Below are 55,123 nucleotides of genomic sequence, written 5' to 3'. Positions count from 1 at the left end.
CTCGACACTGTGGTCATTCCCACCAACAGGCCGATGATCCGCAAGGACATGGGCGATCTGGTGTATCTGACCGCGGCGGAAAAATACCAGGCCATCGTCGCCGACATCAAGGACTGCGTGGAGCGGGGCCAGCCGGTGCTGGTGGGCACCGTGTCCATTGAAAACTCCGAACTGCTGTCACGGATTCTCGACAAGGAAGGCATTCGGCACCAGGTGCTCAACGCCAAGTTCCACCAGAAAGAGGCGGAGATCATCGCCCAGGCCGGCCGCGCCGGCACCGTGACCATTGCCACCAACATGGCCGGCCGGGGCACCGACATTGTGCTCGGCGGCAGCTGGCAGGCGGAAATAGAAGCCCTGGGCGAGGGTGCCACGGCGGAACAGATTGCCGCCATCAAGGCCGACTGGCAGCGGCGCCACGAGGCGGTGCTGGCCGCCGGCGGCCTGCACATCATCGGCACCGAGCGCCATGAGTCCCGCCGTATCGACAACCAGCTGCGCGGCCGGGCCGGCCGTCAGGGTGATCCGGGCTCCAGCCGTTTCTATCTGTCGATGGAAGACGCCCTGATGCGCATTTTCGCCTCGGACCGGGTCACCGGCATGATGAAGAAGCTGGGCATGCAGGAAGGCGAAGCCATCGAACACCCCTGGGTGACCCGGGCCATCGAAAACGCCCAGCGCAAGGTGGAAACCCGCAACTTCGACATTCGCAAGAACCTGCTTGAGTTTGACGATGTTGCCAACGATCAGCGCAAGGTGGTGTATGAGCAGCGCAACGAGCTGCTCGACTCCGGCGACATTCGCGACACCATTGCGGTGATTCGGGAAGACGTGCTCACCGACGTGGTCAACGAATACATTCCGCCCCAGTCGCTGGAGGAAATGTGGGACGTGCCCGGTCTGGAGCAGCGGTTGCAGAGCGACTTCGCCCTGGAGCTGCCCATCGGTGAATGGCTCAAGCAGGACGACAAGCTGCACGACGAGCAGATCCTGGAGCGGGTGCTGGAAGCGGCCGCCAAAACCTACCAAGAGAAGGAGGCCGTGGTGGGTGCCGAGGTGCTGCGCCAGTTTGAAACCTCGGTGATGCTGCAGACCCTCGACAACCTGTGGAAGGAGCACCTGGCGGCCATGGATCACCTGCGCCAGGGCATTCATCTGCGCGGTTACGCCCAGAAGAACCCCAAGCAGGAATACAAGCGCGAATCCTACGAGCTGTTTACCCAGATGCTGGACAACCTCAAGCGCGAGGTGGTGAGCATTCTTTCCCGGGTGCGGGTGCAAACCCAGGAAGAAGTGGACGCCGCCGAGGCCAAACGGCGCGAGGCCGCCGAGCGCCTGCCCCAGAGCTACAGCCACGCCGAGGCGGAAAATCCGCTGGCCGCCGAGCCGCAGACCGCTGCAGGGGAGGCCACGCCCTTTGTGCGGGAAGGCCAGAAGGTGGGGCGCAACGATCCTTGCCCCTGTGGCTCGGGCAAAAAATACAAGCAGTGCCACGGCAAGCTCGGCTGAGCCTGGCGTGATATTGTGATAAAGGCCGCCCGAGGGCGGCCTTTTTAATTTGATAAAAGGCAAAAGGAATAAATTACAAAATATTGCCCTGCTCCCAAAGGTAAATATGGTGGGATAGTTTTTCTTGTGCTCGCAGGAGCAGGGCCGGTTTCACTTTGCTCCTGATTGGCCCATAATTTTCGCCCCCGCCAAAAGGGGAAAATAAAAATAAAGACGGGATAAAAACAAGAGGCATTCATGCATCACAAGGTGGTTTTGCGGCTGGCATTTACCCTGGTGCCGGCGCTGCTGCTGGCAGGCGTAGTGGCGCTGGTGCTATTGCTGCGAGCGCAGCAGGCGTTGTATCAGGCTCAGCAGACGCGGTTTGAATATTTCGACTCGGCCAATCAGATTCGGTTGTTATCGGGGCAACTGAGCGCCGGTATTCGCAATTATGCCTATACCGGCTCGGAGCGCAGCCTGTCCCTGTATCGCCATGTGCTGGCCATGACCGAAGGACGTCATCCTCGAGATAACGGTCGTGCCGTGTCCAATGAACAGCTGCTGCGGGAAATGACCCTGACCCGGGAAGAGCTCAATCTGCTGGAGCGGGCGCGTCAGGCCACCCTGACCCTGGCCCGGCTGGAAGACGAGGCGCTGCGGCTGGTGGAAGCGGGGAACTATGCTCAGGCCCGGCAGAAGGTGTTTAACGCCGATTACGACAGCTACAGCGAGGTGGTGGCCGAGTCGGTCAACCAGTTTATCAGCCAGCTGGTGACCAGGCTGGACCGTAATATAGAGCGGGCGCGGCAACAGCACCATCATGCGATGATCGCCATGGTAATGATTTTCCTGGCGTTGATGCTGGCGGCAGGCGTGCTGTGGCTGGGGCTGCGACGGCACGCTCCTCAGCCCGCCGCCGGCCCCTGGCCGCTGTTTCCCGGTCAACCTCCCGGTATCCAGGTCCGGCATAAATAAGGCTTCGTTTTGAATTAACTTTTTATTTTGTTTTGGTTTCACCTGGAACATAATCCCGCCGTCTGTATTCAGTGGTAACGACCATATTTGCTTTGCAAGGAGAGGGGGAGCATGAAGGGCACAATGACCCTGAAGGGGGTAATTCGGCTGATTATTGTGGTGGCGCTGGGTTTTGCCCTGATCCTGGCCGGGACGCTGTATTTGTTGTTGCAGGCCCAGAATGAGGTGGAGCAGGCGCAGGATAAACAATTCGAGTATTTCAACTCCGCCAACCTGATGCGGGTGATGTCGAGTGAGCTCACTTCCAGCATTCGCAACTACGTGGCTACCTCCATGCCTCATGAATTGCAGAGCTATCAGCAGGTGCTCGCCATGACCGAAGGCAAGGCCGCACGGGTGGACGGCAAGACCCTGTCCAACGCTCAGATGCTCAAGGAGATGGAGCTGAGCGATGAAGAGCTGAGTACCCTGGAGCGGGGCCGCCAGGCCACCCTGACCATGGCCCGGCTGGAAGAAGAAGCGATAGAGCTGATGCTTGCCGGGCAGACCCGGGAAGCCTGGAACCGGGTATTCAGTGAAAGCTACGACAGCAGCAAACAGGTTATGCAGGATTCGGTGAACGACTTCATTTCCCTGTTGCTGACCCGGCTGGGGCGGGAGGTGGCCTCCGCCGAGCAGCAAAAGCGTACCGTGGTGATGGTGATGGTAGTCATGGCGGTGTTGCTGGTGCTGCTGAGCCTGTTGCTGGGCTGGGTATTGCGGCGCACCGTGCTGCAGCCGCTGGGGGCCGAGCCCGCCGAAATGGAGCGCATTGCCGGGGCCGTGGCCGCGGGCGATCTCGGCCTGCGCTTTCTGCCTAATGCTGCCGGGGTCTACGGCCGTCTGCAGCACATGACCGAGAAGCTGAGGGAGCTGGTGGGGCAGATCAACATGTCCAGCTCGGGGCTGGCTTCGGCGGCGGAAGAGACCTCGGCGGTGTCGTTGCAGACCAGTGCCAATCTGGAGCGTCAGCAACAGGATACCGAGCAGGTGGCCACCGCCATCAACCAGATGTCGGCCACGGTGCAGGAGGTGTCGCAGAATACCGCCCAGGCGGCGGAGTCGGCGAAGTCGGCCTTTGATGCCGCCGAGCAGGGGCGGCGGGTAGTGCTGCAAACGGTGGAGCACATTCAAAGCCTGGCGGAAGAGGTTGGCAGCACCAGTCTGGTGGTGCAGTCGCTGGCCGACAGCAGCACCCAAATCAGTACCGTGGTCGAGGTGATTCAGGAAATTGCCGACCGCACCAATCTGCTGGCGCTGAATGCCGCCATTGAGGCGGCCCGGGCCGGTGAGCAGGGCCGCGGCTTTGCGGTGGTGGCCGCCGAGGTACGCAATCTGGCCGAGCAGACCCAGCAGTCTTCCCAGGAAATCGTGACCACCATTGCCCGTCTTCAGGGCGATGCGGAAAAGGCGCGGGCGGCCATGGACAGTGGCCGTCAGCGGGCCGAGATCACGGTCGGACGGGCGCGTGAAGCGGAGCAGGCGCTGGAGATGATCAGTTCGGCGGTGCAGCTGATCCACGACATGAACACCCAGATCGCCAGCGCGGTGGAAGAGCAGGCCTCGGTCACCGAGAACATCAGCCGCAACATCACCAGCATTCATGGCATGGGCGAGGAAAACGCCGCCGGGGCGGAGCAGACCGCCAGCGCCAGCCGGGAGCTGGCGACCCTGGCGGAGCAGCTGCAGCTGGCGGTAAGCGGTTTTCGGCTGGAAGGCCTGAACAGCTACCGGTCCTGATTCGAACAGGGCCGGTTTCCCCCTGGCTGCCGGCCTTGTTCCCTTGGGAGGCGGTCAGTATACTGCCGTGTCTCAAATTGCGAGGATTGTTCATGTTAAAGCTGTTGCGGATACTCTTGCTGGGCCTGGCCATGGTCGTTGTTTTTGTGCTGGGCACCCTGCTGTGTCTGGTCCGTCCCCGCCATCCGAACAACGTTTATCTGCTCGGTCGCCTGTTTCACCTGGCCTGCCCGCTGGTGGGGCTCAAGGTCAGCGTTCGCGGGCGTGAACACGTCAAGGGTCTGGAATCGGCCATTTACATCGCCAACCACCAGAGCAACTGGGATATCATCACTCATCCGGGGGTGCTGTCGCCGCGTACCGTGGCCATCGGCAAGAACAGTCTGTTCTGGATCCCCCTGTTCGGCCCGCTGTTCTGGCTCAGTGGCAACCTGCTGATCAACCGGGAAAACAAGGCCAAGGCCGCCAGCACCATCGGCAAGGTGGTGGAGAGGATCCGCAGCCGCAGGCTGTCCATCTGGATGTTTCCCGAAGGCACCCGCAGCAAGGGCAAGGGGCTGCTGCCGTTCAAGACCGGCGCCTTTCACATCGCCCTGCAGGCGGGGGTGCCCATTGTTCCCATCGCCTGTTCCAGCTATTTTGGCCAGGTGGACCTGAATCGCTGGGACAACGGCGAGGTGCTGATCGATATCATGCCGCCCATCGACGTCAGCGACTGCCAGCCGGCGCAGCTGCGTGACCTGCTCAAACAGAGCCGCAAGCAGATTGCCGACGGCATTGCCCGCCTCGACCGGGAAGTCCGCCGCCCCGACTCTCTTACTCAATCCGGAGCCGAATCATGAGTCAAGCCACCGACTGGCGGGCCGAAACCCGCGATATCATCGAGTCCCTGCTGAACGACGGCAGCAATCCCGATGCCGAATACACCATCGAGCACCATTTCTCCGGGCAGAATTTTGCCAGGCTGGAAAAGGCGGCGGTGGACTGTTTCAAGGCCGGTTACGAAGTGACCGACGCCGAGGAGCTGACCCTGGAGCGGGGCCAGACCCTGCTGTGCTTTGACGCCGTGGCCGGCAGTGCCCTGGACGAAGAGCAGATCATGCAGCAAATTGAAGAGTTGCTGCCCATTGCCGAGAAATACGGCATCGATTACGACGGCTGGGGCACCTATTTCGAGGAAGGCGAGGAAGAGGAATAAGCTCAGGCCGGCGTGGCGCGACCGGCTCGGCTAAGCTTGATCCATATACGCATGGATCAAGGAGAGTACCATGTTACCCGGTCGCGCTGTGTTGCTGTTGTTTGTTCCCTTCCTGTTTGTGCTTTCCGGTTGCAGTGAAATTCAGGCCCGCCTGGGCCGGCATCTGCTGCCCGACCCGCCCGAGGTGGTGGTGGAAAGCCTGCCACCGGGCTATGATCCGGCCCAGCCCCTCCCGCCCTATGCCGGCCCTCATGCTTCTCTGGTCAGGCTCGATCTGGGCGCCTTTGACTTTCCGGTACCGCCCGGCGGAGTCGGACCGATCGACACTTCGCTGGGCCCGCTGCAATACCCCTTTTCCTGCAACACCGAAGAGTCGGGCCTGGGCCAGCCGCTGGTGGATAATCAGGATGGCATCGGCACCCCCGTGTATGCCGAGGAAAACGGCGTCAAGAACAGGCAGCAGTTGCTGGGTCACAGCAAGGATTGCCTGCTGCCTACCCGTCTCGACTATTACTACCGGGTCAAGGGCAAGGACGACTTTCGGCTGCTGCCTGCAGGCGACGTTCCCGAGGACATGGACTGGGTAGAGCGGGACGGTGAGCGTATTCCCTTTGTGCTGCGGGTGGAGCAGGGCACCATCAACCGTTTCGTGTACGTGCTCGCCATGCTGGCGGACCCAGGTACGCCGGTCACCGACACCCACAGCCCTTACTGGAACCGCAAGCTGATATTTCACTTCAAGGGCGGTGTCGGCATCGGCAAGCGTCAGGGCAAGATGAGTCTGGGCCGGGTGGGCAGCCGGCTGATCACCCAGCTGGCGCAGGGCTATGCCCTGGCGGGCTCCAGCGGCAACGTCACCAGCAACCACTACAACATGTGGCTGGCGGCCAATACCGCCGAGATGGTCAAGGCACAATTTGAATCCCGTTACGGCAAACCCGACTACACCATCGGCATTGGCGGCTCCGGCGGTGCCGTGCAGCAATATCTGTTCGCCCAGAACAAGCCCGGCCTGCTCGACGCCCTTATTCCCCAGTACAGCTACCCGGACATGATCACCCAGAGCATCTGGGCGCTGGACTGCGAGCTGTTCGAGTATTATTTCGACGTGACCGCCCGGGAAAACAAGCGCTGGGAGGTGCAGGAGAACCGCAGCCTGGTGATGGGGGTGTCGGCCAGCAGTGAGGTGGAGCACGAATTCAAGAAATACTACCGCTGGGCGCGCATGGCCGGGCTGGGACTGCGCCTGCCCGGGCTGCCGCCGGGCGCCACCGAGTGCTCCAAGAGCTGGCGTGGCCTGGCACCGCTGACCAACAACCCGCATTACTCCCACCGGGCTCATTACTATGCGCCGGCGGTGGTGGCCAAAGAGCGCTTCAGCCACTGGCACGATCTGGCTCATGTGTACGGGGTGGATGACAACGGCTATGCCCACCGCACCCACGACAATACCGGGGTGCAATACGGGCTCGATGCTCTGAAACGGGGCGATATTTCCGTCGCCGAGTTTTTTCACCTCAACGCCAACATCGGCAGCTGGAAACCGCCAGCCGAGATGGTGCAGGAAAAACTGTGGGTGCTGACCGGCGACGACAGCCTGGCCGGTGTTTCCATCTGGAGTGATCACAACATGCAGAAAACGCCGGGCAGCCCGGTGCCGCTGTGGGTGTTTGAGCGCAACCGGGCCGACCTTGTGAAAACGGCGCCCCGCAGCCGGGGCCACCGCGATGCCATTGCCGCCGCCTACCGTTCCGGTCATGTGTTTCTGGGTAATATCGATATTCCGGTGATCGATGTACGTCACTATCTTGACCCCGAGCTCGACATGCATCATTCCTACGCCACCCAGTCGGTATGGCTGCGTATGCAGGCCGCCAAAGGCAATGTCGACAACATGGTGATCTGGCAAAGCGGCAAGCCCTTTAATCCCAGTGACAGGGCCTTTGAGGTGCTGGATGAATGGCTGAGCAGCGGCCAGCGCCCGGCCAGCGCTCAGGATGCCTGCTGGACCGACAGCGGTGAACTGATCGCCGAGGGCGGTGAGGTGTGGAACGGCTCCTGGCGCGGGGATGCCGACACCGGTGCCTGCCTGCAGCGCTATCCGGCGTTTCGTTCACCCCGTAATGTGGCCGGTGCGCCGCTCACCGGTGAGCTGTTCCAGTGTGCCCTGATCCCGGTGGAGCTGGCGGTGGAACGGGGCATGTACGGCGCGCTCGACATGCGCCCTCATATGGCCATGCTGAGCAGGGTATTTCCGGATGGTGTCTGTGACTTTACCCAGGGCGATCAGGGGCGGCCAGGCCATGAGGAGATGGGGCTGAAGGCCATGCTATAGTGGCGCAAATCGTTATCGGGAGCGCCCATATGTATCCACCGCCGGATCCTCACATGCAGCTGTGGGACGAGTACAAATACCGCCATGATCATATCTGGCAAAAGCTGTTTCAGATCACCATTGCCGTGGTGCTGCTGGGCTCGGTGCCCTACCTCAAGCCCGAAATCACTCAGGTGCTGAAAGGCTGGATCCTGATCGCCCCCCTGCTGGGCACGGTACTGAGTCTGATAAGCCTGGTGCTGATGCATTTCGAGCTGACCCTGTTTGGCAAAATTGCTCAGGCGCACCGGGCTCACCAGCAGCAGCTGGGCCTGATTCAACACAGCCGGCACAACTATTTTCGTTATCTGGTGCTGATTTACGTGAGTTTTCTGCTGCTGGTCAGCATGGCCAACGTGGCGGTGGTGCGGCTGTTGTGGCTAGCGCCCTGAATCGCTGCGTCAACGGTGTGCACAGCGCCGCCGGCTGCCGCTGTCGCGCTGTGCGTCCACCGCATACACTTAATGCTGAGGCCGGGCGTTCTGTGCCCGCAGCGTGAACAGAGGTAATAAGAGATGGTTATGCATGGCAAAGTGAAAGCGGGTGTGGCGGCCGTGCTGCTGCTCGGGCTGTCGGCCTGTGCCAACATGTCCGACCGCGAGCGCAACACCGCCATCGGTGCCGGTGTGGGCGGCGTGGCCGGCTCGGTGCTGACCCACGGCAGTGCCGTGGGCACCATAGGCGGTGCCGTGGTGGGCGGTGTGATCGGCAACCAGGTCGACAAGTAACGCCGTTGCCGGGCGGTTACCAGGCGCTTTCGCCCAGGTAGTTGCCCGGCGGATAGTAATTGCACACCAGGATCATGAGGTTATTGCAGCTTGAGGTGGCGCAGCCCAGCTCTCGCGTGTCGGGCCAGATCATCTGGGTGTAGTGGCCCACCCTGGGCACCAGTTCCCGCGTCAGGGGCTGACCCGAGTAATGCCGTTTTTCGTCTTCCCAGCTTTTGACCCCGTCCAGCTCATCGTAATACCCGATGGTGCCCATAAACAGGTTTTCGCCAAAGCCAGAGCCCCGGCTGTGCTCGATATCGCAGCGCCGGCTTAATACCTGTGCCCAGCTGGCCGCCTGGGCCTCGGCCCGGGCCGACCAGACCAGCGGAGCGGCCCCCACCTCGGCCCGGGCCCGGTTGTGCGCTTGCAGCAATGGTTGTGGCAGGCCGGCTGTGGCAAACGCGGGCAGCAGTGCCATGATAATGGCCAGCAATACTGGCATGGAAACCTCCCGGAAATGCTGGTTCCTTCTCGTTTTCAGGTGAACATTCTTGCCGGACGCCCGGCACCGGCGTAGAAAGCGCGATCCGTGACGTCGTTTTGTACTAAATGTGTGGCTTTTTTGTATCCGCTGAAAGCAGATGCATGACGTTCGGGTCTACAGGTTCGCTTATCTTTTCGACAGCACAATTCAGAGAATAACCCAGAATGCTGACCAGCAGAAAACTCAAACAGGAAGTTGCCCATTACCGAGCTCGTTGCCAGCAACTCGGGGCCGAGCTGAATGCCATTCGCACTCATATGGCCACGATCGAATTTACTCCCGGCGGTGAGATCATTGACGCCAACCCGGCTTTTCTGGCGGTGGTCGGCTATGCCCTGGCCGAGCTGCAGGGCGAACATCATCGTCTGCTGTGTACGCCGGAGCAGGCTGCATCGGCTGAATACCGCCGGCTCTGGCAGCGGCTGCAGCAGGGCAAGGGGCAAACGGGTATTTTTGAACGACGGCATCGTGATGGCGGCGTCATCTGGCTGGAGGCCAGTTATGTTCCGGTGTGTGATGACGGCGGTGTGGTCACCAGGGTGGTCAAAATCGCCACCGAGGTCACTCGGCGCCAGCATGAGCAGGCGGCGCAGCAGGCGGTGCTGCATGCCCTGCATCGTTCCATGGCGGTGATTGAGTTTATGCCCGACGGGACCATTATTTCCGCCAACGACAATTTCCTCGCCGTCACCGGTTATCGTCTGGACCAGATCCAGGGCCAGCATCACCGGATGTTTTGTGATGAACAGTTCACCCGGGAGCAGCCGGCGTTCTGGCAGCAGCTGGCGGCCGGTGAACCCAAGTCGGGGCGCTTTCGCCGGCTCGATGCCCACGGCCGGGAGCTGTGGCTGGAAGCCACCTACAACCCTATTTGGAATGAGGCCGGCAAGGTGGAGAAGGTGGTCAAGTTTGCCAGCGACATCACCGAGCGGGTGCAGAAGGCAAAGCTGGCCCGGGAAGCCGCCGAACTGGCCAGCGTTACCGCCGGGCAGACTTCCCACATTGCCGAGCGTGGCAGTGCCGCGCTGAAGCTCTCGGTGGCCACCTCGGTCAGCATTGGCACCCGGCTGGAGCAGGCGGTTGAAGTGATAGTCCGACTCAACGAGCAGGCCCGCAGCATTGAGGAAATTGTGGCTACCATCAGCAGTGTGGCGGATCAGACCAACCTGCTGGCGCTCAATGCCGCCATTGAGGCGGCCCGGGCCGGAGCACAGGGGCGGGGTTTTGCAGTGGTGGCCGACGAGGTGCGTCAGCTCGCCGCGCGTACCAGCCGGGCCACCGGAGAGATCAACCAGGTCGTGCAGCAGAACCGGGAGCTGACCGGGCGTGTGTCTGATGCCATTATGCAGGTGACCGAGGTGGCCGAGCAGGGGCGCCGGCAGGTGGCCGAGGTGGAGAAGATCATGGAGGAGATTTATCAGGGAGCACTGGCGGTGCAACAGGCCGCCGCCAACGTGGGCCGCTGAGCCATCATAAAAAAGCCCCGGCATTGGCCGGGGCTTTGTGCGTAACGGGGGTACCGTCGTGATTACAGGCTGGCGATCTGCTCGCGCTGCTGCTCCAGCTTGCTCAGGGTGGCCTGGTAGTCGGCCAGTTTTTCCTGCTCCTTGGCCACCACCTCGGCGGGGGCCTTGGCCACGAAACCGGCGTTGTTGAGCTTGCCTTCCAGGCGCTTGATCTCCCCTTGAATCTTGCCCAGCTCTTTCTCAAGGCGTGAAAGTTCGGCATCCTTGTCGATCAGGCCGGCCATGGGCAGCAGCAGCTCGGTGTCGCCGATCAGCTGCTTGGTGGACACCGGCGCTTCCTCGTCGGCGGCCAGCAGGGTGATGGACTCCAGCTTGGCCATGGCCTTGAGGAAGGCGTCGTTGTCGGTGGCGCGGCGGGCGTCGTCCCCGGCGGGGCGCAGCAGCACGCTCAGGGCCTGGCCCGGGGGAATGTTCATCTCGGCGCGCAGGTTGCGAATGGACACGATAAAGCGCTTCACCCACTCCAGATCGGCCATGGCCTGCTCGTCCTGCTCGGCGGCATTCACCTCCGGGTAGGCGGCCAGCATGATGCTGTCGCCGCCGCGGCCGGCCAGCGGGGCTACCCGTTGCCAGATTTCCTCGGTGATGTAGGGCATGATCGGATGGGCCAGACGCAGCAGGGTTTCCAGCACCTCGATCAGGGTCTTGCGGGTGGCGCGCTGCTCGGCCTCGGAGCCGTGCCACAGCACCGGCTTGGTCAGCTCCAGATACCAGTCGCAGAACTGGTTCCAGATAAACTCGTACAGGGCACTGGCGGCGCGGTCAAAGCGGTAGCCGTCCAGCGCCTGACGCACATCGGCGATGGTGGCTTGCAGCTGGGCGCGAATCCAGCGATCCGCCAGCGAATACTGCAGCTCGCCGCCGCTCTGGCCACAATCCTGCTCCTCGGTGTTCATCAGCACATAGCGGGACGCGTTCCACAGCTTGTTGCAGAAGTTGCGGTAACCGTCCAGGCGCTTCATGTCCCAGTTGATATCGCGGCCGGTGGAGGCCATGGCGCACAGGGTAAAACGCAGGGCGTCGGTGCCGTGGGCCTCGATGCCGTCGGCGAACTCCTTGCGGGTGCGCTTTTCGATCTTGGCGGCCAGCTGGGGCTGCATCATGTTGCCGGTGCGCTTGGCTACCAGGGACTCCAGATCGATGCCGTCGATCATGTCGAGGGGATCCAGCACGTTGCCCTTGGACTTGGACATCTTGTCGCCGTTTTCGTCGCGGATCAGGCCGGTGACGTAAACAGTTTTGAACGGAACCTGTGGTTTGCCGTTTTCGTCCTTGATGAAGTGCATGGTCATCATGATCATGCGCGCCACCCAGAAGAAGATGATGTCAAAGCCGGTGACCAGCACGCTGGAAGGGTGGAAGGTTTTGAGCTCCGGGGTCTGCTCCGGCCAGCCCAGGGTGGAGAAGGTCCACAGCGCCGAGCTGAACCAGGTGTCGAGCACGTCTTCGTCCTGGCTCAGCACCACGTCGTCGCTCAGGTTGTGGGCGGCGCGCACTTCGGCCTCGTCCCGGCCCACATAGACCTTGCCGGACTCGTCGTACCAGGCGGGAATGCGGTGGCCCCACCACAGCTGGCGGGAGATGCACCAGTCCTGAATGTCGCGCATCCAGGAGAAGTACATGTTCTCGTACTGCTTGGGTACGAACTGGATTTCGCCGTCTTCTACCGCCTGAGTCGCTACCTTGGCCAGGGGCGCGGCGCGTACGTACCACTGATCGGTGAGCATGGGCTCGATCACCACGCCACCGCGGTCGCCGTAGGGCACGGTGAGGTCGTGATCCTTGATGCTGTCGAGCAGTCCCAGGCTTTCCAGCTCGGCCACCACGGCGCTGCGGGCTTCAAAGCGGTCCAGGCCACGGTAGGCGGCGGGCAGCTCGGGGCTGTACACATCGGACGGCTCGCCGGTGGTGGTGAACACTTCGGCTTCATCGCGAATGGCGGCGTCAAAGGTCAGCACATTGATCATCGGCAGGCCGTGACGCTTGCCCACTTCGTAGTCGTTGAAGTCGTGGGCCGGGGTGATCTTCACGCAGCCGGTGCCCTTTTCCATGTCGGCGTGGTCGTCGCCCACGATGGGGATGCGGCGGTTGACGATGGGCAGAATGATGTCCTTGCCGATCAAGTCCTTGTAGCGCGGATCAGCCGGGTTCACCGCCACCGCGGTGTCGCCCAGCATGGTTTCCGGACGGGTGGTGGCTACCACCAGGTAGTCCTTGCCATCGGCGGTTTTCACGCCGTCGGCCAGCGGGTAGCGGAAGTGCCACATGTGGCCCTTCTTGTCCTTGTTTTCCACTTCCAGATCGGAGATGGCGGTGTGCAGCTTGGGATCCCAGTTCACCAGGCGTTTGCCGCGGTAGATGAGATCGTCTTCATACAGGCGCACGAACACTTCCTTCACCGCGTTGGACAGGCCCTCGTCCATGGTGAAGCGCTCGCGATCCCAGTCTACCGAGGCACCGAGGCGACGCAGCTGCTGGGTGATGGTGCCGCCGGATTCCTTTTTCCACTCCCAGATCTTGTCGATAAAGGCGTCACGGCCGTAGTCGTGGCGGGTCTTGCCTTCCTCGGCAGCGATCTTGCGCTCCACCACCATCTGGGTGGCGATGCCGGCGTGATCGGTGCCCACCTGCCACAGGGTGTTTTTGCCCTGCATGCGCTGGTAGCGGATCAGGGTGTCCATGATGGAGTCCTGAAAGGCGTGGCCCATGTGCAGGCTGCCGGTGACGTTGGGCGGTGGGATCATGATGCTGTAGGCATCTTTGCTGGTGTCGCCGTGGGGCTTGAAGTAACCCTTGCTTTCCCATTGCTGGTACAGGGCCTGCTCGATGGCGTTGGGATTAAAAGTCTTTTCCATGGTGTTATACATCTTGAGTGGGAAGTGGTACCGGCGCCGTGGTCAGCTCAAAGCCGGCCTGGCGGTAGGCCTTGAAGCGCTCCCGGGCCTGTTGTTTGCCGGGGTCGGAGGACGGCACAAAGTCGTGCAGCTGGCCAAAGCGGCGGGCAAAGGCGGGGGCCTCGGGTGCCAGGTTGATCAGCACGGCGCGCCCGCCTTGGGGCGGTTGCCAGCCAATCACCACGGGTGCGCCCTGGCGCGGGCCTTCGCCCTGCAGGTTGTGAGCCACAAAGCTGTCGGCCTCCTGTTGCCACAGGCGTTCGTCAATGGCCTCGGCCAGGGCCTGGTCGAGGGTGTAAATAAACACCCCCAGTCCCTGGCGGTAGCAGTCGGTGGCCAGCCGGCACACCCACTGCTCCAGCAGGCCGGCGTCGTCGTTGGGCAACAGGTGGAAACAGCCGGTGCTCATGTCATTCTTCGACGTTCAGGGCGCCGGCGCGGTTCAGCAGAAACTGGGTCAGCAGTGGCACCGGACGGCCGGTAGCGCCCTTTTGCTTACCGCTTTGCCAGGCGGTGCCGGCCACATCCAGGTGGGCCCAGTTGTACTTTTTGGTGAACCGGCTCAGGAAGCAGGCGGCGGTAATGGTGCCCGCCGGCCGGCCGCCGATGTTGGCCATGTCGGCAAAGGGGCTTTCCAGCTGCTCCTGGTATTCATCGCTCATGGGCAGGCGCCAGGCCCGGTCTCCGGCCTGCTCCGAGGCGTTGAGCAGCTCGTGGGCCAGGGGGTTGTGGTTGGCCAGCAGCCCGGAGGTATGGTGCCCAAGGGCGATGATGCAGGCCCCGGTAAGGGTGGCCACGTCGATCACCGCTTCCGGCTCGTAACGCTCCACAAAGGTGAGGGCATCGCACAGCACCAGCCGGCCTTCGGCGTCGGTGTTGAGCACTTCCACGGTCTGGCCGGACATGGTAGTGAGAATGTCACCGGGGCGATAGGCGTTGCCGTCGGGCATGTTCTCGCAGCCGGCCAGAATGGCCACCACGTTCACCGGCAACTGCAGCTCGGCCAGGGCATGCATGGTGCCCAGCACGGAGGCGGCACCGCCCATGTCGTATTTCATTTCGTCCATGGCTTCGGCGGGCTTGAGCGAGATGCCGCCGGCGTCAAAGGTCAGGCCCTTGCCCACCAGGGCGATGGGACGGGCGTTGGGGTCCGGATGGCCCTTGTACTCGATCACCGACATCATGGCTTCATTGTGGGAGCCCCGGGCCACCGCCAGGTAGGCATTCATGCCCAGTTCGGCCATTTCCTCTTCGCCGATCACCCGGGTGCTGATGTTGTCCCAGGCGTCGGCCAGCTGGCGCGCCTGAGAGGCCAGATAGGCGGGGTTGCACACATTGGGGGGCATGTTGGCCACGTCGCGGCATACCCGTACGCCCCGGGCCACGGCCAGGCCGTGGGCGATGGCGCGCTCGCCAATGGTCAGCTCGCGACGGGTGGGCACATTGAACACCAGCTTGCGCAGCGGCCGGCGCGGCTCGGCCTTGTTGGTCTTGAACTGGTCAAAGCTGTACAGGCTGGCGAGGGTGGTTTCCACCGCCTGGCGCACCTTCCAGTAGGTGTCGCGGCCCTTGACGTGCAGCTCGGTGAGGAAACACACCGCCTCCATGGAGCCGGTGTCGTTCAGGGTGCTGATGGTGTTGCGAATGATCTGCCTGTATTGCCGCTCATCCAGCTCGCGCTCCTTGCCACAGCCCACCAGCAGCACCCGCTCGCCCAGCACGCCGGGTACCTGATGCAGCAGCAGGGTCTGGCCGGGCTTGCCTTCCAGATCACCGCGGCGAAGCAGTGAGCTGAGGTAGCCGTCACTGACCTTGTCGAGCTGTTCGGCCACCGGCGACAGCCGGCGCGGTTCGTATACGCCCACGACGATGCAGGCGCTGCGCTGTTTCTCGGGACTACCGCTTTTTACACTGAACTCCATGGATTCTCCTGAGCCTGAAGACAATGGGCGCCGAATGAACGATAATGACGAGCATCGCCAAGGCGCCGGATTTCGCACAGTTAATATGCGAAAATCGTGATTTTACGCTTATTGTTAAGCGTTTCCATTAAAAAAGACAAGTTTACACTGGGATTAACCGTGATTGCATTCCGCTATTTGTTTCGGGAAACCCTGAAGACTCAGCTGGCCGTGCTGTTTGTGCTTTTGCTCATCTTTATCAGCCAGAATTTTATCGACGTGCTGGGCAAGGCCGCCAGCGGGGAGATCCCCGGTGCGCTGGTGGGCAGGCTGCTGCTGCTCAACCTGCCGGAGATGGCCACCCTGATGCTGCCGGTCAGCCTGTTTATCGGCATTCTGTTTGCCCATGGCCGGCTCTACGCCGAAAGCGAAATGACGGTGATGAAGGCGGTGGGCATGGGCCCGGGGCGCATTATGCGTACCACTCTGGTGCTGGCTTTGGTGTGGACGGCGCTGGCGCTGTTCAACTCGCTGTGGCTCAACCCCTGGGCCAAGAGCCAGGTGTTTCAGTTGCGGGAAGAGGTCAAGGCCGACCCGGGGTTTGCGGTGCTGCGCGAGGCCCGTTTCATGAGCCTGGATGGCGGCCGCATTGTGGGCTATGTGGAAGAGCTGGAAGAAGGCGACGACGGCGGTAACCGGCTTAACCGGCTGTTTGTGGTGCAGCAGGGCCAGGCCCAGCGCGCGCCGGCCATTGTGGTGGCCGACGGCGGCCGGCTGCATGAGCAGGATGACGGCCAGTGGCTGACCCTGGAACACGGCCGCCGCTACAGCGGCACCCCGGGCAACCGGGAGTTCGATGTGGCCGAATTTGATGAATACAGCGCCTATATCCGCCCCTCGGAAATCGAGGCCGCGCAAAGCCGTATTGAATCCATGCCCAGCCGGGAGCTGCTGAACGCCGACGATCTGCAGCAGCGCACCGAGCTGCAATGGCGGCTGGTGCTGCCGCTGTCGATGCTGGTGCTCACCCTGGTGGTGGTCCCTTTGTCGGTAGTCAATCCGCGGCAGGGACGCTATGCCAAGCTGCTGCCGGCCATTTTGCTGTATCTGGCTTATTTTCTGCTGCAAACCGCGTCCCGCTCGGCGGTGGAAGGAGGCAGCCTGCCGCCGGCACCCGGCCTGTATACGGTGCCGCTGGCGTTTTTGCTGCTGGTGGCGCTGCCCCTTAACCTGGCGGAAACCGCCTGGTGGAACCGTACCCGGCAAAAACTCACACGGAGCAAGGCCGCCTGATGTTTAATATTCTCGATCGTTACATTGGCCGCACCGTGCTGATGGCCATGTTGTTGTGCGAATTCGTGCTGGTGGGGCTGTCGGCCATCATCCGTTACGTGGAGCAGCTGCGCAGCGTGGGCGAGGGCAGTTATACCCTGCTCTCCGCCTTTTATTATGTGCTGCTGTCCATGCCCAAGGAAATCGTGCTGTTCTTTCCCATCGCGGCGCTGCTGGGCGGCCTGATCGGCCTGGGGCAGCTGGCCAGCTCCAGCGAGCTGGTGGTGATGCAGGCGGCGGGCAACTCCCGTTTCAACATTGTGGCCAGCGCCCTGAAAACCGCGGTACCGCTGATGCTGGTGATCATGCTGATCGGCGAGTACCTGGCCCCGGCCACCAAGCTGGCGGCGGATGACCTGCGCACTCAGGCCCGCTCCGGTGGCCAGGTGGTGCTGTCGGTGAACGGTGTCTGGGCCCGGGATGGCGAGGCCTATATCAACATCGGTCAGGCCCGGCGCGACGGTACCCTGAGCAACATCACCCTCTATTACTTCGACGACGAGCTGCGCCTTGAGCGCATTACCCAGGCCGCCAGCGCCGAGTATCACAACGGCGAGTGGACGCTGCTGAACCTGACCGACACCCTGTTTAACCACGGCGAGTCCATTATTACCGAGCAGCAGGCCAGCCGCCGCTGGCAAACCAGCCTGACGCCCGACAAGCTGGGGGTGGTGGCCATTGAGCCGGCGGAGCTGTCGATGCGCGGATTGTGGGAATACCAGGGTTACCTGGAAGACAACGGGCAGGACGCCAGCCTTTACGCCCTGGAGTTCTGGCGCAAGGCACTGCAGCCGGTGATGGTGATTGCCATGATGCTGCTGGCCTCGTCCTTTGTCTTTGGTGCCCTGCGCAGCGTGACCATGGGAGCCCGGTTGCTGATGGGCATTCTGTTCGGTTTCGGCTTTTACGTGGCTAACGAGGTGTTTGGCCCCATCAGCCTGGTGTATGAGGTACCGCCCGTTATCGGTGCCCTGGGCCCCAGCCTGCTGTTTATTGGCGTGGCGCTGTTTCTGCTTAACCGCCGGGCTTAAAAGTGAGGGGGAGGAGGCAGGGGTGAGGCGTGTTTTTGCTCCTCACTCCTTACCCTTCACCCCTCACAACATCAGCGGCTCAGCAGTTCTTTGTTCTGCTCCTTGGTGAGCACCACCATTTCACAGTGGGCCAGCTTGTCCTGCAGCGCCAGCTTGCTGCGCGGATTGAGCCATATCCAGAAATTGCCCAGCCCCAGCAGCGCCGTGACGGCGCGCACCAGGCACTGGCCCAGGGTCAGCCGCGAGCCGTCGGTGTTCTGCACTCTGAGCCGCCAGGCACGCATGCCCAGGGTCTGGCCGCTGGTGCGCCAGAACCAGCAGTAAAAGCCCAGCACCACGCCCAGCAAAATCAGCTGATAGCCGCGGCTGGCGCTCAGCAGGGCGGCGGTATCTTCATGCCGGCCCAGACCAATCCAGCCCAGATGCAGCGCCAGGGCGGTGAGTCCGAAGCAGATAAAGCCCGCCACCATCAGCAGCGCCACCACCACCAGAAAATCGTACAGCCAGGCGCCCAGGCGACGCAGCACCCCGGCCCGGGGCAAACCCGCATAAGAAGAAGCCACCAGTCATATTCCTTTGGTTAACGAAGGGTGCATTCTAGCAAAAGCGACGGCGCGAAAAAGCCAAAGCTGTCCGCGCAAATAATGCTCACTCGGCGCCTGCCGGCTCATAATCCGGTTGCGGGGGCAGGGAGGAGGGGTATAATGCAACCGCTCACTCATGGTGAGTCTACCGGTGGCAGTGTGATGGAATTGGTAGACATGAGTGATTCAAAATCACTTGCCTTCGGGCGTGCCGGTTCGAGTCCGGCCACTGCTACCAACAAATAACCCGATTTCATCGGGTTTTTTTGTGCCCGAATACCGGCTTTTGCTGACCACCTCGCGCTCTGCCCTCTTGCCCTGCCCCGTGTTCGCTTTCACAATCATACCGTGTTCAAACGGGACGATATTTGTGAATATTTTCATTCTGGACAACAACATAGAACGCTGTGCCGAGTATCACTGCGATCAACATGTGGTCAAAATGATCCTCGAAAGCGTGCAGATCCTGTGCACCGCGCTGAACAAAAAGGGCTTTGAGACGCCCTACAAGTCCACCCATATCAAGCACCCCAGCGTGCTCTGGGTAGAAGAATCGTATGATAACTTTCGGTGGCTGATCCGGCTCACTAGCGCACTGAACGCCGAATACCGCTATCGCTATCGCAAAGAGCAGGATCACAAGTCGATGCCGGTGCTGGCGCAGATACAGCAGTTCGAGTACCCGTCCACCGGCCTGACCGCATTTGCCCAGGCCATGCCGGAACAGTACAAGGTGCCTGGCGATGCGGTGCAGGCCTACCGCAATTTCTATCTGGGTGAAAAACTCAAATTTGCCCGCTGGACCCGGCGGGGCATTCCCTACTGGGTGCAGGAAGCGGGATTGGCCGGCTCAAGCTGACACCATGGCAGGCTTACCCGCCCGGATAGCGCTGCCAGATCCAGTCGGACACATCGGTGTCGTCTTCGTCGTAATCCCAAAAACGCAGGGGCACAAAGCTGATATCTGCCGCCACCTGGGTGATAACGTCTTTCAGCTCCAGCTCTTTCAGCCAGTGGGCTGGAATGGCCTGTGGGCCATGGATCAGACCCAGCAGGTTGCCGGCAATCAGGCCGGTGCTGTCGCTGTCGCCGCTATGGTTGACCGCCAGAATAATGCCTTCTTCCAGACTGCCGGCACAGAGGGAGCACCACAGGCCAATGGCCAGGGCTTCTTCCGCCACCCAGCCTCTGCCCAGTTGCTCTATGCTGCGAGGCGTGGGTTTTTCGTCCCGCCGGTAACACTTCAGTACATGCTCTATCAGCTGGCGGGTTTCTTCCATGCCGGGCTGTTTGTCGTGGGCAGCAAGGGCGCCGGTACAGGCCGCCTCCAGAGAGCAACCGTGCTGCCACAGGCGATGCAATATGTCGGCAAACAGCCCGGCGGCCAGATACCCGCTGGGGTGACCGTGAGTCAGACGGGCGCTGTCGCTGGCCAGCTCAAAGGCATTATCAAAAAAGGCGCAGGGCGCTACCCGCATCACGCCGCCACAGCCCTTGCTGTTGTTTTGTGCCCATTCGCCAAAGTGGGTGCTGGCGGCAAGGGCGCTCAGGCAGGTGTTGCCCGGTGCGCGTCTGGCCCAGAGCCGGCGTTTCTTTATCAACCAGCCGTTTCTGCTCACATTAGCGGCCGGCGACTGACCCTGGGTCAGCAGCCAGCGCAGCAGCGCATTGTGGATCACGCTGTAGGGGGAGCAAAGGCCGCGGGCTCTCGCTCTTACCTGGCCACGCAACAGGCCTTCGGCGGTAAACAGCATCATCTGGGTGTCATCGGTAATGGCGCCGCGCCGGCCATAGGCCTCGGCCATGGTGCGAATACCCCCGGGGCCAAAAGTGCGCTCAATCTCGGGCCAGCTCATAAACTCCACCGGTGCCCCCAGAGCATCGCCGGCGGCACCGGCCAGAAGGCAGCCAAGCATGCGGGCGGGATCCTGATTATCCAGCACGGGGGGATTATGCCGGTGCCAGGTTTCGGCGAGCTCGGGACCCATGGGCAGCTCATGTAATTGGCCCTGTCCATCCAGGGCCCACACCATGGGCGCCAGGCCATCAAGACGGCGCTGGATCACCCTCAGTTGCTGGCCGCTGTGGCGGTGTTGCAGGCAATCGAACAGGGCTGGTGGCGTGATCTGGTTCATGGTGACTCTCCTTGTGCAGGCGCTTGATGTTGCTGGGCCATACCTGTTTGAGGCTTTAGCGTTTAAGGTATCGGTACGGTGGCGAATTGGCCATAGAAGCATTTTTTATTCTTTATCGCCCGGGCGACATCTAACGTCGCTCGATGCGGTCAGGATTGGCCGCACAGAGCATTCATCATGGAAGGGGACGCATGTACGATCTGATTGGTGATATTCATGGTCACGCCAATGAACTGAAGGCCCTGCTGACGCAAATGGGCTACGGGCAGGAACGGGGATGCTGGCGGCATCTGCAGCGCCGGGTGATTTTTCTCGGGGATTTTGTGGATCGCGGTCCGCAGCAGGTGGAAGTGGTGGCCATTGCCCGGGCCATGGTGGAGCAGGGGCAGGCGCTGGCGATAATGGGCAATCACGAGTTCAACGCCGTGGCCTGGGCCACGCCTCGCCCCCGGGGGGCCGGGCGAATATTTGCGCCCACACAGTGCCAAGAATCGTAGTCAGCACAAAGCCTATCTGGAGCAGGTGGGTGAAAACAGCGCCCTGCACCTGGAGCATATTGCCTGGTTTAAAACCCTGCCGCTCTACCTGGACTTGCCGAAACTGCGAGTGGTGCATGCCTGCTGGCATCCGGGGCAGATGGCGGCGTTGGCGCCCAGACTGGACGGGGAGGGGCGCATACTGCCTGATGCCTGGCCGGCACTGGCGCTTCCTGGCTCGGCGGCCTTTGATGCGGCGGAAACCCTGCTCAAGGGGCTGGAAATCGAACTGCCGACAGGGCACTGCTTTTATGACAAGGACAAGCACCCGCGTCGCCATATTCGAACCCGATGGTGGAGTCAGCAGCTACAAACTTATCGGGAGCTGGCCCTGGTGCCGTCCGAGGCGATGGCCTCCATTCCCGATAAACGAGTTCCGGTGGGCATGCTGCCCGGCTACGATGGCCACAAGCCGGTATTTGTAGGCCATTACTGGCTGAATGGTACGCCGGCGCCGCTGACCGAACATATTGCCTGCCTCGACTACAGCGTGGCCGCCCGACACGGCGGCAAGCTGTGCGCCTACCGCTGGCAGGGGGAATCGACCCTGAAAGCCGATCACTTTTGCTGGGCGGCGTCTTAGAGCACCTCTCTATGATTATTCAGAAAGTGCCGAAGGTCTCTTTCAGATGTTCGAGGGAGATGCAATGGGGAGCATCTGGTAATACTTCTGAATCTACTTTAAAAGCGGGTACTCTACCCGCCAAAATTTGTAATATTTAAACTGTCTTTCCCAGCGCCAGTTTTACCTGCTCCAGAGGTTTTTTCATGGCTTCCTCAAGTCGGACTATATGTTCTATTAGCCATTGAACCATTTCTGGCCAGTTGGCCTTATCGTAGCCATCTACAGGCATTGCGTACTGAATGCGGCAGGCTTTCCGATTGGGGAGTGGTTGCCAATCAAGATGTGCTCCAAAATACTTTTCAATGGAATCTTGTTGCTCTTTGAGTTGTTGGAATATCATCATGTTTTTTTCGGTTTCAGGGTGGTAAATATAAAGCTCAACCCGAACTTCGTTTTTTCCAAAAATCAAAACATAAGAAACTCCCGGAATGCCAGGCCTAGCCGGCAGCCAGTTCTCCTTGCTTGGGCTGATGTTGTTGTAGAGATTACATGACGATGCGTGCAGACCGTCCAACACTTTCTGCCAGAATTCAAGGCGTAGTCGATGGCGATGCTTGAGCTCATTGGTAGTGCTTTTTTCTTCGTCCTCCTTGTCCATTATTCCAATCATGAAGTCGCTTACTTCAGGAGGAGGGATGATTTGCTCTATGCTAAGAAATAACTGATCTGCCGCTTGGTAAGGTGTTGCCTTGAAACACTGACAAGAGATGCCAAACTGACTTAGCCATAATGCTGTGTTGGTGACTTCCTTTCGATAGTTGGCTGCCACAAAGATCAAACGCTGGCTTTTCTGCGTGTTAATCTGCATAGACTCTAAGTCATCAACCTGTAAAAATTCCACCAGAATTTTATCGGCATGCGCTGCCTCGCCTCCTTCTAACTGAGCCTTTTTATTGAGATATCGTTGAAATATTTCGACTACTTGTAGCTTTTTAAGGTTAGCACAGTAGCCGGCATATTTGAGTGCCTGCCATATAACATCGCGACCGCTGTCATCCAGCTTGTTCTCGATGATCACTAAATTTCCACTTTTGTCGATGGCCAGCAGGTCTAGCCGCTCGCGGGTGTCATCGAAGCCATCGAACTCTTTTTGAATAATCAACAGCTCATCGTCCTTCCCTGTTGATAGAGCTTCTGGGTGGTGTTCTAGCCATTCTTGCAGGTGTTGGCGCTCGGTAAAACCTAACTCATTAAATTTTTTTGAAGGGACAGGGGTTATGCGATTTGAGCAAGGGTCAATTATAAACATACTCAGCCTCTCGGAAAGAGTTATTTAATATTTGTGTGTCTTGTAGGATTGTTACTTTATATATTTGGTTGTGGTAAATGGCAAGCTCTTGTTTTTTAAGTTTGTGGGGTTGATGGTTGTTTGAAAAGTTTTATTGGGAATGTAGACCACGGTTTTTTAATGTGTATAGGTGATGCTTTCATGTCACTGAGTACAGCTACACTACATCTTAAATCCAGAGGACACCTCATGATCCTGTTCTTTCACGGTCTGGACTCCGATAACGAGACCACCAAGTACACTGCCATCAGCCACCCGCACAAGCACTGCGAAACCGTGGATTATCGCCGGCAAAGCCATGAACAAATCAGCCGGCTTTACGATGCGCTCATCACCCGATACCAGCCGGCCTTGTCAGGGTACGCTGCACGGCACTACGCGTTGCCAGCTCTTTGCCAAAGGCATGGGTTAGAGCCTGTTTTATCGCCTGTTTCAGTGGCTTGCCCTGGGCAAGTCCATGAATGATATCGGCGGCAATGGCATCGTATTCATCAATACAATCGTTTTGCCGGCAGCAGGTATGCATGGGATCGGCGTCAAACAGCAGCCGGGAAATCCGTTCGGCCTCGGGATTATTCATTGTAGTGATCCTGTGATTGGGGGAATGGCCGGCAGCCGTATCTGGTTTGAATGAGGCGGTTCTCGCTTTCAAATCCACGGTTATCCAGTTGCAGGGCAGGGTGGGACCGCGGATATCCACGATGCACAACTCCCGCCAACGGCTGGGCTTGCCGCAGCCAAAGTGCGCCTTGAACCCCAGCTCTTTCCAGTGTTCGAGCATCAGCATCATGTCCATACCGTTCATGGCGCCCAGGCGAAACAGCTGTTCGTCATGCCAGGCGCTGGGGCAATCTTGATGATCCCGACGGCATTGCTCCCAGCCGCCCGGGTAGTGTTGTTCAATCAGGTGAATAGGCACGATCAAGTTCAGCATTTCCACTGGAATAGCCATCGGTTGGCTCCTTGGTGGGGAAAGGGGCGAATGCCTTAACCCTATGCCAGAGGAGCGTCATTCGGCGTCGCTTGTTCCGAATGAGGCAGTGTCATGCTCTGGAGTTTCACTGCCGCCAAGCGTTTTGCCCACTGAGCCCTGGCAACGAAAAACACTGCCAGTGTGCTGGAGGTATACTCTGCGCAATCAGTTAGTACAGCCCCAGCAGGCTCAGTACGCGCGCCTGGGCATCAAAATGGCTACCTGGGTTGAGGGCAAAACGGTGTTCCAGTTCGTAGGCCATTTGCTCCAGTGGTGCCTGGCGGTAACCATGCTGACGAATTTCCTGTAAGTAGCGTTCCACAAAGCGGGCGGTGCCCAAGGCTTGCCACTGCACCACATGCACCAGCTCGTGAAAATGTACTCGCAGTTGTCCGGCCGCCGGAGGCTTGAGGTAATAGGTATCGGCCAGGGTCAGGCCCATGGCCGAGGGCGAGAGCAATTCATCCAGGCCCAGTGCTGCTACCTGTGCGCGGGGCGGCGAGGGCAGTTCATCAAGGATCACAAAGCCGGCGGAAGCGAGCAGTTCGTCGCTGAAAAAGCCGTCCAGCTGTGCCTTCAGCTCCAGACAAGGGCGACGCTGTGGCTGGTAGTGAGCATTGGTGGATACTATCCATTCCAGCGGATTAAAGGGCATGATGGCCTCCTGCATAAGGTGGTGGGATGGTGCGGCTATGCTGTTCGATCCAGGCGACCCTGTGTATCGTCTGCCGGCCCGGCGTATTGTTCCAGCATTTGTCGGGCCTGCTCGGCCAGGATACGGCGCCACTCGGTCGGTTGCACTACTTCCACTCTGGGGCCAAATCCGGTCAGCCACCACAGGGTTTGCTGATCGTTGGGCACGGTGGCGGCCAGGGTGATACGGCCATTATCGCCGGGGGCAGAGAGCTGTTGTTGTTCGCTGAGCGGTGTCTCTCTCAGCCGCCAGGCCAGATCCGGTGAAATACGAGCCACCAGCTCTACCTGCCTGGTCCCCAGAGGATAATCAAAGCCACCATGGGTGATATAGCTTTCCACGCTGAATTCCGGTTGTTGCCGGAACGGCATCCGGCCCGGCCTCAGCTGCCTGATCCGGTGCAGGGCAAACTGACGCACGTCGTTATAGTCGTTCACCGTGGCCAGCAAATAGCTGACGCTGTGGCGTGCCACCAGCCCCTGCGGATGCAGGGTGTATTGCTTTATTTCGCCCTTTTGCCGGCTGAGATAATGCACATCTACAGTATGGCGGTTGAGCAGGGCATCGCTGATGCCCTGCCACACGCCGGCATCCACCTGTGCCGGCAACAGCGCTTTGCTATCGGGAATGGCGCGCACTCGCCGGGCCCAGTCGGCATAGCCATTTTGTTGCAGGCCATCGAGAAACTTGCGGGCGCTGTCGAACTGTTGACCGAGCCGGTCTACGGCAATGGGCGGCAACAGGCTCTTCAGATATTCCTCCGCCAGCACCAGGGTAAGGGCGGTGGCGGTGTCCATGGCCGGCAGGCCGCTTTTAAAACCGGCATCAAATGACCAGCGAAAGGGACGCTCGTTCTGATTACAGTGCAGCGGAAAATGGCTCGACATCTTTCCAGATCCCGCTGAATGGTTCTCAGCTCCACCTTGAAGCCCCGCTCTTCCAGCATGTCTTTAAGGGTAGTGGTAGCCCGGTAGTGAGGGGCTCGGGGAATGAGTTGCAGCATGGTGAGATAGCGAAAAAGGGTGTCGCGCTGGGTGCCCATGAGAAGTCCTTGTCGTTGTCTATTATGTGTGCTCGGTCGCCAGCATAGCCCAGCACTGGCGCCACTTGTAGCCGCACTTTCATCGCAGAGGCCGGCGGGCTGTTGCCAAGGCGGCGGCTCGGGTAAAATTGCCCCTTGTCCGGTTTCGGCCGGTGTTTGTAGTTACCAGAGTGCATATCATGTTCAAGACCGGCCAGTTGCTTACCCTTTCCGTTCACAGCCTCACCGACAAGGGCGATGGCATCGCCAGCCATGACGGCAAGCCCGTTTACGTGGCCGGTGCCCTGCCCGGCGATGAGGTGGAGGCGATAGTGACCCTGGCCAAACCCCGCTATGCCCAGGCCGAACTGCGGCGGGTGCTGGCGCCGGCGTCGGGCCGCTGTGCCGACTTTTGCCCGCACACCGCCTGTGGCGGCTGCCAGCTCAGGGTGATGGACTACACCGCACAGTGCGCACTCAAACGCGGCCTGCTGCTGGCGGCATTGGAAGAGCGGGGTCTGAACTGCCCGGTGGGCGACATTCTGGGCATGAGCGAGCCCTTTCATTACCGTAACAAGGCCCAGTTTGCGGTGCAGCCCGGCCCCAGCATCGGCTTTTATGCCAAGCACAGCCACCGGCTGGTGGAAATTGAGCAGTGCCGGGTGCAGGCCCCGGTGACCGCCGAGATCACCGCTCTGGTGCGACAATGGATGCGGGATCAGGCGGTGCCGGCCTTTAACGAGGCCCACCACAGTGGCTGTGTGCGCTATGTGATGGTGCGTGACGGCGTGCACAGCGGTGAGCTGATGGTGGTGCTGGTGGTGGCGGAAGAGCCTGCCGAAGAAGCTCTGGCTGCACTGGTGGAGCGGCTTATCCACGTGCCCGGCATGGCCAGCGTGCAGCTTTGTCTGAACGGTGCCGCCGGCAACCGCATACTGAGCGAGCAGGTGCGCACCCTGTGGGGCGAGAACACCATTTCCGACACCCTGGGCGAGCTGCAGTTTGATATTTCGGCGCTGTCGTTTTACCAGATAAACCCGCGCCAGACCGAAACATTGTACCGGGAAGCGGTGCGCCTGGCGGCACTCTCGGGTACCGAGACGGTGTTTGATCTCTACAGTGGCATCGGCACCATCAGCCTGTTTCTGGCGCCCCATGCCGCCCATGTGCACGGCATTGAACTGGTGCCCGAGGCGGTGGCCGACGCCGAGCGCAATGCCGTGCGCAATGGCATCGCCAACGTCAGCTTTCATTGTGGGGCTGCCGAGCTGCGGGTGGCTGAGCTGTACCGGCAAGGAGTGACCGCCGACGTGGTGGTGGTGGATCCGCCGCGCAAGGGCTGCGATGAGCAACTGCTCAATACCCTGGCCGAGATGCGCCCGGCGCGGCTGGTGTATGTGTCGTGCAATCCCAAAAGTCTGGCGCGGGATGCGGCCTGGCTGAACGAGCACGGCTTTACCCTGGCCGGGGCCACGCCGGTGGACATGTTCCCCCATACCATGCATGTGGAAACCGTGGCCCTGTTCACCCGGGCATCATAAATGCCTTGCCAGTAACGCAACTGATAACTATTATCACTCGCGTGATAAGGAGGTGATTATGGTGGTGTTACTGGTGGTGTTACTGGTGGTGGGGTGGCTAACCCTGGTGTGGTGGGTGCCGGCGTCGTCGCTCACCCTGTGGCTGAGCGCGGGCTTTGCGCTGTTTGCACTGCTGCTGGCCATGCCCGCGGTGAGTCGGCATTGGTACTGGCTGCCGGTGGGCGGGCTGGCGGGGCTGGGAATGACTCTGGGGATGATGCTGAGCGATTATGCCTGAGTGGCGAACAGGAAGAATTCAAATATGAATCATCACCCGTAAAAAGCTGGAACGATAGAACATGAAAAAAGAAGGGAGTATTGAAACAACAATCGTGGTGCGAAGGGGGGGACTTGAACCCCCACGTCCGAAGGACACTAACACCTGAAGCTAGCGCGTCTACCAATTCCGCCACCCTCGCATACCTGATTGTCCGGCTGTTTTACATGGGCCACCATGCTGATGTTTGAGCCGCTCGCAGGCCATTAAGCCTGGTGCGAAGGGGGGGACTTGAACCCCCACGTCCGAAGGACACTAACACCTGAAGCTAGCGCGTCTACCAATTCCGCCACCCTCGCAGGCTCAAATTTTTTGTTTCTCAGTGTGGTGCGAAGGGGGGGACTTGAACCCCCACGTCCGAAGGACACTAACACCTGAAGCTAGCGCGTCTACCAATTCCGCCACCCTCGCCCGTGCTGAGGACTGCGAATTCTATAGATTTTTTACCGGCCGTCAATACGCATTTTTTAGAAAAAACATAAAAAAACGGCCCTGGTGGCCGTTTGCTTAAAAATGCTTCAGTTTTGCAGGTTTCAGGCCTGCGCCCGGTAGATTTTGAAGCGGCCATTGGCGGCCAGGGTGTCACACCGGCCAAAGTGTTGCTCAATCAGCTCCGGGTAGGGCAGAAAGGCATTGGCCACCAGCAGCAGGCTGCCGCCGGGCCTGAGGTAATTTCTGGCCTCGCGCAGCAGGGTTTCGGTGGTGCGGTAAAAGGTCTTGAGACCGGCGTGGAAGGGCGGGTTGCTGATGATGCAGTCAAAACGGCCCTGCACCTGGTCCAGGCCGTCGGATGCGTACACTTTTGCCTGCAGGCCGTTTTCGGCCAGGGTCAGGCGACTGGCCTCCAGCGCCAGGGCGTTGATGTCGATCTGCTCCAGCTCAATGTCGGGGTTGCGTTGCAGCAGGCTGGCGCCAATCACTCCGGCGCCGCAGCCGAAGTCCAGCACCCGGCCATGCAGGACTCCGGCGTTGTCCAGCAGCAGTTGGGTGCCCGCATCCAGGTGATCGGCGCTGAACACGCCGGGCAGGGTGCACACGGTCAGCCGCTCTTTCGCCAGCGCGTAACGGTGAACCCAGTTGCCGGCCTGCAACTGCGGGGCCGGTCGGCTCAACTCGGCCTGGTAGAGGCTGGCGCGACGGGCGCTGTCGAGCTTGTTGACCTGTTCACACCAGGGGGCCAGCAGCCTGGGCGCGGCCTTGACGCCGCCCTTGTTGTCGCCGGCCATGAACACCGGCGCACCGGGAGAAAGCAGCGGCAGGCAGGCGGCCAGCAGGTATTCGGCCTCGGCCTTGGCCTTGGGCATCAGCAGCAGCAGGCCGGCGGCGGGCTCACTGGCGGGCAGGGCGCCAAACTCGGGTTTAACGCCGTTTCGTGTGCTCAACCACTGAAAGTAGCGAAAGTCGGTGGTAAACACCCGCGGCGCCGGGCCGTGTTCGGCGAGCAGTCCGGGCAGGTCGTCTTCCAGCAGGCCGCACACCAGCAGCGGCTGGTGGCACAGGGTGTCCAGATTGCGGCTCAGCATCTCGCTGACCGGGGTCAGAACCTCATACATGTGGTGTTCCTGCTTTATTTGGCAAAATCCGCATTATACATGGCGTAGCCCCCCTTGACATTTGCCGGTGGTTGGCAAAAGATGCTCTTCAAGGTTTTTTCAGGTGTCATCCATGCAAGTTTCAGTCAAACGCAAACCGGCCAAACCGCTTAAATGTAAAGCGGCCAGTTTTTTTGCGTGACCGACGCCTGATACGTTCAGATCAGCTCTTGTCAAAACCCCGGTTACGCTTTCGCGCCCGGGGTTTTTTATTCAAAATTCAATCCTCTGACCAGGAGAAGGAGTTTCCATGTTTCGCGGTTCTTTAGTTGCCCTGCTTACCCCCTTTGATGGTGACCGGCTCGACGAGGCGGCGCTGCGCCGTCTGGTTGACTGGCACATCGGTGAAGGGACGCACGGCCTTGTGCCGGTGGGCACCACCGGGGAAAGTCCGACCCTGACCCACGACGAGCATTGCCGGGTAATCGAAATCGTGGCCGAGCAGGCCGCCGGCCGGGTGCCGGTGATCGCCGGGGCCGGTTCCAACAATCCGGTGGAGGCCATTGAATACAGCATTTGTGCCCAGCAGGCGGGGGCCGATGCCACCCTGCACGTGGCCGGTTACTACAACCGCCCGAATCAGGACGGCCTGTATGCCCATTTCAAAATGCTGCACGACGCCACCGAGCTGCCGATCATCGTGTACAACATTCCGCCCCGTGCCGTGGTTGATATTAAACCGGAGACCATGGCCCGTATTGCCGAACTGCCGCGCATTGCCGGTGTCAAGGACGCCACCGGGGATCTGAACCGCCCCTGGGCCGAGCGCCAGCTGATCAAGAAACCCTTTGCCTGGCTGTCGGGGGAAGACGGCACCGCCGTGTCCTACAACGTGGCCGGTGGCCAGGGCTGCATTTCGGTGACCGCCAATGTGGCACCGCGGCTGTGTGCCCAATTGCAGGATCTGACTCTGGCCGGCAAGTGGGAAGAGGCCCGCGCTCTGCAGGACAAGCTGTTGCCGTTGCACCAGGTGCTGTTTGCCGAGCCCAACCCGGCCTGCCCCAAGTACGCCCTGTCATTGCTGGGCATGGCCAGTGAGCACTGCCGAATTCCGGTGGTGCCGCTGCAACAGGACACCAAGGCCCGCATTCGCCGGGTAATGGAAGAGTTGGAACTGATATAAAAAATGGCCGCGCAAGCGGCCATTTTTTTGGCTGAAACAACCGCGGCGCGGTATTACTGATCGTCGCTGCCGGAGTCGTGACCGGCGTGATCGTCCCGGTGGCCGTGGTGATCATGATGGTTGTCGTAGCGGGGACGACGGGGCTTGTTGATGATCACGCCGGTGCGCGGCGGGCGGCGGCTGGCCGGCGAAATGGTGGAAATCTTGGCCTTGTAGATCAGCTGTTGCTGGCCACGAGGATCGGACAGCAGAATGCTGTACTGGTCAAAGGCACTGATCATCCCTTCAAGTTTGATACCATTAGTCAGGAAAATGGCGCAGTGGGTCTGGTTCTTGCGCAACCAGTTCAGTGCCGCATCCTGCCCGTTACCCAATGAAAAGGCTTGTTGCAGCGATTGGGGGTTCGATGATGGGGCGGTCATGTCGGTCAGTCCTTTTTGTTATTTTTCAATCTTGATTGTGCTTAATGAACGGCCGGCTTGTCAAAGCAAAGCGTAAATAAAATGCCTCTTTAAGGAAGCGCCTTGCCCAAAGCACGGGCCCGATCCCGCTGTGTTTTTTCACCTTTAATTACCGATATCAGCGAAAGGAGCCAAAGTGACCTCTTCTGTTTCCGGCACCACCATCATGGTGCTGGCCTGCCTGATTGTCAGTATGGGGCAGCTCAGCCTGGGGCTGGTGTTTCCGGTACTGCCGGGTATCAGTCAGGCCCTGAGCGAGGATCCGGAACGGGTGCAGTGGCTGATCTCTGCCTATCTGCTGGCCTTTGGTCCGGTGCAGCTGCTTTATGGCCCGCTCAGCGATGCGCGTGGCCGGCGCCCGGTGCTGCTGGCCGGTCTGGCACTGGCGCTGGCGGGCGTGGGCCTGTGCCTGCTGCCCGATGCCAGCTTTGAATGGTTGCTGGCGGGACGTCTGCTGCAGGGACTGGGGGCGGGGTGTGGCGCCGTGGTGTCCCGGGCCATGCTGCGCGACAGTTTTGAGGGGCCGGCGCTGCGTAACGCGTTGTCGTACATGGCCATGGCGGCGGCGATCACGCCGGTGCTGGCCCCGGCGCTGGGGGGCATGCTGGGTGACTACGCCGGCTGGCAAAGCGTGTTTGTTGCCATGCTGCTGTATCTGGCACTGCTGTGGCTGGTGTTGCTGACCCGGTTTCGGGAAACCCACCGCGGACCGCGCCTGAGCCTGCATCCGGTGCGTATTATCAACAGTTACCGGACATTGCTGGGCCAGCGCCACTTTCTCGGTCACGGCGGCATGCTCTGGGGGCAGTTTGCGCTGATGATGACCTCGGTGTCGGTGCTGCCTTATGTGATGCAGCATCAGATTGGCATGAGCGCGGCAGAGTATGGCCGCTGGGCGCTGTTGCCGGCGCTGGGGCTACTGTTGGGGGGCATTATCAACAACCGCATTCAGTTCTGGGTACGGGCCGAGCAGGTGCTGCGCATCAGCCCCTTTATACAGCTGGCGGCGGGACTGTGGATCATGCTGATGCCCCTTGAACCCTGGCTGATGGTGGTTGGGGTGTTTATTCAGGCTCTGGGCAACGGCATGGCCTTTCCCAACGCCATGAGCCGGCTGCTGGAGCCCTATAGGGACGCAGCAGGCTCGGCGGCGGCGTTGTCGGGGGCGATGCAGATGCTCAGTGCCAGTTTACTGACTGCGGCCCTGGCTCAGGCCGGCGTGGACACGGCATTCAGTCTGGGGCTGTGTGTGATGCTGGGAGCCCTGGTGCTGAAGGGACTGTCGGTGTTTGCCATTGGCCGTTTTTAGGCCGGCTGGGTCAGGCCGGGCACTGGTATTTTTGTGGCAGCCGCTGCAACAGCAGCAGGGCTGCGCCCGACAACAGCACTATCATCAGGCCACAGGATTCCCCCGCCGGCAGCGGCAGCCGTGCGGCCGTAAAAGAAGCACCGGCGGCCCCGGTCATCTGCACACAACCGAGCAGGGCGGCGGCCTTGCCGGCTTTGTCGGCAAAGGGAGCCATGGCGGAAGCCGAAGCGGCGCCCAGGGTCAGGGCAAAACCTGCCGAGCACAGTGCCATGGGCAGCATAAAGCCGGCGACACCGTGTCCGGCTTGTGTGCCAAACAGCATGGCGGCGCCCCCTGCCAGCTGTACTGCCGTGCCCAAGGCGGCCAGGCGGTGCCGGTCCAGTCGTCGGCTCAGGCGGGGCACGGTAAAGCTGGTGGCCATGATCAGCACGGCATTGCCGGCAAACACCAGGGCGAAGTCCCTTTCATTAAGCCCCATTTGCTCCATCAGCACCAGGGGAGCCAGGGTGACGTAGGTGAGCATGGTGCCCATGGCGGACAGACAGGCGATGCCGTAGGTGCGAAAGGCGCCATGTTGCCACAGCTGGCGATAGGAGCGGGTGCACAGCAGGGGCTGGCGCAGCGTGTGGGAGGGCCGGCTTTCCTGCAGGCGTCGCAGGCACAGCAGCAGGGTAAGCAGGGCGAACAGCGCCAGAAACAGAAAGTTGGCGCGCCAGCCCAGGTGCAGGGTCAGGCCGGCGCCCAGCAGCGGGGCGAGGGCAGGGGCCAGACAGAGAGTGCCATTGAGGTAACAATAGGCCCGCACGCAGTCATTGCCATTGAGCCGGTCGCGGACCACGGCAAAGACCACTACGGAGGCACCGCAGGCGCCCACCCCCTGGATCAGCCGTCCCAGCAGCAGGGTTGTCAGGCTCTGAGCCTGCACCGCCAGCAGGGCGCCGAATAAAAACAGCAGGGTGGCGGTCAGCGCCACCGGGCGCCGGCCGTAATTATCGGCCAGGGGGCCAAAACAGGGCTGTCCCAGCCCCAGCGCCAGAATAAACAGCGACAGGCTCACCTGGATATCCTGGGCACTGGCGGCAAACTGGCTGGCCATGGCGGGAATGGCGGGCAGGTAAATATCAATGCCCAGCGGGCCAAACAGGATCAGGGGCAGCAGCAGCAAGACCAGCCCGATAACGGAGTCTCTTTCCATGAAGTCCGCCTAGTTTGAATACTCGCTAGCAGTATAACGTCGCGAGCGGCGCTTTTGTCCGAATACAAAAAAGCCGCGCTTGAAAGCGCGGCTTTGGAATTCTTTATGAACGAAGTCTCTTACAGAGGAACTACGTTTTCAGCCTGAGGACCTTTCTGGCCTTGGGCTACGGTGAACTCAACGGACTGACCTTCAGCCAGGGTCTTGAAGCCCGGAGTCTGGATGGCGCTGAAGTGTACGAATACGTCAGGGCCTTGCTCTTGCTCGATGAAACCGAAACCTTTGGCTTCATTGAAGAACTTTACTTTACCTTTAACAGTGTTAGACATACCTAAATCCTGTAAACAAACTTGCTTGAGAAATCGACTTGAAAACACGGCCTTGACTTATGAAATACAGGACGAGGTACTACTAGGAACTTCGTAATGAACATAAATTCAGCGGTATTCTCAGAGCCGAAATCACTCTAACCGGTTACCTGATGGGGGTCAACAGGTATTTTTGTGAGCGGTAACGGCTTCACAAAACTTTCATCGACCCCCGTGCACGACCGGCCTGGCGTCGCAGCGCCGCGCCCGGCTGTTTATCTGCCCCAGGACAGATCCGCCCTGAACAACAGCTCAAAACGCAGGGTCACGCCGAACTCGGCATCGTAGTTCTGCTCCCGGGGAAAGTGCACCTCGGGAATAAAATCCACGAACAGAATTTCCCGGTGCAGGTTGCGCCGGTACTGGCTGAGCAGGTAATAGTCGTACAACTGCGGGTGCGATGCGCTGCGGCCCACGGCCACGACGGCATAGCGAATGGCGCTGCGGCTGCCCAGCAGCTGGTTGAGCTCAATGCCTTCGGAATATTCCAGGGTATCGACCTCCTCCTGCCACTGCACATTGGTAATAAAGCGCAGGTGATAAATATCGTTGAGCGGGCGGCCCAGATCCCAGCGGCTGCGCACCGAGTAACCTTCTTCGTTGAACCAGGAGGCCCTGCTCCAGGAGTCGAGTATCCAGGGGCCGTCGCTCAGCTGCCACTGGCGCTCGCCGGTAAAGCGCACGTAAGGATCCAGGGGCAGCCTGACCTTGATACCGGCGCCGGCATCAAAGCGCCAGTCTTGGCGTTTGTCCCTGTCACTGAGGCGGCGCAGGCCGAGCAGAAAGTCTTCGGTTCTGAAGTTGTTATTGCTGCGGGCGGTGTTGGCACCCTGCTCGGCCAGGCTGCCCTGGGATTCTTCCGGGTCGCTTTCAATCAGTATGCGTAATCGCTCCTTGGTGGTGGGCAGATCCAGCTTCACCCGCAGGGCGGTATCCCAGTCGTAACGGTTCCGTTCATGCCAGGTAAATTCCTGGCTGAAACGCAGATAAGAGCCGTTTTCTATGGTCAGGCTGTCGTCGGTGCCAAAGAAATTGTCAATGTTGCGGGAGCTGTTGTCGAGCCAGTTGGTCACGCTGTCGTGCATGGGGGTGATTTTTTCTTCCACCCAGTGGGGCAGATCGCTATCGTCTTCGTGACCGGCATGGCCAACCCCCAGTGGCAACAACAGCAGGGGCAGTAGCAAGAGTCTCATGGCAGTATCCTTTGCCCGGGGCCTTATACAAGCCTAGAAAACACTGGGCGGGAATACCATGAGCATGGGCCGGCGGCTACGGAATGGTGACATTGGAGACCCGGCCGGGAAGCGGCTTCTGAACATACAAAAAAGCCCCGCTTGCGCGAGGCTTTGAAGATGGTGCCCAGAGGCGGAATCGAACCACCGACACGGGGATTTTCAATCCCCTGCTCTACCGACTGAGCTATCTGGGCGTTGGGCTTTTACTTGAAAAGGCACCAAAAAATGGTGCCCAGAGGCGGAATCGAACCACCGACACGGGGATTTTCAATCCCCTGCTCTACCGACTGAGCTATCTGGGCGTTGGGCTTTTACTTGAAAAGGCACCAAAAAATGGTGCCCAGAGGCGGAATCGAACCACCGACACGGGGATTTTCAATCCCCTGCTCTACCGACTGAGCTATCTGGGCAACGGGGCGTCATTTAAATCGATCGCCCCTGGCAAGTCAACCGCTTTTTCCGGCCCTGGACGCGTTCGCTCAAGGCGTGAGCAAAGCGGCTATTTAATTGCCGGATGGCGGGGTGTAGCCTTCAATGTTGACGTCGGCGCCCTCAAACAGGTAGGCGATCATTTCCTTTTCGAGCAGCTGGCGATGCTCGGCGTTCATCATGTTCAGCTTTTTCTCGTTGATCAGCATGGTCTGCTTCTTCTGCCATTCGGACCAGGCTTCCTTGGAGATGTTGTCGTAAATGCGTTTGCCCAGTTCACCCGGATACATCTGAAAGTCCAGACCTTCGGCTTCTTTTTGTAAACGCTGGCAAAAAATGGTTCGGCTCATCATGTCCTCTTGTGCAGTTGCGGGTAGGCGAGCAGCTTTTTGGTGGCGGCTGCCAGGCCAACCGGTGCCGGTTGACGCAAGTTATACCAAAGACGCTCGTCACCCGCCATGACCTCGGCGGGAATGTGCGGCAATTGCACCCGCCAGGGGCTGATGTCGAGATGAAAATGGCTGAAGGTATGGCGAAAGCCGGGCAGAGGCTCGGGCTCGCCGGCCTCGGGAAAACGGGTCAGCCAGCGGCGCATGTCGTCTTCGTCGGTAAATTCCGGAAAACAGTAGAGTCCGCCCCACAGCCCCTGCGGCGGGCGCTGCACCAGCAGCAGCTGGTCGCCGCTTTGCAGCAGCGCAAAGCAGGCGCGCTTTTCCGGCTGTATCGTCTTTTTCGGCTTGGGCTCGGGAAAGGCGGTGGGGGTGCCCAGCTGTCGCGCCCGGCAGTCGGTGCTCACCGGGCAGCGCTCGCAGGCGGGCTTGCTGCGGGTGCAGATGGTGGCGCCCATGTCCATCATGGCCTGGTTGTACTGGCTCACGCCGTCGGCGGGGGTGAGCTCGGCCACCTTGTCCCAGAGCGCGTTTTCCACTTCCTTTTTTCCCGGCCAGCCTTTCTGCCCCAGCCAGCGGGTCAGCACCCGCTTGACGTTGCCGTCGAGAATGCCGTGATGCTGACCCAAAGACAGCGACAACACGGCGCCGGCGGTGGAGCGGCCGATGCCGGGCAGGCCCAGTACTTCCTCAAAGCGCTCGGGAAAACGTCCGTTATAGTGATCGCGAATGACCCGGGCGGCCTTGTGCAGGTTGCGGGCGCGGGCGTAGTAGCCCAGGCCGGTCCAGAGGTGCAGCACTTCGTCCTGATCGGCATCGGCCAGGCTGACCACATCGGGAAAGCGTGCCATAAAGCGCTGGTAGTAAGGGATCACGGTGCCGACCTGGGTTTGTTGCAGCATGATTTCCGACACCCATACCCGGTAGGGAGTCTTGTTTAACTGCCAGGGCAGGGTCTTTCGGCCGTGCAGCTCGTGCCAGGCCAGAATGCGTTGGGAAAAGGAAAGGCGGTTCACTGGAATGGTTGCGTGGTTTGGCATGGGAGCATTCGACCACAAGCCGGGCCGGGGCGCAAACCGGGTGGTGTTTATGGTTTGTTATTGCGATGTTTTCTGATACAAAAGAAAGGTTTTGTTGGCGCCCGCCACGTGGTAATTCAGAGAGACCCCTATGCAGCCGTTTTTTGCCCAGCGCTTTGCCAAGGTAGAGCCTTCCTTTATTCGAGAAATACTGAAAGTTGCCGTCAATCCGGAAGTGATCTCCTTTGCCGGCGGCCTGCCCAACCCCGAATTCTTTCCGAGCGAAGCACTGGAAGTGGCCACCGCCAAGGTGCTGCAGAACAAGGGCAACGGTGCGCTGCAATATGCGGCCACCGAGGGCTTTGGCCCGTTGCGGGAGTACATTGCCGAGCGCTACCGCAGCCAGCATGGCATGGTGGTGAACCCCGACAATATTCTGATCACCAACGGCTCCCAGCAGGCGCTGGATCTGATTGGCAAGGTACTGGTGGACGAGGGTTCCAGGCTGATCATCGAGGAGCCCGGCTACCTGGGCGCCATTCAGGCGCTGTCGGTGTATCAGCCGGCGTTTCAGGGCGTGTCGCTGAATGATGACGGCCCGGATCTGAACGAGCTGGACGCGTTGCTGGCCGAGCCCGGTCACGCCCGGCTGATGTACGGGGTAACCAACTTTCAGAATCCGTCGGGTCTGAGCTACAGCCTGGAAAAACGTCAGGCGGTGGCCGAGCGTCTGGTGCGCCACAATGTGCTGATGGTGGAAGACAACCCCTACGGTGAGCTGCGCTTTGAAGGCGAACATCTGCCGCCCATTGCCAAACTGGCGCCGGAAAACGTGGTGCTGCTGGGCTCCTTCTCCAAGGTGGTGGTGCCGTCCTTCCGTCTGGGCTGGATGCTGGTGCCCGACTGGCTGCGCCAGAAGCTCACCATCGCCAAGCAGGCCTCCGATCTGCATACCAACGGCTTCGTGCAGCAGGTGCTGTACAGCTACCTGCAGGACAACAGCCTGGATGCCCATATTGACCGCATTCGCACCGTGTACGGCGAGCAGAAAAAGGCCATGGAGCAGGCGCTGCTGCGCCATTGCCCGGGGCTGGACTTTACCCGCCCGGAAGGTGGCATGTTCCTGTGGCTGCGCCTGCCCGAGCACATCAGCGCCATGGAGCTGTTCAACCTGTCCATCAAGGAAAACGTGGCTTTTGTGCCCGGCCGGCCCTTCTATGTGCGTCCGGACATTCTCAACACCGCCCGCTTCAGTTATTCCGGATCCGATGCCGCCACTATTGAAGAGGGCATCGGCCGGTTTGGCCGGGTGATCCGCCAGATACTGTAACCGCAAGGGGCCCAAGGGCCCCTTTTCATTCCGGCAGCGAGGGCATCAGCGGCTGCTGCTTGACGGTTTTGGTCACTATGTAGGTGTAGTAGCGCTCTATGCCGAGGTCGGCGGCCAGCCAGTGGTCGATCAGGCGCTGATACTGATCGATGTCGTCACAGATGACCTTCAGCACATAATCCACGCCGCCGCCGGTGGCATAGCAGTCGGTAACCTTGTCACAGTCCTGCATGGCCCGCTCAAACCGGCGCATGGCCTCGGCACTGTGCCGGCCCAGGCTGACCTCCACCAGCACCGAGGTGCGGTTTTGCAGTAGGCCGGTGTCGATCACGGCGCCATAGCCGCGAATGATGCCGGCCTGCTCCAGCCGTTTTACCCGTTCCCAGCAGGGGCTGACCGACAGGTTGATGGCCTCGGCCAGGGCCGACTTGGTAATGCGGCCCCGGCGCTGCAATATCTGCAGTATCCGAATATCGTAACGATCCAGTCGCACGGTGCCGCCCTTTATCACGTTCATGGCATCGTCACCTTTTTACAAACAGCCGGCGTGGGTAATGACACAGGGGTTCGCCGCCATTGCTGGTGATCACGATGCTTTCGGTGGTTTCCATGCCCCAGTCATCCAGCCACAGCCCGGGCATGAAGTGAAAGGTCATGCCCGGCTCCAGCAGGGTGTTGTCGGTGTTGCGCAGGCTCATGCTGCGTTCGCCCCAGTCCGGTGGGTAGCTCATGCCAATGGGATAGCCGCAACGGGCACCCTCCCGATCAAACCCGTACCTGGCGAGGGTGGCGTTGAGGGCGTTGGCGATGTCGGCACAGCGGTTGCCGGGCTGGGCCGCCGCCAGCCCGGCTTCCAGCCCGGCATTCAGCGCTTCTTCGGCACGCAGAAAGTTGTCGGTGGGCCGGCCCAGGTAAATGGTGCGCGACAGCACGCAGTGATAGCGCCGGTGGCAGCCCGCCAGCTCAAAAAAGGTGCCCTGATCCCGGCAAAAGGGCCGGTTGTCCCAGGTCAGGTGTGGTGCCGAGGCATCCGCGCCCGAGGGCAGCATGGGCACAATGGACGGATAATCGCCAAAGTGCCCCTCGTACCCTTCCATGGCCACCCGGTAGATTTCCGCCACCAGCAGGTGCTTGGGCAGCCCCGGCTCGATCATGTCCAGCGCGGCGGCGTGCATGCGCTCCACAATGCGGGCGGCAATGCGCATGTAGCGCAGCTCGGTCTCCGACTTGATGGCCCGGCACCAGTTGACCAGGGCGGTGGCGTCCACCAGCTCGGCATCGGGCAGGTTGTCGTGCAGGGCCTGCCAGGCCGCCGGCGTAAAGTAATAATTGTCCATTTCAATGCCGATACGGCCATAACCCCGGTCATGGGGTTTGAGATACTGGTTGGCCAGGTATTCCATGGCGTTCATCGGCGGGTTCATCACGTAGTAGTCCGGGTACCACAGAATGTTCTCTTCCTGCAGCCAGACGGTGCGGCGGGCGCCGTTGGCATCCATCTGCCGGCCAAACCACAGCGGCTCGCCGTCCAGGTGTACCACCGCCGCCTGAGGTGTATAAAAGGACCAGCCGTCGTAACCGGTCAGCCAGGCGATGTTGGCCGGGTCGTGCACGATCAGGGTCTGAATATCGCGTGTCAGCATGTCGGCCCTGACTCTGGCTAGGCGCTGCTGATACTCCTCGTATGAAAAAGCGGGGATCTGTGTGTGCATGGCTGCCCCCTGTGTGAGTGTAAGGGCCCGCTAGCGGGACTCACCCCAGTACAGTTCAGCCGGCCGATGAGTGTCAAATCGGCCGGCTTTCCGCCCCCGGCCAGCGGACCGGGCCTTGCTGCCTGCCGCCACCGTCCCGGTCGTATTGTGACGGGATTCATATGTTTCCTGAGTGTTGCCGTGAAAAACCTTAAAAGTTTTTTAAATATTGCACTTTTTGTGAGGTGGATCACGCGAAATGCTTGCCAGTGGATCATTATGGTTGCTGCGCTGTTTTTTGAATGTAAAATCCGGGCGCTTAGTAAGTGACTGGTTAAGTTATCTACAAAAATTACAAACAGCAGATAAATGATTTGGCTTTTTCTGAGGACGTAGTAATGAAAGGCTCTCTTTCCACCCGGATTTTTACCGGGCTTTTTGTTGGCCTGCTGATCGGCAGTGCCATCCAGTATCTGTTCAAGGATGTTTCCCTGCTTAACGACGGGCTGGTGGGCCTGGCCGAGGGCCTGGGCGGCATGTTCGTGTCACTGATCAAGCTGATGGTGGTGCCGCTGGTTTACATCTCCATTGTCACCGGCATCTGTGAGCTGCGGGATATCGCCAGCTTCGGCCGTCTGGGCAGCAAGACCTTTGGTTTGTATATCGTCAACACCATGCTGTCGATCGCCGCCGCCATTCTGGTGGGTGTGATCTTCCAGCCCGGCCTGGGTGCCACTCTGCCCCACGGTGCCACCGGTGCCGTGGAGCTGACCACCACCGAAACCCCGGATCTGGGCGCCATGCTGGTGAATATCGTGCCCAGCAACCCGGTACAGGCCTTTGCCTCCGGCGACATGCTGCAAATCATCTTTATGGCCATTCTCACCGGCCTGGCCATTCAGGGCCTGGGCGCCACCGCGGCTCCGGCGGCCCGCGCCTTCCGCATGGCCAACGAGGTGATGATGAAACTGGTGGGCCTGGTAATGACCCTGGCCCCTTACGGTGTGTTCGCGCTGATGATAAGCCTGGGTGCCACCCTGGAAGCGGATACCCTGATGTCGGTGGCCGGTTATGTGGCCATGGTGGTGATGGTGCTGGCGTTCTGGATCCTGGTGGTATACCCGCTGGCGGTGTGGATGACCACCGGCATCAAGCCGGGCGTGTTCCGCCAGGCGACCCGGGAGCAGCTGCTGTTCTCCCTGTCTACCGCCAGCTCCAACGCCACCATTCCGGTGACCATGCGTACTCTCACCGAGAAACTGGGCGTCTCCCGCGCCATTGCCGGCTTTGGTGTGCCCCTGGGCGCCACCATCAACATGTCCGGCTCTGCCATTTACATTACTCTGGCCGCGATCTTTGCCGCCAATATCTCCGGTACGCCGATTCCTGCCGGTGATCTGCTGACCGTGGGCATTACCGTGCTGCTGATGTCGGTGGGTGTGGGTGGTGTGCCCGGTGGCGCCGTGGTCATGGCCGGCGTGTTGCTGCACCAGATGGGCCTGCCGGTGGAAGCCATGGCCATCATCATGGCGGTGGACCGGATCAACGACATGTTCTGCACCTCGTCCAACGTGGTGGGCGACACCGCCGTCAATACCATAGTGGCCAAGCTTGAAGGCAACCCGGACAGCATCGAGGCTGCCGAGCCGGCCCGCAGCAAGTAAGCATCAGAGAATATGAAAAACCGCCCTCGGGCGGTTTTTTTGTTATTCGGGCTGAGCGGTGGGATTGGGCACGGGAAAAACACGGTCGTAGGCCAGATTGTAGAAAAAGGCGTAAACCAGATAGAAGGCGGCCATGGCGATGTCCATCACAAAGGCCTCCCACAGGCTGATGCCCAGATACCAGGCGATCATCGGCAGAAACAGCAGCAGCAGGCCGCCTTCAAACAACAGGGCGTGCAACACCCGGATCAGCGTGGTCTTGCGTACATCCCCGCGCAGCCGCAGCATGGCGTGATCGAACAACAGGTTGTAGAGATAGTTCCACACGGTTGCGATCAGCGAGCCTGCGACCGCCAGCACGCCCATCAAATGAAATTCAAAGCCGAACACCAGGCTTGCCAGCGGGGTGAAAATCACGAGGCCGAGCAGCTCAAAACCCAGGGTATGGCGAAGGCGATCTTTGGTGGTGCGCATAAAAACTCCTGCAGAATATGCCTGTTTGAATCGCCATTCTATCTGCTATTGTTCACTTAAAAAGTTAGTAAGTATCGGTTTTGAGGATAGATGAGCTTCTCTCTGGAACAGTTGCAGGCCTTTGTGGCCACCGTTGACACCGGCTCCTTCTCGGCCGCGGCCCGTCGTCTGGGCAAGGCCCAGTCGGTGGTGAGTACCGCCGTGGCCAATCTGGAAATCGATCTCGGCAATTCCCTGTTTGTGCGCACTGGCCGCTACCCCAGGCTGACTCCGGAAGGAGAGCGTTTGCTGGCGGAGGCGCGGGTGATCCTGGAGCGCTGCGAGCATTTTCGCGGCGTGGCCAGAAGCCTGGAGCAGGGAGTGGAAAGCCGGCTGGTGCTGGCGGTGGATGAACTGTACCCGTCCGAGCAGCTGGGGGCGCTGATGGACGAGTTTTCCCGCCGTTTTCCCACGGTGGAGCTGGAGCTGCTGTTTCCCCTGATGGAGGACGTCAGCCGCATGGTGCTGGAGGAGCGGGTGGATCTGGGCATTATGTGGCGGCAGGAAATTCTGCCCTCGGCGCTGAATTTTCACGCCCTGGGCCGGGTGCCGCTGAAGCTGGTGTGTGCTCCCGGTCATGCTCTGGCCGGCCAGCGGGTGGGCTGGGAAGAGCTCAAGCGCTACCGCCAGCTGATGGTGGCCACCCGTAACGACAGCGAAGAGAAGGTAAGGCTGCGGGTGGCGGCGGATGTGTGGTGGGTGGAGAGCCAGTGGGTAATCGTCGAGCTGGTGCAGCGCAATCTGGGCTGGGCCTTTGTGCCCGGGCATGTGGTGGCCGAGGCCCTGGCCCGTGGCCGGCTGGTGTCACCGACGCTGGAATTTGACAGTCAGGACTGGCCGGTGGCACTGGAGCTGGTGTGGCACAAGCAGCGGCCCCTGGGCAAGGCCGCCGCCTGGCTGAAGGCGGCGGCGATCGGCGCGGCTCAGTCGGCCAGCTCGTAGGGCAGGGGGCGCAGCCGCAGCCGGCTGTCGGGCTGCTCCTTCACCCGAAGCACAGTATCGGCATCCAGATCCTTGTTGAGCACACTGGTCAGCAGGCAGTGGTTGCCCTGCTGGCATACGCTCAGTACGGTGCCGGCCCGGCGCCAGTTGTCGCCCAGTTGCAGCTCCAGATCCTGGTTGACGGCCACCTCGCCTTCAACCTCGCCTTCAAGAATGAACATGGCCTTCTTGTTGGCGCCCCGGTACTTGGCCCGGGCCACGGTTTCCTGGCCCATGTAGCAGCCCTTGTTAAAGCTGATGCCGCCAATGGCCTGCAGGTTGAGCATCTGGGGAATGTATTCGCCCTGGTGCTCGGCGCTCATGTCCGGCAGCCCGGCCTGAAGCATCAGGCCCTGCCATTCCTGCTCGTCGCCTTGAGGCAGCTCGGGCAGGACGGCGTCCTTGGGCAGCAGCAGCAGGGCGTGTTCGGCGGCCACCGGCATGACCACGCCGCCCTGCCACAGGTTGCCGTCGCCTACCTCATGGCTGAGCCAGTGGGACAGTCCCTCACCGGCCAGACCGCAGATCTGCCATTGGGCGCTGACGTCTTCGATATCGACCTTGGAGAACACCGCGAACTTTTTCAGCTCCGGCAGCTGGCGCGCCACCAGTGAACGGTTCAGCACCAGCAGCAGTTGCTCGCCCAGATTGGCCAGCCAGAAGCTGGCCCACAGCTTGCCCTTGCTGTCGCAGTGGCCGCCGGGGCAGGCGTCGCCGGCATTCAGGGCGGTCACATCACAGGTCACCTGGCCCTGCAGGTATTTGACCCGCTCGTCGCCGGTCAGGCTGATTACAGCCCGGTCGGTCAGCGGATAGAGTCGGGGAGAAGAGGCGATGGTAAACACGGGAACACCCTCTGTTTCATTCGTAAAGTGTGACCCTCATGGTAAAGACGGCCAAGTTATTTGTCAGTACTCATTCGACCTTATACCATGAGCTTTGTTTTGTTACATGGAAGCCGACATGCTCACTAGCACCGACAAACCCCGCCTGATCTGGGCATGCCGCCGGGGCATGCTGGAGCTGGATGTCATTCTGGCCCCCTTTGTGGAGCACGAATACGATGCCCTCGACGAAGCGCAGCAGGCCACCTTTCGCCGCCTGCTGGAGTGCGACGATCCGGACTTGTTTGCCTGGTTCATGGGCCACGACCGCTCCAGGGACGTCGCCCTGCAGGCCATGGTGAACCATATTCTTGAGCGTAACCAGATTCGCAATCAACGCTGAGCCGTCCCGGCTGCACCGGCTGTATTTGCTGGGTCTGGCCTTGTGCCTGTGGCTGCCGGCCGGGTTGCTGCTGGGCGTTGACCGGCTGCCCTGGTTCGCGCTGGGCTGGTTGCCGGCGGTGGTGCTGATGTGGCGCCGCAGCCGCGATTACCGGCCCGGCGGTGAGTTCAACGCCGGTGTGCTGACCCTCAATGGCCGCCGCGGTGAACTGTCCCGTTACAGCCGGGCCGGGCCCGGCTTTTTGCTGCTGGTGCTGAAGGGCGACCCCTGGCCGCCGCTGTGGCTGTTTCAGGACGCGGTACCCGACGCCGTGTACCGGCGCCTGGCGCGGCAACTGCTTTACCCGGACTGACGCCGGCGGTAGTTGGCGGGAGTGAGCACCGTGGGCTGCGGATTGTCCTGCTGCTCCGGGTAGTCCAGAGTGTAGTGCAGGCCGCGGGACTCCTTGCGTGCCATGGCCGACAGCACAATCAGCTCGGCCACCTGCACCAGGTTGCGCAGCTCCAGCAGGTTGTTGCTGACGCGGAAGTTGGCGTAATACTCCTGAATTTCCTGCTGCAACAGCTCGATGCGGCGTTTGGCCCGCTCCAGCCGCTTGTTGGAACGTACTATGCCCACATAGTCCCACATAAACAGCCTGAGCTCATGCCAGTTGTGGTGGATCACCACTTCCTCGTCGGAGTCGGTGACCTTGCTTTCATCCCACAGCGGCAGCATGGGCGGCTCCGGGGTGGTGGCGAGATGGGCCAGCATGTGCTCGCCGGCGGCGCGGGCGAACACGATGCACTCCAGCAGCGAGTTGGACGCCATGCGATTGGCGCCGTGCAGGCCGGTGTAGGAGACCTCGCCAATGGCGTAGAGGCCGTCGATATCGGTGCGGCCCTGGCGATCGACCATGACGCCGCCGCAGGTGTAGTGGGCGGCGGGCACCACCGGCATGGCCTGTTTGGTGATGTCGATGCCGACCTTGAGGCAGCGTTCGTAAATGGTGGGAAAGTGCTTGATGATGAAGTCGGCGGGCTTGTGGCTGATGTCGAGATACATGCAGTCGGCGCCCAGGCGCTTCATTTCGTGGTCGATGGCCCGGGCCACTATGTCCCGCGGTGCCAGCTCGCCACGTTCGTCGAAGTCGGGCATAAAGCGGCTGCCGTCCGGGCGCAGCAGGTGAGCGCCTTCGCCGCGCAGGGCCTCGGTGAGCAGGAAGTTGTTGTCGGCCGGATGATACAGGCTGGTGGGGTGGAACTGGTTGAACTCCATGTTGGCCACCCGGCAGCCGGCCCGCCAGGCCATGGCAATGCCGTCGCCGGAGCTCACATCCGGATTGGAGGTATACTGGTACACCTTTGACGCGCCGCCGGTGGCCATGGCCACGAACCTGGCGCGCACGGTTTCCACCCGCTCCTTGTTGCGGTTCCACACATAGGCGCCCAGTACCCGGTTGCCGGGCAGGCCGAGCTTGGCGGTGGTGATCAGATCCAGGGCGTTGACCCGTTCCAGTATGTGAATGTTGGGGTGGCGCTTGACCTGCTCGATCAGCGTGGTCTGCACCGCCCGGCCGGTGGCGTCGGCGGCATGGAAAATGCGTCGGTGGCTGTGGCCGCCTTCCCGGGTCAGGTGATAGCTGGGCTCGCCCTGTGCCGACTCTTCGGTATCAAAGGGCACGCCCTGGCCGATCAGCCACTGAATGGCGTCGGGGGCATTGCGGGCGGTGAACTCCACCACGGCTTCATCGCACAGGCCGGCGCCGGCGATCAGGGTGTCGGCCACATGGGATTCGATGCTGTCGGTTTCGTCAAAAACGGCGGCAATGCCTCCCTGGGCATAAAGGGTGGCCCCTTCGGCGAGCGGTCCTTTGCACAGCACATGCACACGCGCGTGACTGGCCAGTTTCAGCGCCAGAGACAGGCCGGCGGCACCGCTGCCAATGATGAGCACGTCGCAGAGGTATTCAACGGGATCCTTCATAAAGTATCATTGGCTCGAAATGGAGAGTCTTTGCATGTTATCCCATGCGTTCCTTTCGCGCAGCCGTATTTGGCTTTTCCAAATGAGTTCAGAACTTTTTCCCGCCGGTGGAGTCCATTAAGGTACGCTTGTGACGGGCTGGTGGTCAGAGACCGAAAGAATCGGAGGGTACGCGGCTCGTATGAGCGAAAATTTGACGGATCAGCAATTGATCGAGCGGGTTCAGTGGGGCGACAAAAATGCATACAACCTGCTGGTGAAAAAATATCAGTACAAAGTGGCGAACCTGGTGTCCCGTTACGTGTCCAACCCCGGAGACGTACCCGATGTGACCCAGGAGGCCTTTATCAAGGCCTATCGGGCATTGCCCGGCTTTCGTGGCGACAGTGCCTTTTTCACCTGGCTGTATCGCATTGCGGTGAACACCGCCAAGAATCATCTGGTGTCGCAGCGGCGGCGCCCGCCGGGCTCGGACGTGGAAGTGGACGATGCCGAGTATTACGGCGGCGGCGATGCCCTCAAGGAGCTGGCCTCGCCGGAAAACCTGATGCTGACCGAAGAAATTCGCCGGGCCGTGTTCGAGACCATAGACGGGCTGCCGGAAGACTTGAAAACGGCAATCACACTGCGGGAACTGGAAGGGATGAGCTACGAAGACATTGCGAGTGTTATGGAGTGTCCGGTAGGCACGGTTCGCTCGCGCATTTTTCGGGCTCGGGAAGCGATCGACAAGCGGGTGACCCCCTTGCTTCGGAATTGAACGGGGAAGTGTTATGGCTAACAAAGAGCAAATATCGGCACTGGTAGACGGAGAAATTCAGGACAGGGTGTTGCTGGAGCAGGTGGCCGGCAACAAGGAGCTGGCTGACACCTTTGGCCGCTATCACCTGTACGGCGATGCCCTGCGCAACGAGTTGCCCGAACGCATGACGTTTGATCTGAGCGATCGTGTGATGGCGGCGCTGGAGCAGGAAGCCCCGCTTACCGCTGCCAACGACAGCAGTGCCGGAGACAGCAACGCCGAGCCGGTGTCAGCTACCGTGGTGCGGCCGGGCTTTGGCCTCGGTCGGCTCAAACCGGCCCTGCGTCATGCCGGCCAGTTTGCCATTGCCGCTTCCGTGTCGGCGGCGGTGATCTTCGGGGTGCAGCATTACAGCCAGCCTTCGGCCGTGCCGTCGCCGGTGCTCAATACCGTGCCCCTGAGCGGCGGCGCCGCCCCGGTGAGCCTGAACTATCAGAATGATGCCCAGCAGCGGGCCAGCGAGCAGCAGCTGCTGGAGCAGGAGCGGCGCATCAACGCCCTGCTGATGGACCATGAACTGCAGCAACGGCTGCGTCAGAACTGAGGTGACGGTTTCTTGATGTATCACGGACTGCGCGCCGCACTGGTGTTGTTGCTGGTGGCGGCGTGGCCTGCCGGGGCCGCCATGGAGGCCGACCCGGCCCAGCTGCTGCAACGCATGCAGCAGGCCTACCGGCAACTGAACTTTGAACTGACCCTGGTGGACTCGAGTATCGGCGAGCCCGAGCCCAAGCGGCTTACCCGGGGCCATGTCAATGGTCAGGCGCTGACCCACCTGCTGCACCTGAACGGTCGCCCCCGGGAATTTGTGCAGCGGGACGACGAAACCAGCTTTTTTGACTACGGCCCGGAAGGTTACACCCTGCGTGACTCCCGCCTGCCGGGGCTGTTTACCCGTGTGCAGCATTTACCCCTGGAGCATTTATACCAACACTACGATGCGGTGATCGCCGGACGCAGCCGGGTGCTGGGGCGGACCGCCAATCTGGTGCGGCTGCTGCCCAGGGCCGAGCGCTGTTACGGTTATGTGCTGTGGCTGGATCAGCAGACCGGGCTGTTGCTGCGCCTCGATACCCTCGATCATGAAGCCACCCTGGTGGCCCAGAGCATGGGGGTGGCGCTGACCATCAGTGAACAACCGGCGCCGGTGCTGCAGGAATTGCAGGATATTCGCCTGCCGCCCGCCATGCCGCTGGCCGAAGCTCAGCCGGAAACCGGGGCGCCGACCTGGCGAACCGGCTGGTTGCCGAAAGGCTTTGAGGTGCGCACCCAGAACCGGCACCGGCTGCCCCTCACCGAGCAACCGGTGGACTACCTGATGGCGTCCAACGGCGTGGTGGATGTGTCCGTCTATGTGGCCGAGACCCAGGTCAGCGAGCCCCGTCAGCAACTGGTGCGCCAGGGCGCCACTCACCTGGTGAGCCTGGTCGGTCCGGGGCGGCTGGAAGTGACCGTGGTGGGCGATGTGCCCGCCGATATCGCCCGGCGCATTGCCGAGTCGGTCACGGCAAACAAGGTGGCGGAGACGCGGGAATGATTGAGGAAATCGCCACCGTGACCGCCGTGCATTCAGGGAGCGTGGAAGTGCGCTGTTTCAGCAAGTCGGCCTGTGGCCAGTGCCGGCAGAGCAACAACTGCGGTACCGGTCTGGTGTCGAAGGCGCTGCCGGGGCGTGACCATAGGTTTGTGATCGCCACCGGTCTCGAGCTCACCCCCGGCCAGCAGGTACGTATCGGCATTCCCGAGCACAGCCTGATCACCGGCGCCCTGCTGGTATACCTGCTGCCGCTGCTGTGCCTGCTGGCGGGCGGTCTGCTGGCCGGCTGGGCCGGGCTGGGCGAGGGCGCCAGCATTGTGGGAGTGCTGGCCGGTGGTGGCCTGGGCTTTGGTCTGGCGGCCAGGCTGTCCCGCCGGCGGGGCCATGATCAGCCGGTGATCCTGGGGCCGCTGATCCCGGTGGCCCGCACCGATTAGCCCGACTAAGGATTGGTCACTGTGCCGCGAATCCGGTAGAATCTCGCCTTTATTGTCGCCATTGACTACGGACGCCTTATCGCATCATGAAGCATATTCGTAATTTCTCCGTTATCGCTCACATCGACCACGGCAAATCGACCCTGTCCGATCGCCTGATCCAGGTATGTGGCGGCCTCACCGATAGGGAAATGCAGCAGCAGGTACTCGACTCCATGGATCTGGAACGCGAGCGCGGCATTACCATCAAGGCCCAGAGTGTGACCCTGAACTACCAGGCGCAGGACGGCAACCAGTACCAGCTCAACTTCATCGACACGCCCGGGCACGTGGACTTCTCCTACGAGGTGTCCCGCTCGTTGGCCGCCTGCGAAGGGGCGCTGCTGGTGGTGGATGCCGGTCAGGGGGTTGAGGCACAGACTCTGGCCAACTGTTACACCGCGCTGGACATGAACCTGGAAGTGGTGCCGGTGCTGAACAAGATAGACCTGCCCCAGGCTGAGCCGGAGCGGGTGGCGGAAGAGATCGAGGACATCGTCGGCATCGACGCCCTCGACGCGGTGCGCTGCTCCGCCAAGACCGGCCTGGGGGTGGATCAGGTGCTGGAAACCATCGTCCAGAAGATTCCGGCACCGGAAGGCAACCCGGACGGCCCGCTGCAGGCGCTGATCATCGACTCCTGGTTTGACTCCTACCTGGGGGTGGTGTCGCTGGTACGCATCAAGCATGGCAGCCTGAAAAAGCACGACAAGATCAAGGTGATGAGCACCGGTCAGGTATGGGGCGTGGACCGTATCGGCATCTTTACCCCCAAGCAGAAGGACACCGACGGCCTCAACTGCGGCGAAGTGGGCTGGGTGGTGTGCGGCATCAAGGATATTCACGGCGCGCCCGTGGGCGATACCCTGACCCTGGCCAAGCACGGCGCCGACAAGCCGCTGCCAGGCTTTCAGAAGGTCAAGCCGCAGGTCTATGCCGGTCTGTTCCCCATTTCCAGCGACGACTACGAGGCCTTCCGCGACGCCCTCGACAAGCTGGCGCTGAACGACGCCTCGCTGTTCTATGAGCCGGAAACCTCCAATGCGCTGGGTTTTGGTTTCCGTTGCGGCTTCCTTGGCATGCTGCACATGGAGATCATTCAGGAGCGGCTGGAGCGGGAATACGATCTGGACCTGATCACCACGGCACCCACTGTGGTGTATGAAGTGGTCAAGACCGACGGTGAGGTGATTTACATCGACAGTCCGTCCCAGTTGCCGGCGGTGAACAACATCGAGGAGATTCACGAGCCCATTGCCGAGTGTCACATTCTGGTGCCTCAGGAATACCTGGGCAACGTCATCACCCTGTGCATCGAAAAGCGCGGCGTGCAGACCAACATGGTCTATCACGGCAATCAGGTGGCGTTGACCTACGAGATCCCCATGGCGGAAGTGGTGCTCGACTTCTTTGACCGGCTGAAGTCCACCAGCCGCGGCTATGCCTCGCTGGATTACGGCTTCAAGCGCTTTGAAGCGGCCGACATGGTGCGCCTCGATATTCTGATTAACGGCGACCGGGTCGACGCCCTGGCGATCATTACTCACAAGGAAAATGCCCAGTTCCGTGGCCGCCAGCTGGTGGAGAAGATGCGCGAGCTGATCCCGCGACAGATGTTCGACATCGCCATTCAGGCGGCCATCGGCAACCAGATCATCGCCCGCAGCACCGTCAAGGCCCTGCGCAAGGACGTGACCGCCAAGTGTTACGGCGGTGACGTCAGCCGCAAGAAAAAGCTGCTGGCCAAGCAGAAGGAAGGCAAGAAGCGCATGAAATCCCTGGGCCGGGTCGACATTCCGCAGGATGCCTTCCTCGCCATTCTGCACGTAGGTAAGGACAAGTAACCATGGCAAGTACCTTTGCCCTGATCCTGGTGCTGGTGACTCTGGTGACCGGCATCATCTGGGCCTGTGACAAGTGGATCTGGGCGCCCCAGCGCGGGCGCCGGCTGGCCGAGGCACAACAGAGCCACGGCAACCGGGTGGACGCGGCGGCACTGGCCAAGGCCGCCGCCACCCCCGGCTGGATTGAGCAGGCCAGGTCCATCTTTCCGGTGATCGCGGCGGTACTGGTACTGCGCTCCTTTATCTATGAGCCGTTTCAGATACCGTCCGGCTCCATGATGCCCACCCTGCTGGTAGGCGACTTCATTCTGGTGGAGAAATTCTCTTACGGCCTGAAGGAGCCGGTCACCAACACCACCCTTGTTCCCACCGGCAAGCCGGAGCGGGGCGACATTGCGGTGTTCAAGTATCCGGAAAACCCGCGCATCGACTACATCAAGCGCATCGTGGGGCTGCCCGGAGACCATATTGTCTACCGCGACAAGCAATTGTTTATCAGGCCCGCCTGCGACGGCGACGATTGTCCCGGCTATGCCCCGGTGCCGCTCAAATACGAGCAAAGCGGCGAGTTTACCCAGATGGGCATTCCCCTGGCCCGCTTCAGCGAGCGCCTGACCGAGCGCCCGCACGATGTGCTGCAAAACCCGCTGCTGCCGGACCGGGTGTCCATGTATCATCGCCAGCCGGGCACCGCCGCCAACGAGTGGATCGTCCCCGAAGGTCACTACTTTGCTCTGGGTGACAACCGCGACAACAGTACCGACAGCCGCTTCTGGGGCTTTGTGCCCGAGGCCAACCTGGTGGGCAAGGCGGTCGCCATCTGGATAAGCTTTGAGTTTGATCGCAACGCCGACAGCTGGCTGCCTTCCTGGGTGCCGAGCGATGTGCGTTTCAGCCGAATAGGCGCAATTCACTGATGAAAAAACTGAATAACCTGCAAAAAAAACTGGGCCATACCTTTAATGACGAGGCGCTGCTGGTGCGGGCGCTGACCCACCGCAGTGCCGGCTCCCGCCACAACGAGCGGCTGGAGTTTCTGGGCGACTCCATTCTCAGCATGGTGATCGCCGACGCCCTGTTCCATCGTTTTCCCAAGGTCAACGAAGGTGACATGTCACGCATGCGCGCCACCCTGGTGCGGGAAAAAACCCTGGCCGAGCTGGCCCGGGACTTTGAACTGGGTGAATACCTGATCCTCGGGCCCGGTGAACTCAAAAGCGGCGGTTACCGCCGGGAGTCGATCCTGGCCGATGCGGTAGAGGCGCTGATCGGCGCCATTTACCTCGACAGCGGCATCGAGCGCATTACCGAGCTGCTGCTGAGCTGGTATGACGGCCGGCTCAGCGACATTCAGCCCGGCGTGGAGCAAAAGGATCCCAAAACCCGGCTGCAGGAGCTGCTGCAGGGCAAGCGCAAGCCGCTGCCCAGCTATGAAGTGGTCGACGTGATTGGCGAAGCCCACAATCAGAAATTTACCGTGCACTGCATTGTGGACGGCCTGGCCGAGCCCGTGGTGGGCGTGGGCACCAGCCGGCGCAAGGCAGAGCAGGCGGCGGCCGAGCAGGCCCTGGATACCTTGTTATGAGCGAACAACAGCAAACCTATTGCGGCTTTGTGGCCATCGTCGGCCGCCCCAACGTGGGCAAGTCCACCCTGCTGAACCGGCTGCTGGGGCAGAAGGTCAGCATTACCTCGAAAAAACCCCAGACCACCCGCCACCGCATCATGGGCATCGACACCGATGGCGCCCATCAGGTGGTCTATGTCGACACCCCCGGGCTGCACATCGAGGAAAAGCGCGCCATCAACCGGCTGATGAACCGGGCGGCTTCCAGTTCCCTGGGCGACGTGGAAATGGTGGTGTTCGTGGTCGACGGTACCCAGTGGACCAAGGACGACGACATGGTGCTGAACAAGCTGCGGCGCATGCACTGTCCCGTGGTACTGGCGATCAACAAGATCGACAACGTGGAAAGCAAGGAGGTGCTGCTGCCGCACATGCAGTGGCTGGCGCAGCAAATGGACTTTGCCGATATCGTGCCGATCTCGGCGGAGAAGGGCACCAATGTGGACACCATCGCCAAACTGGCCAAGGCCCGGCTCAAGCCCTCGCTGCACTATTTTCCGGAAGACTACATCACCGACCGTTCTTCCCGCTTCATGGCGGCGGAGATCATTCGCGAGAAACTGATGCGCTTTACCGGCGACGAGCTGCCCTATTCGATCACCGTGGAGATCGAGCGCTATCAGACCGACGACAAGGGTGTGGTGCACATCAACGGTCTGATCCTGGTGGAGCGCAGCGGCCAGAAGCGCATGGTGATCGGCAACAAGGGCGACAAGCTGCGCACCATTGGCACCGAGGCGCGGCTGGATCTGGAACGGCTGCTGGAGCAGAAGGTCTATCTGGAACTGTGGGTCAAGGTCAAGTCCGGCTGGGCCGATGACGAGCGCGCCCTGCGCAGCCTGGGTTACGGCGACGACTGAGCATGGCGCAGGCCGCCTTTGTCATTCACAGCCGCCCCTACCGGGAAACCAGTCAGCTGGTGGAAGTGTTTACCCGCGAGCAGGGGCGGCAGAGCCTGGTGGCCCGGGGCAGTCGCCAGCCCCGCTCGCCCCTCAAGGGGCTGCTGCAGCCCTTTGTGCCCCTGCGGCTCACCTTTGCCGGCAAGGGCGAACTGAAAACCCTGCACAGTGCCGAGGCCACGGGGCCGGCCATCCGGCTGGCCGGCCCGGCCCTCTACAGCGGCCTGTATCTCAACGAGCTCATTCATTATCTGCTGGAAGTGCAGACCCCCTTTGACGAGGTGTTCGACGTCTATCACGACACTCTGCAACAGCTGGCGCTGGGCAGTGCCCTTGAGCCCTGTTTGCGTCATTTCGAGTTTTATATGCTGAATGTGCTCGGCTACGGCGTGGATTTTACTCAGGATGCTCAAACCGGGGCAGCCGTTTCGGGCCGGGGCTGGTATGCTTACCGGCCCGAGGCCGGTTTTGTGGCGCTGGATGGCCCCGAACCCGGCGCCTATCGCGGCGACTGGCTGCTTGCCCTGGCCGGGCTCGAGCTGGAAACCCCCGAGGTGCTGGCGGCGGCCAAACGCTTCAGCCGTACCGCGCTGGCACCCTACCTGGAAGGACGAGTGCTGAAAAGCCGGGCCCTGTTTATCAAAGGAAAGAGAGGAAGTCCCAGTGAGTGAACTGTATTTGGGTGTGAACATCGACCATATCGCCACGCTGCGCAATGCCCGGGGCACCAGTTACCCGGACCCGGTCTACGCCGCCGCCATTGCCGAGCAGGCCGGCGCCGACGGCATTACCGTGCACCTGCGCGAGGATCGCCGGCACATTACCGACCGGGACGTGGAAATCCTGGCGGGTACCATTCAGACCAGAATGAACCTGGAAATGGCGGTGACCGAGGAAATGCTCGACATCGCCTGCCGTATCAAGCCGGCTTTTGTCTGCCTGGTGCCGGAAAAGCGCGAGGAAGTGACCACCGAGGGTGGTCTGGACGTGGCCGGCCAGCTCGGCAAGGTCACGGAGGCGGTCACCCGGCTGCGTGAGGCGGGCATCAAGGTGTCGTTGTTTATTGATGCCGACCGGGCCCAGATCGACGCCGCCGTGGCCACCGGTGCGCCCTACATTGAAATTCACACCGGTCGCTATGCCGATGCCACCGACGAGGCCGAACAACTGGCGGAGCTCAAGCGTATTGCCGCCTCCGCCTCCTATGCTCATGATGCCGGGCTCAAGGTCAACGGCGGCCACGGTCTGCACTATCACAACGTCAAACCCATCGCCGCCATTCCGGAAATGCTGGAGCTGAACATCGGCCACGCCATCATCGCCCGGGCCGCCTTTGACGGCCTGGAGCAGGCGGTACGCGATATGAAGCGCCTGCTGCGCGAAGCCAGACAGGGCGTCTAACCGTTCGTGAGGAGTGAGGGGACAGGAGTGAGGCGTCTCCTCACCCTTCACTCCTCACTCTCACAAAAAAGCTTTCGCTTCTTCCCGTATCTGTTCGATACGCTCTTCCAGCTCCAGCAATTCCGGTTCCAGCGTGTCCAGCGGTTGCTTGTCGAGCAGCGCCTGCTCCAGCCCGGACAGCAGTGACTGCAGCTGGGGCACGCCGCAGTAAAGAGTGCCGCCGTGCAGCTTGTGCAGGGGCGCGTAGAGCTCCTCGGCCTTCAGTTTGCCCGCCAGGGCCGCACTCAGCCGGGGCCTGAATTCGTCAAAGCTGTGCAGCAACAGGCTCAGCATTTCCCGGGCCAGTGTGTCCTTGCCGCCGGCCCGTTGCAGCGCCTGGGGCCAGTCGATCTGGCCGCTGGCCGCCGGCTTGCGGGCAAAGTGATTGATAATGCGCGCCAATATGGCCTCATCGATGGGCTTGGCCAGGTAGTCGTCCATGCCCTGGCCCAGCAGCCGGTCGCGCTCACCGGCAATGGCGTGGGCGGTTACCGCCACAATGGGGGTGCGGGCGTTGGGGCCGCCCTGGCGGCGAATTT

At 60.9% G+C, this 55,123-nt stretch carries 56 protein-coding genes, 7 tRNA genes and 1 pseudogene (2 of these 64 running past the window's edge); 35 read left to right on the top strand and 29 right to left on the bottom strand.

All coding sequences use genetic code 11. From position 1 onward, the window contains the following. The 8 genes from secA to PU634_RS13555 form a co-directional block, all read left to right on the top strand. Window positions 1-1,509, top strand: partial view of a preprotein translocase subunit SecA gene (secA, locus tag PU634_RS13590; RefSeq protein ID WP_306761322.1) — the 3' portion only. It extends 1,218 nt beyond the left edge of the window; only the last 1,509 of its 2,727 coding nucleotides appear in the window; the start codon falls outside the window, past its left edge; it ends in the stop codon at window positions 1,507-1,509. 237 nt (window positions 1,510-1,746) lie between these two features. Further along, window positions 1,747-2,466 carry an MCP four helix bundle domain-containing protein gene (locus PU634_RS13585; RefSeq protein WP_306761321.1) on the top strand — a complete coding sequence of 240 codons (720 nt, stop codon included), beginning with the start codon at window positions 1,747-1,749 and terminating at the stop codon, window positions 2,464-2,466. A 111-nt stretch (window positions 2,467-2,577) separates the two neighbouring features. Next, entirely contained in the window at window positions 2,578-4,245 is a 1,668-nt protein-coding gene (locus PU634_RS13580; protein WP_306761320.1) for a methyl-accepting chemotaxis protein, read from the top strand. 92 nt (window positions 4,246-4,337) lie between these two features. After that, window positions 4,338-5,087 carry a 1-acylglycerol-3-phosphate O-acyltransferase gene (locus tag PU634_RS13575; RefSeq protein ID WP_306761319.1) on the top strand — a complete coding sequence of 250 codons (750 nt, stop codon included), beginning with the start codon at window positions 4,338-4,340 and terminating at the stop codon, window positions 5,085-5,087. After that, a complete protein-coding gene (gene rraB, locus PU634_RS13570; protein WP_306761318.1) occupies window positions 5,084-5,443 on the top strand; it encodes a ribonuclease E inhibitor RraB in 360 nt (119 codons plus the stop codon). The genes PU634_RS13575 and rraB overlap by 4 nt, the downstream gene beginning before the upstream one ends. Before the next feature lie 70 nt (window positions 5,444-5,513). Beyond that, window positions 5,514-7,778: a DUF6351 family protein gene (locus PU634_RS13565; protein ID WP_306761317.1), complete on the top strand. Its 2,265-nt coding sequence runs from the start codon at window positions 5,514-5,516 to the stop codon at window positions 7,776-7,778. 29 nt (window positions 7,779-7,807) lie between these two features. Further along, window positions 7,808-8,209 (top strand): hypothetical protein, encoded by a 402-nt coding sequence (locus PU634_RS13560; RefSeq protein ID WP_306761316.1) that lies wholly within the window; start codon window positions 7,808-7,810, stop codon window positions 8,207-8,209. Window positions 8,210-8,338: 129 nt separating this feature from the next. Next, the gene (locus PU634_RS13555; RefSeq protein WP_306761315.1) at window positions 8,339-8,545 is read left to right on the top strand and encodes a YMGG-like glycine zipper-containing protein; all 207 of its coding nucleotides are present in this window, start codon (window positions 8,339-8,341) and stop codon (window positions 8,543-8,545) included. A gap of 16 nt (window positions 8,546-8,561) precedes the next feature. On the opposite strand, the gene PU634_RS13550 is transcribed toward PU634_RS13555, so the two are convergent. Further along, window positions 8,562-9,029 carry a CAP domain-containing protein gene (locus PU634_RS13550; protein ID WP_306761314.1) on the bottom strand — a complete coding sequence of 156 codons (468 nt, stop codon included), beginning with the start codon at window positions 9,027-9,029 and terminating at the stop codon, window positions 8,562-8,564. 206 nt (window positions 9,030-9,235) lie between these two features. Between PU634_RS13550 and PU634_RS17245 the strand changes: the two are divergent. Then, a pseudogene (locus PU634_RS17245) lies at window positions 9,236-10,000 on the top strand (PAS domain-containing protein); the annotation flags it as partial. Window positions 10,001-10,003: 3 nt separating this feature from the next. Then, a complete protein-coding gene (locus PU634_RS17240) occupies window positions 10,004-10,537 on the top strand; it encodes a methyl-accepting chemotaxis protein (protein ID WP_371319646.1) in 534 nt (177 codons plus the stop codon). Window positions 10,538-10,599: 62 nt separating this feature from the next. Here PU634_RS17240 and PU634_RS13540 read toward each other — a convergent pair whose 3' ends face one another. From PU634_RS13540 to pepA, 3 genes are read right to left on the bottom strand one after another with little or no spacing between them, the layout of a single operon-like run. Then, the gene (locus PU634_RS13540) at window positions 10,600-13,452 is read right to left on the bottom strand and encodes a valine--tRNA ligase (RefSeq protein ID WP_306761312.1); all 2,853 of its coding nucleotides are present in this window, start codon (window positions 13,450-13,452) and stop codon (window positions 10,600-10,602) included. Between the two features lie 4 nt (window positions 13,453-13,456). Next, window positions 13,457-13,900, bottom strand: a complete 444-nt coding sequence (locus PU634_RS13535; protein WP_306761311.1) for a DNA polymerase III subunit chi — start codon at window positions 13,898-13,900, stop codon at window positions 13,457-13,459. A 1-nt stretch (window position 13,901) separates the two neighbouring features. Next, window positions 13,902-15,413, bottom strand: coding sequence for a leucyl aminopeptidase (pepA, locus tag PU634_RS13530; RefSeq protein ID WP_306761310.1), 1,512 nt, complete (start codon window positions 15,411-15,413; stop codon window positions 13,902-13,904). Window positions 15,414-15,572: 159 nt separating this feature from the next. On the opposite strand from pepA, the gene lptF reads away from it, so the two are divergent. Next, window positions 15,573-16,685 carry an LPS export ABC transporter permease LptF gene (lptF, locus tag PU634_RS13525; RefSeq protein ID WP_306761309.1) on the top strand — a complete coding sequence of 371 codons (1,113 nt, stop codon included), beginning with the start codon at window positions 15,573-15,575 and terminating at the stop codon, window positions 16,683-16,685. Beyond that, complete coding sequence (gene lptG / locus PU634_RS13520; protein ID WP_306761308.1) at window positions 16,685-17,755, top strand: LPS export ABC transporter permease LptG; 1,071 nt, start codon at window positions 16,685-16,687, stop codon at window positions 17,753-17,755. Before lptF ends, lptG begins: the two co-directional genes overlap by 1 nt. Window positions 17,756-17,826: 71 nt before the next feature. On the opposite strand, the gene PU634_RS13515 is transcribed toward lptG, so the two are convergent. Beyond that, window positions 17,827-18,318, bottom strand: coding sequence for an RDD family protein (locus tag PU634_RS13515; RefSeq protein ID WP_306761307.1), 492 nt, complete (start codon window positions 18,316-18,318; stop codon window positions 17,827-17,829). Window positions 18,319-18,492: 174 nt separating this feature from the next. Here PU634_RS13515 and PU634_RS13510 point away from each other — a divergent pair. Both PU634_RS13510 and PU634_RS13505 read left to right on the top strand, forming a co-directional pair. Then, a tRNA-Leu gene (locus PU634_RS13510) sits at window positions 18,493-18,577 on the top strand. 132 nt (window positions 18,578-18,709) lie between these two features. Further along, window positions 18,710-19,198 (top strand): pyrimidine dimer DNA glycosylase/endonuclease V, encoded by a 489-nt coding sequence (locus tag PU634_RS13505; RefSeq protein WP_306761306.1) that lies wholly within the window; start codon window positions 18,710-18,712, stop codon window positions 19,196-19,198. 13 nt (window positions 19,199-19,211) lie between these two features. Here the strand turns inward: PU634_RS13505 and PU634_RS13500 are convergent, their stop codons facing one another. Next, a complete protein-coding gene (locus PU634_RS13500) occupies window positions 19,212-20,474 on the bottom strand; it encodes an ADP-ribosylglycohydrolase family protein (protein ID WP_306761305.1) in 1,263 nt (420 codons plus the stop codon). A gap of 191 nt (window positions 20,475-20,665) precedes the next feature. On the opposite strand from PU634_RS13500, the gene PU634_RS13495 reads away from it, so the two are divergent. Then, window positions 20,666-20,971, top strand: coding sequence for a metallophosphoesterase (locus tag PU634_RS13495; RefSeq protein ID WP_306761304.1), 306 nt, complete (start codon window positions 20,666-20,668; stop codon window positions 20,969-20,971). Beyond that, entirely contained in the window at window positions 20,943-21,593 is a 651-nt protein-coding gene (locus tag PU634_RS13490) for a metallophosphoesterase family protein (protein WP_306761303.1), read from the top strand. Before PU634_RS13495 ends, PU634_RS13490 begins: the two co-directional genes overlap by 29 nt. 136 nt (window positions 21,594-21,729) lie before the next feature. On the opposite strand, the gene PU634_RS13485 is transcribed toward PU634_RS13490, so the two are convergent. From PU634_RS13485 to PU634_RS13470, 4 genes are all read right to left on the bottom strand, one after another. Next, window positions 21,730-22,884 (bottom strand): DUF4268 domain-containing protein, encoded by a 1,155-nt coding sequence (locus tag PU634_RS13485; RefSeq protein WP_306761302.1) that lies wholly within the window; start codon window positions 22,882-22,884, stop codon window positions 21,730-21,732. A gap of 370 nt (window positions 22,885-23,254) precedes the next feature. Beyond that, window positions 23,255-23,875: a hypothetical protein gene (locus PU634_RS13480; RefSeq protein WP_306761301.1), complete on the bottom strand. Its 621-nt coding sequence runs from the start codon at window positions 23,873-23,875 to the stop codon at window positions 23,255-23,257. A 190-nt stretch (window positions 23,876-24,065) separates the two neighbouring features. Beyond that, complete coding sequence (locus tag PU634_RS13475; RefSeq protein ID WP_306761300.1) at window positions 24,066-24,551, bottom strand: hypothetical protein; 486 nt, start codon at window positions 24,549-24,551, stop codon at window positions 24,066-24,068. Between the two features lie 35 nt (window positions 24,552-24,586). After that, window positions 24,587-25,477 carry a helix-turn-helix transcriptional regulator gene (locus PU634_RS13470; RefSeq protein WP_306761299.1) on the bottom strand — a complete coding sequence of 297 codons (891 nt, stop codon included), beginning with the start codon at window positions 25,475-25,477 and terminating at the stop codon, window positions 24,587-24,589. A gap of 334 nt (window positions 25,478-25,811) precedes the next feature. Here PU634_RS13470 and rlmD point away from each other — a divergent pair, with 334 nt between their 5' ends. Beyond that, window positions 25,812-27,152: a 23S rRNA (uracil(1939)-C(5))-methyltransferase RlmD gene (rlmD, locus tag PU634_RS13465; RefSeq protein ID WP_306761298.1), complete on the top strand. Its 1,341-nt coding sequence runs from the start codon at window positions 25,812-25,814 to the stop codon at window positions 27,150-27,152. Window positions 27,153-27,210: 58 nt separating this feature from the next. Continuing rightward, window positions 27,211-27,429 (top strand): hypothetical protein, encoded by a 219-nt coding sequence (locus PU634_RS13460; protein ID WP_306761297.1) that lies wholly within the window; start codon window positions 27,211-27,213, stop codon window positions 27,427-27,429. A 95-nt stretch (window positions 27,430-27,524) separates the two neighbouring features. Here PU634_RS13460 and PU634_RS13455 read toward each other — a convergent pair. The 4 genes from PU634_RS13455 to rsmC form a co-directional block, all read right to left on the bottom strand. After that, a tRNA-Leu gene (locus tag PU634_RS13455) sits at window positions 27,525-27,610 on the bottom strand. Window positions 27,611-27,681: 71 nt separating this feature from the next. Beyond that, window positions 27,682-27,767: transfer RNA gene (locus tag PU634_RS13450), tRNA-Leu, on the bottom strand. Window positions 27,768-27,793: 26 nt separating this feature from the next. Further along, window positions 27,794-27,879, bottom strand: a tRNA-Leu gene (locus tag PU634_RS13445). 122 nt (window positions 27,880-28,001) lie between these two features. Beyond that, complete coding sequence (rsmC, locus tag PU634_RS13440; protein ID WP_306761296.1) at window positions 28,002-29,021, bottom strand: 16S rRNA (guanine(1207)-N(2))-methyltransferase RsmC; 1,020 nt, start codon at window positions 29,019-29,021, stop codon at window positions 28,002-28,004. 289 nt (window positions 29,022-29,310) lie between these two features. On the opposite strand from rsmC, the gene dapA reads away from it, so the two are divergent. Further along, the gene (dapA, locus tag PU634_RS13435) at window positions 29,311-30,183 is read left to right on the top strand and encodes a 4-hydroxy-tetrahydrodipicolinate synthase (RefSeq protein WP_306761295.1); all 873 of its coding nucleotides are present in this window, start codon (window positions 29,311-29,313) and stop codon (window positions 30,181-30,183) included. A gap of 53 nt (window positions 30,184-30,236) precedes the next feature. Here dapA and hfq read toward each other — a convergent pair whose 3' ends face one another. Then, complete coding sequence (gene hfq / locus PU634_RS13430; protein ID WP_306761294.1) at window positions 30,237-30,605, bottom strand: RNA chaperone Hfq; 369 nt, start codon at window positions 30,603-30,605, stop codon at window positions 30,237-30,239. Window positions 30,606-30,780: 175 nt separating this feature from the next. Between hfq and PU634_RS13425 the strand changes: the two genes are divergently transcribed. After that, window positions 30,781-31,953, top strand: a complete 1,173-nt coding sequence (locus PU634_RS13425; protein WP_306761293.1) for an MFS transporter — start codon at window positions 30,781-30,783, stop codon at window positions 31,951-31,953. A 10-nt stretch (window positions 31,954-31,963) separates the two neighbouring features. On the opposite strand, the gene PU634_RS13420 is transcribed toward PU634_RS13425, so the two are convergent. From PU634_RS13420 to mutY, 8 genes are all read right to left on the bottom strand, one after another. After that, on the bottom strand, window positions 31,964-33,148 hold the full coding sequence (locus PU634_RS13420; protein WP_306761292.1) for a multidrug effflux MFS transporter: 1,185 nt from the start codon (window positions 33,146-33,148) through the stop codon (window positions 31,964-31,966). Window positions 33,149-33,267: 119 nt separating this feature from the next. Continuing rightward, entirely contained in the window at window positions 33,268-33,477 is a 210-nt protein-coding gene (locus tag PU634_RS13415) for a cold-shock protein (RefSeq protein ID WP_014291396.1), read from the bottom strand. 254 nt (window positions 33,478-33,731) lie between these two features. Next, a complete protein-coding gene (locus PU634_RS13410; RefSeq protein ID WP_306761291.1) occupies window positions 33,732-34,709 on the bottom strand; it encodes a hypothetical protein in 978 nt (325 codons plus the stop codon). A gap of 160 nt (window positions 34,710-34,869) precedes the next feature. After that, a tRNA-Phe gene (locus tag PU634_RS13405) sits at window positions 34,870-34,945 on the bottom strand. Window positions 34,946-34,977: 32 nt separating this feature from the next. Beyond that, window positions 34,978-35,053 (bottom strand) — tRNA-Phe (locus PU634_RS13400). Window positions 35,054-35,085: 32 nt separating this feature from the next. Continuing rightward, window positions 35,086-35,161 (bottom strand) — tRNA-Phe (locus PU634_RS13395). 93 nt (window positions 35,162-35,254) lie between these two features. Next, window positions 35,255-35,530, bottom strand: a complete 276-nt coding sequence (locus PU634_RS13390; RefSeq protein WP_306761290.1) for an oxidative damage protection protein — start codon at window positions 35,528-35,530, stop codon at window positions 35,255-35,257. After that, a complete protein-coding gene (mutY, locus tag PU634_RS13385) occupies window positions 35,530-36,609 on the bottom strand; it encodes an A/G-specific adenine glycosylase (RefSeq protein ID WP_306761289.1) in 1,080 nt (359 codons plus the stop codon). Before mutY ends, PU634_RS13390 begins: the two co-directional genes overlap by 1 nt. Before the next feature lie 130 nt (window positions 36,610-36,739). Here mutY and PU634_RS13380 point away from each other — a divergent pair, with 130 nt between their 5' ends. Then, complete coding sequence (locus tag PU634_RS13380) at window positions 36,740-37,918, top strand: aminotransferase-like domain-containing protein (protein ID WP_306761288.1); 1,179 nt, start codon at window positions 36,740-36,742, stop codon at window positions 37,916-37,918. A 25-nt stretch (window positions 37,919-37,943) separates the two neighbouring features. Here the strand turns inward: PU634_RS13380 and PU634_RS13375 are convergent, their stop codons facing one another. Next, complete coding sequence (locus PU634_RS13375; protein ID WP_306761287.1) at window positions 37,944-38,435, bottom strand: Lrp/AsnC family transcriptional regulator; 492 nt, start codon at window positions 38,433-38,435, stop codon at window positions 37,944-37,946. Window positions 38,436-38,442: 7 nt separating this feature from the next. Then, window positions 38,443-39,630: a M24 family metallopeptidase gene (locus PU634_RS13370; RefSeq protein ID WP_306761286.1), complete on the bottom strand. Its 1,188-nt coding sequence runs from the start codon at window positions 39,628-39,630 to the stop codon at window positions 38,443-38,445. Between the two features lie 377 nt (window positions 39,631-40,007). Between PU634_RS13370 and PU634_RS13365 the strand changes: the two genes are divergently transcribed. Then, window positions 40,008-41,273: a dicarboxylate/amino acid:cation symporter gene (locus PU634_RS13365; protein WP_306761285.1), complete on the top strand. Its 1,266-nt coding sequence runs from the start codon at window positions 40,008-40,010 to the stop codon at window positions 41,271-41,273. 42 nt (window positions 41,274-41,315) lie between these two features. Here PU634_RS13365 and PU634_RS13360 read toward each other — a convergent pair whose 3' ends face one another. Next, window positions 41,316-41,747: a PACE efflux transporter gene (locus PU634_RS13360; protein WP_306761284.1), complete on the bottom strand. Its 432-nt coding sequence runs from the start codon at window positions 41,745-41,747 to the stop codon at window positions 41,316-41,318. A 90-nt stretch (window positions 41,748-41,837) separates the two neighbouring features. On the opposite strand from PU634_RS13360, the gene PU634_RS13355 reads away from it, so the two are divergent. Continuing rightward, window positions 41,838-42,728, top strand: a complete 891-nt coding sequence (locus PU634_RS13355; protein ID WP_306761283.1) for a LysR family transcriptional regulator — start codon at window positions 41,838-41,840, stop codon at window positions 42,726-42,728. Here the strand turns inward: PU634_RS13355 and ygfZ are convergent. Continuing rightward, complete coding sequence (gene ygfZ, locus PU634_RS13350) at window positions 42,710-43,612, bottom strand: CAF17-like 4Fe-4S cluster assembly/insertion protein YgfZ (protein WP_306761282.1); 903 nt, start codon at window positions 43,610-43,612, stop codon at window positions 42,710-42,712. The two genes, PU634_RS13355 and ygfZ, sit on opposite strands and share 19 nt — an antisense overlap. Window positions 43,613-43,730: 118 nt before the next feature. On the opposite strand from ygfZ, the gene PU634_RS13345 reads away from it, so the two are divergent. Further along, complete coding sequence (locus PU634_RS13345) at window positions 43,731-43,994, top strand: FAD assembly factor SdhE (RefSeq protein ID WP_306761281.1); 264 nt, start codon at window positions 43,731-43,733, stop codon at window positions 43,992-43,994. Further along, complete coding sequence (locus PU634_RS13340) at window positions 43,963-44,346, top strand: protein YgfX (protein WP_306761280.1); 384 nt, start codon at window positions 43,963-43,965, stop codon at window positions 44,344-44,346. Before PU634_RS13345 ends, PU634_RS13340 begins: the two co-directional genes overlap by 32 nt. On the opposite strand, the gene nadB is transcribed toward PU634_RS13340, so the two are convergent. Next, entirely contained in the window at window positions 44,334-45,959 is a 1,626-nt protein-coding gene (nadB, locus tag PU634_RS13335; RefSeq protein WP_306761279.1) for an L-aspartate oxidase, read from the bottom strand. The two genes, PU634_RS13340 and nadB, sit on opposite strands and share 13 nt — an antisense overlap. 181 nt (window positions 45,960-46,140) lie before the next feature. On the opposite strand from nadB, the gene rpoE reads away from it, so the two are divergent. From rpoE to pdxJ, 10 genes are all read left to right on the top strand, one after another. Then, entirely contained in the window at window positions 46,141-46,719 is a 579-nt protein-coding gene (gene rpoE, locus PU634_RS13330; RefSeq protein ID WP_306761278.1) for an RNA polymerase sigma factor RpoE, read from the top strand. A 13-nt stretch (window positions 46,720-46,732) separates the two neighbouring features. Beyond that, a complete protein-coding gene (locus tag PU634_RS13325; protein WP_306761277.1) occupies window positions 46,733-47,305 on the top strand; it encodes a sigma-E factor negative regulatory protein in 573 nt (190 codons plus the stop codon). 15 nt (window positions 47,306-47,320) lie between these two features. Then, entirely contained in the window at window positions 47,321-48,298 is a 978-nt protein-coding gene (locus tag PU634_RS13320) for a MucB/RseB C-terminal domain-containing protein (protein ID WP_306761276.1), read from the top strand. After that, window positions 48,295-48,735: a SoxR reducing system RseC family protein gene (locus tag PU634_RS13315; protein WP_306761275.1), complete on the top strand. Its 441-nt coding sequence runs from the start codon at window positions 48,295-48,297 to the stop codon at window positions 48,733-48,735. Before PU634_RS13320 ends, PU634_RS13315 begins: the two co-directional genes overlap by 4 nt. A gap of 86 nt (window positions 48,736-48,821) precedes the next feature. Continuing rightward, window positions 48,822-50,618 carry a translation elongation factor 4 gene (lepA, locus tag PU634_RS13310; protein WP_306761274.1) on the top strand — a complete coding sequence of 599 codons (1,797 nt, stop codon included), beginning with the start codon at window positions 48,822-48,824 and terminating at the stop codon, window positions 50,616-50,618. Window positions 50,619-50,620: 2 nt separating this feature from the next. Beyond that, entirely contained in the window at window positions 50,621-51,535 is a 915-nt protein-coding gene (gene lepB, locus PU634_RS13305) for a signal peptidase I (protein WP_306761273.1), read from the top strand. Beyond that, window positions 51,535-52,203 carry a ribonuclease III gene (gene rnc / locus PU634_RS13300; protein ID WP_306761272.1) on the top strand — a complete coding sequence of 223 codons (669 nt, stop codon included), beginning with the start codon at window positions 51,535-51,537 and terminating at the stop codon, window positions 52,201-52,203. The genes lepB and rnc overlap by 1 nt, the downstream gene beginning before the upstream one ends. After that, on the top strand, window positions 52,200-53,105 hold the full coding sequence (era, locus tag PU634_RS13295; RefSeq protein ID WP_306761271.1) for a GTPase Era: 906 nt from the start codon (window positions 52,200-52,202) through the stop codon (window positions 53,103-53,105). The genes rnc and era overlap by 4 nt, the downstream gene beginning before the upstream one ends. Before the next feature lie 2 nt (window positions 53,106-53,107). Continuing rightward, complete coding sequence (gene recO / locus PU634_RS13290; protein ID WP_306761270.1) at window positions 53,108-53,815, top strand: DNA repair protein RecO; 708 nt, start codon at window positions 53,108-53,110, stop codon at window positions 53,813-53,815. Beyond that, window positions 53,808-54,545 carry a pyridoxine 5'-phosphate synthase gene (pdxJ, locus tag PU634_RS13285; protein WP_306761269.1) on the top strand — a complete coding sequence of 246 codons (738 nt, stop codon included), beginning with the start codon at window positions 53,808-53,810 and terminating at the stop codon, window positions 54,543-54,545. The genes recO and pdxJ overlap by 8 nt, the downstream gene beginning before the upstream one ends. A 60-nt stretch (window positions 54,546-54,605) precedes the next feature. Here the strand turns inward: pdxJ and barA are convergent, their stop codons facing one another. Then, window positions 54,606-55,123: the 3' portion of a two-component sensor histidine kinase BarA gene (barA, locus tag PU634_RS13280; protein ID WP_306761268.1), read on the bottom strand. The gene runs 2,179 nt beyond the window's last position; only the last 518 of its 2,697 coding nucleotides appear in the window; its start codon lies beyond the right edge, outside the window; its stop codon occupies window positions 54,606-54,608.

Origin of the sequence: Oceanimonas pelagia (assembly GCF_030849025.1) — a bacterium.
Taxonomy (GTDB): Bacteria; Pseudomonadota; Gammaproteobacteria; order Enterobacterales; family Aeromonadaceae; genus Oceanimonas; species Oceanimonas pelagia.
This window is presented reverse-complemented; position numbering and strand designations above follow the sequence as displayed.

What these genes read in the sequence shown, in the direction of transcription:
- PU634_RS13355 (WP_306761283.1), top strand. Translation starts at nt 41,838, where the DNA reads ATGAGCTTCTCTCTGGAACAGTTGCAGGCCTTTGTGGCCACCGTTGAC.
- nadB (WP_306761279.1), bottom strand. Translation starts at nt 45,959, where the DNA reads ATGAAGGATCCCGTTGAATACCTCTGCGACGTGCTCATCATTGGCAGC.
- PU634_RS13360 (WP_306761284.1), bottom strand. Translation starts at nt 41,747, where the DNA reads ATGCGCACCACCAAAGATCGCCTTCGCCATACCCTGGGTTTTGAGCTG.
- rsmC (WP_306761296.1), bottom strand. Translation starts at nt 29,021, where the DNA reads ATGTATGAGGTTCTGACCCCGGTCAGCGAGATGCTGAGCCGCAATCTG.
- PU634_RS13345 (WP_306761281.1), top strand. Translation starts at nt 43,731, where the DNA reads ATGCTCACTAGCACCGACAAACCCCGCCTGATCTGGGCATGCCGCCGG.
- PU634_RS13565 (WP_306761317.1), top strand. Translation starts at nt 5,514, where the DNA reads ATGTTACCCGGTCGCGCTGTGTTGCTGTTGTTTGTTCCCTTCCTGTTT.
- PU634_RS13540 (WP_306761312.1), bottom strand. Translation starts at nt 13,452, where the DNA reads ATGGAAAAGACTTTTAATCCCAACGCCATCGAGCAGGCCCTGTACCAG.
- PU634_RS13415 (WP_014291396.1), bottom strand. Translation starts at nt 33,477, where the DNA reads ATGTCTAACACTGTTAAAGGTAAAGTAAAGTTCTTCAATGAAGCCAAA.
- recO (WP_306761270.1), top strand. Translation starts at nt 53,108, where the DNA reads ATGGCGCAGGCCGCCTTTGTCATTCACAGCCGCCCCTACCGGGAAACC.
- PU634_RS13575 (WP_306761319.1), top strand. Translation starts at nt 4,338, where the DNA reads ATGTTAAAGCTGTTGCGGATACTCTTGCTGGGCCTGGCCATGGTCGTT.
- rlmD (WP_306761298.1), top strand. Translation starts at nt 25,812, where the DNA reads ATGTTCAAGACCGGCCAGTTGCTTACCCTTTCCGTTCACAGCCTCACC.
- PU634_RS13325 (WP_306761277.1), top strand. Translation starts at nt 46,733, where the DNA reads ATGGCTAACAAAGAGCAAATATCGGCACTGGTAGACGGAGAAATTCAG.
- rraB (WP_306761318.1), top strand. Translation starts at nt 5,084, where the DNA reads ATGAGTCAAGCCACCGACTGGCGGGCCGAAACCCGCGATATCATCGAG.
- PU634_RS13495 (WP_306761304.1), top strand. Translation starts at nt 20,666, where the DNA reads ATGTACGATCTGATTGGTGATATTCATGGTCACGCCAATGAACTGAAG.
- PU634_RS13485 (WP_306761302.1), bottom strand. Translation starts at nt 22,884, where the DNA reads ATGTTTATAATTGACCCTTGCTCAAATCGCATAACCCCTGTCCCTTCA.
- PU634_RS13500 (WP_306761305.1), bottom strand. Translation starts at nt 20,474, where the DNA reads ATGAACCAGATCACGCCACCAGCCCTGTTCGATTGCCTGCAACACCGC.
- PU634_RS13475 (WP_306761300.1), bottom strand. Translation starts at nt 24,551, where the DNA reads ATGCCCTTTAATCCGCTGGAATGGATAGTATCCACCAATGCTCACTAC.
- PU634_RS13470 (WP_306761299.1), bottom strand. Translation starts at nt 25,477, where the DNA reads ATGTCGAGCCATTTTCCGCTGCACTGTAATCAGAACGAGCGTCCCTTT.
- PU634_RS13410 (WP_306761291.1), bottom strand. Translation starts at nt 34,709, where the DNA reads ATGAGACTCTTGCTACTGCCCCTGCTGTTGTTGCCACTGGGGGTTGGC.
- PU634_RS13380 (WP_306761288.1), top strand. Translation starts at nt 36,740, where the DNA reads ATGCAGCCGTTTTTTGCCCAGCGCTTTGCCAAGGTAGAGCCTTCCTTT.
- lptG (WP_306761308.1), top strand. Translation starts at nt 16,685, where the DNA reads ATGTTTAATATTCTCGATCGTTACATTGGCCGCACCGTGCTGATGGCC.
- PU634_RS13580 (WP_306761320.1), top strand. Translation starts at nt 2,578, where the DNA reads ATGAAGGGCACAATGACCCTGAAGGGGGTAATTCGGCTGATTATTGTG.
- PU634_RS13315 (WP_306761275.1), top strand. Translation starts at nt 48,295, where the DNA reads ATGATTGAGGAAATCGCCACCGTGACCGCCGTGCATTCAGGGAGCGTG.
- PU634_RS13375 (WP_306761287.1), bottom strand. Translation starts at nt 38,435, where the DNA reads ATGAACGTGATAAAGGGCGGCACCGTGCGACTGGATCGTTACGATATT.
- PU634_RS13420 (WP_306761292.1), bottom strand. Translation starts at nt 33,148, where the DNA reads ATGGAAAGAGACTCCGTTATCGGGCTGGTCTTGCTGCTGCTGCCCCTG.
- PU634_RS13535 (WP_306761311.1), bottom strand. Translation starts at nt 13,900, where the DNA reads ATGAGCACCGGCTGTTTCCACCTGTTGCCCAACGACGACGCCGGCCTG.
- lepA (WP_306761274.1), top strand. Translation starts at nt 48,822, where the DNA reads ATGAAGCATATTCGTAATTTCTCCGTTATCGCTCACATCGACCACGGC.
- PU634_RS13460 (WP_306761297.1), top strand. Translation starts at nt 27,211, where the DNA reads ATGGTGGTGTTACTGGTGGTGTTACTGGTGGTGGGGTGGCTAACCCTG.
- PU634_RS13550 (WP_306761314.1), bottom strand. Translation starts at nt 9,029, where the DNA reads ATGCCAGTATTGCTGGCCATTATCATGGCACTGCTGCCCGCGTTTGCC.
- PU634_RS13555 (WP_306761315.1), top strand. Translation starts at nt 8,339, where the DNA reads ATGCATGGCAAAGTGAAAGCGGGTGTGGCGGCCGTGCTGCTGCTCGGG.
- PU634_RS13390 (WP_306761290.1), bottom strand. Translation starts at nt 35,530, where the DNA reads ATGAGCCGAACCATTTTTTGCCAGCGTTTACAAAAAGAAGCCGAAGGT.
- rpoE (WP_306761278.1), top strand. Translation starts at nt 46,141, where the DNA reads ATGAGCGAAAATTTGACGGATCAGCAATTGATCGAGCGGGTTCAGTGG.
- mutY (WP_306761289.1), bottom strand. Translation starts at nt 36,609, where the DNA reads ATGCCAAACCACGCAACCATTCCAGTGAACCGCCTTTCCTTTTCCCAA.
- PU634_RS13560 (WP_306761316.1), top strand. Translation starts at nt 7,808, where the DNA reads ATGTATCCACCGCCGGATCCTCACATGCAGCTGTGGGACGAGTACAAA.
- dapA (WP_306761295.1), top strand. Translation starts at nt 29,311, where the DNA reads ATGTTTCGCGGTTCTTTAGTTGCCCTGCTTACCCCCTTTGATGGTGAC.
- PU634_RS13320 (WP_306761276.1), top strand. Translation starts at nt 47,321, where the DNA reads ATGTATCACGGACTGCGCGCCGCACTGGTGTTGTTGCTGGTGGCGGCG.
- rnc (WP_306761272.1), top strand. Translation starts at nt 51,535, where the DNA reads ATGAAAAAACTGAATAACCTGCAAAAAAAACTGGGCCATACCTTTAAT.
- hfq (WP_306761294.1), bottom strand. Translation starts at nt 30,605, where the DNA reads ATGACCGCCCCATCATCGAACCCCCAATCGCTGCAACAAGCCTTTTCA.
- PU634_RS13365 (WP_306761285.1), top strand. Translation starts at nt 40,008, where the DNA reads ATGAAAGGCTCTCTTTCCACCCGGATTTTTACCGGGCTTTTTGTTGGC.
- lepB (WP_306761273.1), top strand. Translation starts at nt 50,621, where the DNA reads ATGGCAAGTACCTTTGCCCTGATCCTGGTGCTGGTGACTCTGGTGACC.
- era (WP_306761271.1), top strand. Translation starts at nt 52,200, where the DNA reads ATGAGCGAACAACAGCAAACCTATTGCGGCTTTGTGGCCATCGTCGGC.
- PU634_RS13585 (WP_306761321.1), top strand. Translation starts at nt 1,747, where the DNA reads ATGCATCACAAGGTGGTTTTGCGGCTGGCATTTACCCTGGTGCCGGCG.
- PU634_RS13480 (WP_306761301.1), bottom strand. Translation starts at nt 23,875, where the DNA reads ATGGCTATTCCAGTGGAAATGCTGAACTTGATCGTGCCTATTCACCTG.
- pepA (WP_306761310.1), bottom strand. Translation starts at nt 15,413, where the DNA reads ATGGAGTTCAGTGTAAAAAGCGGTAGTCCCGAGAAACAGCGCAGCGCC.
- PU634_RS13370 (WP_306761286.1), bottom strand. Translation starts at nt 39,630, where the DNA reads ATGCACACACAGATCCCCGCTTTTTCATACGAGGAGTATCAGCAGCGC.